54 protein-coding genes (2 of these 54 only partly in view) are annotated in these 55,760 nt (G+C 70.6%); 37 read left to right on the top strand and 17 right to left on the bottom strand.

All coding sequences use genetic code 11. The features are described from left to right. On the top strand, positions 1 to 303 hold the 3' portion of the coding sequence (locus EPO51_RS21395) for an ArsR/SmtB family transcription factor (protein WP_293354444.1). Its footprint begins 39 nt before the window's first position; only the last 303 of its 342 coding nucleotides appear in the window; the start codon falls outside the window, past its left edge; the stop codon is at positions 301 to 303. Then, on the top strand, positions 300 to 770 hold the full coding sequence (locus EPO51_RS21390; protein WP_293354391.1) for an SRPBCC family protein: 471 nt from the start codon (positions 300 to 302) through the stop codon (positions 768 to 770). The genes EPO51_RS21395 and EPO51_RS21390 overlap by 4 nt, the downstream gene beginning before the upstream one ends. An 89-nt stretch (positions 771 to 859) precedes the next feature. Here EPO51_RS21390 and EPO51_RS21385 read toward each other — a convergent pair whose 3' ends face one another. Then, positions 860 to 1,282 carry a SufE family protein gene (locus tag EPO51_RS21385; RefSeq protein WP_293354389.1) on the bottom strand — a complete coding sequence of 141 codons (423 nt, stop codon included), beginning with the start codon at positions 1,280 to 1,282 and terminating at the stop codon, positions 860 to 862. Positions 1,283 to 1,323: 41 nt separating this feature from the next. Further along, complete coding sequence (locus EPO51_RS21380; protein WP_293354387.1) at positions 1,324 to 2,016, bottom strand: sensor histidine kinase; 693 nt, start codon at positions 2,014 to 2,016, stop codon at positions 1,324 to 1,326. A 223-nt stretch (positions 2,017 to 2,239) separates the two neighbouring features. On the opposite strand from EPO51_RS21380, the gene EPO51_RS21375 reads away from it, so the two are divergent. Beyond that, positions 2,240 to 3,889 (top strand): sensor histidine kinase, encoded by a 1,650-nt coding sequence (locus EPO51_RS21375; RefSeq protein ID WP_293354385.1) that lies wholly within the window; start codon positions 2,240 to 2,242, stop codon positions 3,887 to 3,889. 18 nt (positions 3,890 to 3,907) lie between these two features. On the opposite strand, the gene EPO51_RS21370 is transcribed toward EPO51_RS21375, so the two are convergent. After that, positions 3,908 to 5,383, bottom strand: a complete 1,476-nt coding sequence (locus EPO51_RS21370) for an FAD-dependent monooxygenase (protein ID WP_293354383.1) — start codon at positions 5,381 to 5,383, stop codon at positions 3,908 to 3,910. 142 nt (positions 5,384 to 5,525) lie between these two features. Further along, a complete protein-coding gene (locus EPO51_RS21365; RefSeq protein ID WP_293354381.1) occupies positions 5,526 to 6,395 on the bottom strand; it encodes a hypothetical protein in 870 nt (289 codons plus the stop codon). A 152-nt stretch (positions 6,396 to 6,547) separates the two neighbouring features. Between EPO51_RS21365 and EPO51_RS21360 the strand changes: the two genes are divergently transcribed. The 5 genes from EPO51_RS21360 to minE all read left to right on the top strand — a co-directional run bounded on the left by EPO51_RS21360 (position 6,548) and on the right by minE (position 9,936). Next, positions 6,548 to 6,880: a DUF1491 family protein gene (locus tag EPO51_RS21360; protein ID WP_293354379.1), complete on the top strand. Its 333-nt coding sequence runs from the start codon at positions 6,548 to 6,550 to the stop codon at positions 6,878 to 6,880. A gap of 21 nt (positions 6,881 to 6,901) precedes the next feature. Continuing rightward, positions 6,902 to 7,915: an ATP-dependent DNA ligase gene (locus EPO51_RS21355; RefSeq protein WP_293354377.1), complete on the top strand. Its 1,014-nt coding sequence runs from the start codon at positions 6,902 to 6,904 to the stop codon at positions 7,913 to 7,915. Positions 7,916 to 8,059: 144 nt separating this feature from the next. Continuing rightward, complete coding sequence (minC, locus tag EPO51_RS21350; protein WP_293354376.1) at positions 8,060 to 8,761, top strand: septum site-determining protein MinC; 702 nt, start codon at positions 8,060 to 8,062, stop codon at positions 8,759 to 8,761. 42 nt (positions 8,762 to 8,803) lie between these two features. Further along, on the top strand, positions 8,804 to 9,625 hold the full coding sequence (gene minD / locus EPO51_RS21345) for a septum site-determining protein MinD (RefSeq protein ID WP_293354374.1): 822 nt from the start codon (positions 8,804 to 8,806) through the stop codon (positions 9,623 to 9,625). Beyond that, the gene (minE, locus tag EPO51_RS21340) at positions 9,622 to 9,936 is read left to right on the top strand and encodes a cell division topological specificity factor MinE (RefSeq protein WP_293354372.1); all 315 of its coding nucleotides are present in this window, start codon (positions 9,622 to 9,624) and stop codon (positions 9,934 to 9,936) included. The genes minD and minE overlap by 4 nt, the downstream gene beginning before the upstream one ends. 15 nt (positions 9,937 to 9,951) lie before the next feature. Here minE and fabA read toward each other — a convergent pair whose 3' ends face one another. Together fabA and EPO51_RS21330 are read right to left on the bottom strand one after the other, a co-directional pair. Continuing rightward, a complete protein-coding gene (gene fabA / locus EPO51_RS21335; RefSeq protein ID WP_293354370.1) occupies positions 9,952 to 10,482 on the bottom strand; it encodes a bifunctional 3-hydroxydecanoyl-ACP dehydratase/trans-2-decenoyl-ACP isomerase in 531 nt (176 codons plus the stop codon). After that, on the bottom strand, positions 10,425 to 11,111 hold the full coding sequence (locus EPO51_RS21330; protein WP_293354368.1) for a TetR/AcrR family transcriptional regulator: 687 nt from the start codon (positions 11,109 to 11,111) through the stop codon (positions 10,425 to 10,427). The genes fabA and EPO51_RS21330 overlap by 58 nt, the downstream gene beginning before the upstream one ends. Before the next feature lie 153 nt (positions 11,112 to 11,264). Here EPO51_RS21330 and EPO51_RS21325 point away from each other — a divergent pair, with 153 nt between their 5' ends. Then, the gene (locus EPO51_RS21325) at positions 11,265 to 12,908 is read left to right on the top strand and encodes an alkaline phosphatase family protein (protein ID WP_293354366.1); all 1,644 of its coding nucleotides are present in this window, start codon (positions 11,265 to 11,267) and stop codon (positions 12,906 to 12,908) included. Positions 12,909 to 13,116: 208 nt separating this feature from the next. On the opposite strand, the gene EPO51_RS21320 is transcribed toward EPO51_RS21325, so the two are convergent. Next, positions 13,117 to 13,611, bottom strand: a complete 495-nt coding sequence (locus tag EPO51_RS21320) for a hypothetical protein (RefSeq protein WP_293354364.1) — start codon at positions 13,609 to 13,611, stop codon at positions 13,117 to 13,119. A gap of 396 nt (positions 13,612 to 14,007) precedes the next feature. On the opposite strand from EPO51_RS21320, the gene EPO51_RS21315 reads away from it, so the two are divergent. From EPO51_RS21315 to EPO51_RS21290, 6 genes are all read left to right on the top strand, one after another. Beyond that, the gene (locus tag EPO51_RS21315) at positions 14,008 to 14,616 is read left to right on the top strand and encodes a hypothetical protein (RefSeq protein WP_293354362.1); all 609 of its coding nucleotides are present in this window, start codon (positions 14,008 to 14,010) and stop codon (positions 14,614 to 14,616) included. Between the two features lie 182 nt (positions 14,617 to 14,798). After that, a complete protein-coding gene (locus EPO51_RS21310) occupies positions 14,799 to 16,406 on the top strand; it encodes a peptide chain release factor 3 (RefSeq protein WP_293354360.1) in 1,608 nt (535 codons plus the stop codon). A 218-nt stretch (positions 16,407 to 16,624) separates the two neighbouring features. Further along, positions 16,625 to 17,530 (top strand): class I SAM-dependent methyltransferase, encoded by a 906-nt coding sequence (locus EPO51_RS21305; RefSeq protein ID WP_293354358.1) that lies wholly within the window; start codon positions 16,625 to 16,627, stop codon positions 17,528 to 17,530. Positions 17,531 to 17,556: 26 nt separating this feature from the next. Then, positions 17,557 to 18,276: a pseudouridine synthase gene (locus EPO51_RS21300; RefSeq protein WP_293354442.1), complete on the top strand. Its 720-nt coding sequence runs from the start codon at positions 17,557 to 17,559 to the stop codon at positions 18,274 to 18,276. Between the two features lie 189 nt (positions 18,277 to 18,465). Beyond that, on the top strand, positions 18,466 to 19,839 hold the full coding sequence (locus EPO51_RS21295; RefSeq protein WP_293354356.1) for a hypothetical protein: 1,374 nt from the start codon (positions 18,466 to 18,468) through the stop codon (positions 19,837 to 19,839). An 82-nt stretch (positions 19,840 to 19,921) separates the two neighbouring features. Then, positions 19,922 to 20,587, top strand: a complete 666-nt coding sequence (locus EPO51_RS21290) for a TonB family protein (protein ID WP_293354354.1) — start codon at positions 19,922 to 19,924, stop codon at positions 20,585 to 20,587. A 3-nt stretch (positions 20,588 to 20,590) separates the two neighbouring features. On the opposite strand, the gene EPO51_RS21285 is transcribed toward EPO51_RS21290, so the two are convergent. The 4 genes from EPO51_RS21285 to EPO51_RS21270 all read right to left on the bottom strand — a co-directional run bounded on the left by EPO51_RS21285 (position 20,591) and on the right by EPO51_RS21270 (position 25,349). After that, positions 20,591 to 21,346: an ABC transporter permease gene (locus EPO51_RS21285; RefSeq protein ID WP_293354352.1), complete on the bottom strand. Its 756-nt coding sequence runs from the start codon at positions 21,344 to 21,346 to the stop codon at positions 20,591 to 20,593. Continuing rightward, the gene (locus EPO51_RS21280; protein ID WP_293354350.1) at positions 21,343 to 22,080 is read right to left on the bottom strand and encodes an ABC transporter ATP-binding protein; all 738 of its coding nucleotides are present in this window, start codon (positions 22,078 to 22,080) and stop codon (positions 21,343 to 21,345) included. The genes EPO51_RS21285 and EPO51_RS21280 overlap by 4 nt, the downstream gene beginning before the upstream one ends. Beyond that, on the bottom strand, positions 22,077 to 23,075 hold the full coding sequence (locus EPO51_RS21275) for an ABC transporter substrate-binding protein (protein ID WP_293354348.1): 999 nt from the start codon (positions 23,073 to 23,075) through the stop codon (positions 22,077 to 22,079). The genes EPO51_RS21280 and EPO51_RS21275 overlap by 4 nt, the downstream gene beginning before the upstream one ends. Positions 23,076 to 23,555: 480 nt before the next feature. Next, a complete protein-coding gene (locus tag EPO51_RS21270) occupies positions 23,556 to 25,349 on the bottom strand; it encodes an ABC-F family ATP-binding cassette domain-containing protein (protein WP_293354346.1) in 1,794 nt (597 codons plus the stop codon). Positions 25,350 to 25,430: 81 nt separating this feature from the next. Between EPO51_RS21270 and EPO51_RS21265 the strand changes: the two genes are divergently transcribed. The 14 genes from EPO51_RS21265 (at position 25,431) to EPO51_RS21200 (ending at position 39,588) form a co-directional block, all read left to right on the top strand. After that, complete coding sequence (locus EPO51_RS21265; protein WP_293354344.1) at positions 25,431 to 25,895, top strand: YcgN family cysteine cluster protein; 465 nt, start codon at positions 25,431 to 25,433, stop codon at positions 25,893 to 25,895. Further along, positions 25,892 to 26,704 (top strand): glycosyltransferase family 25 protein, encoded by an 813-nt coding sequence (locus tag EPO51_RS21260; RefSeq protein ID WP_293354342.1) that lies wholly within the window; start codon positions 25,892 to 25,894, stop codon positions 26,702 to 26,704. The genes EPO51_RS21265 and EPO51_RS21260 overlap by 4 nt, the downstream gene beginning before the upstream one ends. Positions 26,705 to 26,814: 110 nt before the next feature. Next, on the top strand, positions 26,815 to 27,762 hold the full coding sequence (locus EPO51_RS21255) for a DnaJ C-terminal domain-containing protein (protein ID WP_293354340.1): 948 nt from the start codon (positions 26,815 to 26,817) through the stop codon (positions 27,760 to 27,762). A gap of 63 nt (positions 27,763 to 27,825) precedes the next feature. Beyond that, on the top strand, positions 27,826 to 28,140 hold the full coding sequence (locus EPO51_RS21250; protein ID WP_293354339.1) for a PepSY domain-containing protein: 315 nt from the start codon (positions 27,826 to 27,828) through the stop codon (positions 28,138 to 28,140). 35 nt (positions 28,141 to 28,175) lie between these two features. Then, the gene (locus EPO51_RS21245) at positions 28,176 to 28,868 is read left to right on the top strand and encodes a response regulator transcription factor (RefSeq protein ID WP_293354337.1); all 693 of its coding nucleotides are present in this window, start codon (positions 28,176 to 28,178) and stop codon (positions 28,866 to 28,868) included. Next, a complete protein-coding gene (locus EPO51_RS21240) occupies positions 28,865 to 30,256 on the top strand; it encodes an ATP-binding protein (protein WP_293354335.1) in 1,392 nt (463 codons plus the stop codon). Before EPO51_RS21245 ends, EPO51_RS21240 begins: the two co-directional genes overlap by 4 nt. Positions 30,257 to 30,338: 82 nt before the next feature. Further along, positions 30,339 to 31,712, top strand: coding sequence for a hypothetical protein (locus EPO51_RS21235; RefSeq protein WP_293354333.1), 1,374 nt, complete (start codon positions 30,339 to 30,341; stop codon positions 31,710 to 31,712). Positions 31,713 to 31,757: 45 nt separating this feature from the next. Continuing rightward, positions 31,758 to 32,840 (top strand): c-type cytochrome biogenesis protein CcmI, encoded by a 1,083-nt coding sequence (gene ccmI / locus EPO51_RS21230; protein WP_293354331.1) that lies wholly within the window; start codon positions 31,758 to 31,760, stop codon positions 32,838 to 32,840. Then, positions 32,837 to 33,331, top strand: coding sequence for a cytochrome c maturation protein CcmE (ccmE, locus tag EPO51_RS21225; protein ID WP_293354329.1), 495 nt, complete (start codon positions 32,837 to 32,839; stop codon positions 33,329 to 33,331). Before ccmI ends, ccmE begins: the two co-directional genes overlap by 4 nt. After that, a complete protein-coding gene (locus EPO51_RS21220) occupies positions 33,328 to 35,292 on the top strand; it encodes a heme lyase CcmF/NrfE family subunit (protein ID WP_293354327.1) in 1,965 nt (654 codons plus the stop codon). Before ccmE ends, EPO51_RS21220 begins: the two co-directional genes overlap by 4 nt. Continuing rightward, positions 35,289 to 35,741: a cytochrome c-type biogenesis protein gene (locus tag EPO51_RS21215; protein ID WP_293354325.1), complete on the top strand. Its 453-nt coding sequence runs from the start codon at positions 35,289 to 35,291 to the stop codon at positions 35,739 to 35,741. Before EPO51_RS21220 ends, EPO51_RS21215 begins: the two co-directional genes overlap by 4 nt. Before the next feature lie 147 nt (positions 35,742 to 35,888). After that, positions 35,889 to 37,472 carry a Do family serine endopeptidase gene (locus tag EPO51_RS21210; RefSeq protein WP_293354323.1) on the top strand — a complete coding sequence of 528 codons (1,584 nt, stop codon included), beginning with the start codon at positions 35,889 to 35,891 and terminating at the stop codon, positions 37,470 to 37,472. Between the two features lie 28 nt (positions 37,473 to 37,500). After that, positions 37,501 to 38,172 carry a response regulator transcription factor gene (locus tag EPO51_RS21205; RefSeq protein WP_293354322.1) on the top strand — a complete coding sequence of 224 codons (672 nt, stop codon included), beginning with the start codon at positions 37,501 to 37,503 and terminating at the stop codon, positions 38,170 to 38,172. 9 nt (positions 38,173 to 38,181) lie between these two features. After that, complete coding sequence (locus tag EPO51_RS21200) at positions 38,182 to 39,588, top strand: sensor histidine kinase (protein WP_293354320.1); 1,407 nt, start codon at positions 38,182 to 38,184, stop codon at positions 39,586 to 39,588. Here the strand turns inward: EPO51_RS21200 and EPO51_RS21195 are convergent. Continuing rightward, positions 39,585 to 40,001: a DoxX family protein gene (locus EPO51_RS21195; protein ID WP_293354318.1), complete on the bottom strand. Its 417-nt coding sequence runs from the start codon at positions 39,999 to 40,001 to the stop codon at positions 39,585 to 39,587. The genes EPO51_RS21200 and EPO51_RS21195 overlap by 4 nt on opposite strands. A 36-nt stretch (positions 40,002 to 40,037) precedes the next feature. On the opposite strand from EPO51_RS21195, the gene EPO51_RS21190 reads away from it, so the two are divergent. The 5 genes from EPO51_RS21190 to EPO51_RS21170 all read left to right on the top strand — a co-directional run bounded on the left by EPO51_RS21190 (position 40,038) and on the right by EPO51_RS21170 (position 44,954). Continuing rightward, positions 40,038 to 42,950: a bifunctional [glutamine synthetase] adenylyltransferase/[glutamine synthetase]-adenylyl-L-tyrosine phosphorylase gene (locus tag EPO51_RS21190; protein ID WP_293354316.1), complete on the top strand. Its 2,913-nt coding sequence runs from the start codon at positions 40,038 to 40,040 to the stop codon at positions 42,948 to 42,950. A 64-nt stretch (positions 42,951 to 43,014) separates the two neighbouring features. After that, complete coding sequence (locus tag EPO51_RS21185; protein WP_293354314.1) at positions 43,015 to 43,464, top strand: EF-hand domain-containing protein; 450 nt, start codon at positions 43,015 to 43,017, stop codon at positions 43,462 to 43,464. A gap of 29 nt (positions 43,465 to 43,493) precedes the next feature. Next, entirely contained in the window at positions 43,494 to 44,048 is a 555-nt protein-coding gene (locus tag EPO51_RS21180; RefSeq protein WP_293354312.1) for an RNA polymerase sigma factor, read from the top strand. Next, a complete protein-coding gene (locus EPO51_RS21175; RefSeq protein WP_293354310.1) occupies positions 44,038 to 44,457 on the top strand; it encodes a hypothetical protein in 420 nt (139 codons plus the stop codon). The genes EPO51_RS21180 and EPO51_RS21175 overlap by 11 nt, the downstream gene beginning before the upstream one ends. Next, positions 44,454 to 44,954: a periplasmic heavy metal sensor gene (locus EPO51_RS21170; RefSeq protein ID WP_293354308.1), complete on the top strand. Its 501-nt coding sequence runs from the start codon at positions 44,454 to 44,456 to the stop codon at positions 44,952 to 44,954. Before EPO51_RS21175 ends, EPO51_RS21170 begins: the two co-directional genes overlap by 4 nt. Here EPO51_RS21170 and EPO51_RS21165 read toward each other — a convergent pair. Both EPO51_RS21165 and pepN read right to left on the bottom strand, forming a co-directional pair. After that, positions 44,907 to 46,724, bottom strand: a complete 1,818-nt coding sequence (locus EPO51_RS21165; RefSeq protein ID WP_293354306.1) for a PAS domain-containing sensor histidine kinase — start codon at positions 46,722 to 46,724, stop codon at positions 44,907 to 44,909. The two genes, EPO51_RS21170 and EPO51_RS21165, sit on opposite strands and share 48 nt — an antisense overlap. Before the next feature lie 129 nt (positions 46,725 to 46,853). Then, the gene (gene pepN, locus EPO51_RS21160) at positions 46,854 to 49,469 is read right to left on the bottom strand and encodes an aminopeptidase N (protein WP_293354304.1); all 2,616 of its coding nucleotides are present in this window, start codon (positions 49,467 to 49,469) and stop codon (positions 46,854 to 46,856) included. Between the two features lie 127 nt (positions 49,470 to 49,596). On the opposite strand from pepN, the gene EPO51_RS21155 reads away from it, so the two are divergent. Continuing rightward, entirely contained in the window at positions 49,597 to 49,800 is a 204-nt protein-coding gene (locus tag EPO51_RS21155; RefSeq protein ID WP_293354302.1) for a hypothetical protein, read from the top strand. Between the two features lie 289 nt (positions 49,801 to 50,089). On the opposite strand, the gene EPO51_RS21150 is transcribed toward EPO51_RS21155, so the two are convergent. Beyond that, positions 50,090 to 50,827, bottom strand: coding sequence for a PEPxxWA-CTERM sorting domain-containing protein (locus tag EPO51_RS21150; RefSeq protein WP_293354300.1), 738 nt, complete (start codon positions 50,825 to 50,827; stop codon positions 50,090 to 50,092). Positions 50,828 to 51,136: 309 nt separating this feature from the next. On the opposite strand from EPO51_RS21150, the gene EPO51_RS21145 reads away from it, so the two are divergent. After that, entirely contained in the window at positions 51,137 to 52,249 is a 1,113-nt protein-coding gene (locus EPO51_RS21145) for an acyl-CoA dehydrogenase family protein (protein ID WP_293354298.1), read from the top strand. A gap of 166 nt (positions 52,250 to 52,415) precedes the next feature. Then, positions 52,416 to 53,654, top strand: coding sequence for an acyl-CoA dehydrogenase family protein (locus tag EPO51_RS21140; RefSeq protein WP_293354296.1), 1,239 nt, complete (start codon positions 52,416 to 52,418; stop codon positions 53,652 to 53,654). Here the strand turns inward: EPO51_RS21140 and EPO51_RS21135 are convergent. Next, complete coding sequence (locus EPO51_RS21135; RefSeq protein WP_293354294.1) at positions 53,651 to 55,024, bottom strand: glycosyltransferase; 1,374 nt, start codon at positions 55,022 to 55,024, stop codon at positions 53,651 to 53,653. The two genes, EPO51_RS21140 and EPO51_RS21135, sit on opposite strands and share 4 nt — an antisense overlap. A gap of 166 nt (positions 55,025 to 55,190) precedes the next feature. Then, a protein-coding gene (locus tag EPO51_RS21130; RefSeq protein WP_293354292.1) for an amidase crosses the window boundary here: on the bottom strand, positions 55,191 to 55,760 show its 3' end. 1,023 nt of this gene lie beyond the right edge of the window; 570 of the gene's 1,593 nt are visible here — the last part of the coding sequence; its start codon lies beyond the right edge, outside the window — the gene reads right to left on this strand; its stop codon occupies positions 55,191 to 55,193.

Here is a 55,760-nt window from a genome sequence, read left to right as displayed (position 1 = left end):
CTGGCCGACACCAGTCGGCGCGGGATGATCGACCGCCTGAGCCGGGGGCCGGCCTCGGTGTCGGAGCTGGCCCAGCCGCTCCGCATGGCCCTGCCGTCGGTGGTGAAACACCTGGCGGTGCTGCAGGCCGGCGGCGTGGTCACCTCGCAGAAGACCGGCCGGGTGCGCACCTACAGCCTGGCGCCGGCCGCCCTGGCCCAGGTCGAGGCGTGGGCGGCGGCCAGGAAGGCGCGCTACGAGGCCCAATTCGACCAGCTTGAGCGCTATCTTCTGGCGCAGACGGCGGAAGGAGAGGCCCCATGACCGACCGTTCGGCGGTTCACACCAGCTTCACCATCGTCCGTGACATGCCCGCGTCGCCGGCCGCGGTGTTCCGCGCTTGGTCCGACCCCGTCGCCAAGCGGCGCTGGACCGAGTGCCATCCCAGCATGTTGCGCGAGCATGTCCTGGACTTCCGGCCGGGCGGCCTGGAGCTCAACCGGATGACCGGCCCAGACGGCGCGGTCTTCGTGGTCGAGGCGCGCTTCATCGAGATCCTGCCGGAGCAGCGGATCATCTACGCCTACGACTATCTCGTGGGCGAGCGGCGCACCTCCGTGTCGCTGGTCACGGTGGAGTTCGCGCCCGGCGGCCGGGGCACGCGGATGGTGTTCACCGAGCAGGTCGCCTTCCTGGACGGCTACGACGAGCGCGAGGAGCGCATCCACGGCACGAACGAGGGCTTCGACCGCATGGACCTCGACCTGCAGGCCGCCCTGACGCGGCAGTAGGCCTGGCCGCGAGGGCGCGTCAGCGCCGATAAGATTCGTGGATAAACTGGACAGCGCCTGCGGCGCCCGCCGAGCCAGATGGCGGAGCCTCAGGCCGCCCGGGCCGCCTCGGCGTCTCGGCGGATCCGCGCCACCATCGAGGCCAGGCCGTTCGACCGCTGCGCCGACAGGGCGCCCGCCAGCCCCAGCTGGGCGAAGGCGGCGTTGGCGTCGAAGGCCAGGATCTCGGACGGCGCGCGGCCCGAGTACAGGCGGAACAGGACGGCGATCAGGCCGCGCACGATGTGGGCGTCGGAATCGCCGCGGAAGCGCAGCGTCCCGTCGGCCTGGGGTTCGGTGACCAGCCAGACCTGGCTCGCGCAGCCGCGCACCTTGTGCGCCTCGGTCCGCTCGGCGTCGCTGAGCGGGGCCAGGTCCTTGCCCAGTTCGATCACGTAGCGGTAGCGCTCTTCCCAGTCGCCCAGGAGCTCGAACTCGTCCTTGAGCTCGGAAAGCGCGTCGTCGATGCCCATGGCGGCGACTTAGGGGCTGGGCGCGGGCCCCGCAACCGCCATCACCCGATCAGCAGCCGCACCTCGGCGGTCAGGCCCTCGCCCGCGGCGGACGTCAGCCGCAGCCGCCCGCCCATGGCCGCGCAGGTGAGGTCGGCGATCGGCAAGCCCAGGCCCGCGCCCTCCGCCTTGCGGATCAGCGCGTTCTCGCCCTGCTCGAAGGGCGCCATCAGGCGTTGGAGCTCGGCGGGGTCGATGCCGTCGCCCTCGTCCCGGATCAGAATCTCGACCACGCCGTTGTCGACGGCGGTGGAGACGCGCACGCAGCCGCCCTCCGGGGAGAAGACGATGGCGTTGTGAAGCAGGTGGGTCAGCACCGAGCGCAGGCCCCGCCCGTCGGCGGTCACGGCGGGCAGGCCGCCACGGCCCAGGACCTCGACGCGGACGTCGCGCGCCGCCAGATCCGGCGCCAGGGCTGTCAGCGCATCGTCCAGGGCGGGTTCGAGTGGCTCGCAATCGGCGTCGAACTCGATGGTCCGACCTTCCAGGCGGGCGATCTCGAGGACCTGATTCACAAGTTTCAGCAGCTTTTGGCCGCTGCCGTGGATGATCGCGGCATATTCCTTGTACTGCGAAGCTCCAAGGGGGCCGTACAGTTCCGCAGTGAGAATCTCGGAGAACCCCAGGATGGAGTTTAACGGCGTGCGCAGCTCATGGCTGACCATCCTCAGGAACGAGCGCTTCCGCTCGTCCATGGCCGCCTCGTATCGGGCGTGCGTGCGCAGCTTTGCGCCAGCGGGAGGATGGGCCTCGTGAGGCATGTAACGGCGGTGCGCCTGCTCGATCGGGGTCTGCAAGGTGGCGCATGCCGCTTACGAAAGTCTTGCAGCCGACGCTGTGCGGATGCGCGCGCTCGCGCGAATCCCCTGCGGCAAGTAGGCTCGGGTCTCGAACCTGACGGGGGTTCATAGACGAGCCATGGCCGGGGCCCACGCCACATCTCCGAAAGCGCGCCGCCGCAGCGATGCGGCGCCGGGAGTCCTGTGGCATGCGGCCTGGGCGCTCGCGGTCGCCGCCACGATCGGGGGCCTGACCCTCCAGGGAACCCTGCCCGTGGGGCCGGAACTGCTGGCGCTGGGCGTCGGCGGCGTGGCGGCCATGCTGGGCGCCTTGCTGTCCATGATGGGGAGTCCCGGCCGGACGGTTTCTGTGCTGATTTGGGGCGCCGCGGGCGCCGCGGCCTGCCATCTGACCGGCGGAACGGCCGGGCCGCTGGCCGCCTGGTGCCTGGCGCCCGCCGCCGCCGCCGCCGCCTTCCGCAACCGCGAGACTCTGGCGCTGGGCGCCGCGGCCTCGCTGGCCGCCGCCGCGGTCTCGGCGCTGGATGCGGTCCTGCTGCCGCTCCCGGTCGCCGCGCCGGCCGTCGCGCCCTGGCTGGGGCTGCTCTCGCTGGGGACGGTGACGCTGGGCTTCGCCACGGGGCTGATCGGCTTCCAGGGCGCCGCGCAGCGTGACAGCCGTCGAAGCCAGCGCGCCGACCAGGTGCTGGCCCTGCTGGACGGCCAGCCGCTGCTGCTGGCGCTGGTCGAACGCAGCGGCCGGGTGCTGAACGCCGCCGGCGCCGCCGTCGCCGGCCAGGCGCCGGGGCAGATCGAGGGCCGTAGCCTGGGTCACCTGGTGGCCGAGGACGACTTGCCGATCCTGGCCGCCGCCCTGCACGCCGTCGCCCGCGACGGCAAGGCCTCGGTCTATGTGGCCCCGACCGGTGACCCCGAGGGATCGCTGGAGATCTCCCTGCGCGCCGCCGGCGCCGACCGCTTCGTGGCCGCCGTCCGCGACGCGCGCGAGCAGTCCATCCGCGAGCGCCGCCTCGAGGCCGAACGCGTGGCGGCCGAGCAGCAGAACGCCGGCAAGTCCCGCTTCCTGGCCAATATGAGCCACGAGCTGCGCACGCCGCTGAACGCCATCATGGGCTTCTCCGACATCATGCGGCAGCGGCTGTTCGGCCCGCTGGGCGACCGCTACGCCGAATACGCCGAGCTGATCCACGAGAGCGGCACGCACCTGCTGGAGCTCATCAACGACGTCCTCGACATGTCCAAGATCGAGGCCGAGCGGTTCGAGCTCTCCATCGAGAGCTTCGACGCCCGCGACGCCGTGTCCGCGGTGCTGCGGCTGATGCGCGGCCAGGCCGACCGGGCGGGCGTCAACCTGCGCGGCGTCCTGCCGATCGGGCCGCTCCACGCCGACGCCGACAAGCGCGCGCTGAAGCAGATCGCGCTCAACCTGATCTCGAACGCGCTCAAGTTCACGCCGCGCGGCGGGTCGGTGACGGTCACCGTCCAGGGAAGCGACGACATCCTGGAACTGGTGGTGGCCGACACCGGCGTCGGCATCGCCCAGGACGACCTGCAGCGGCTGGGCCGGCCCTACGAACAGGCCGGCGACGCCGGACAACGCGCCGCGGGTTCCGGCCTGGGCCTGTCGCTGGTGCGCGCCTTCGCCCGCCTGCACGGCGGCGACATGACGGTGGAAAGCACAGTGGGCGAGGGGACGACCGTCACCATCCGCATGCCGGTGCTGGCGCCGGCCACGGTCGCGACGCCGATGTTCCGCAAGGCGAATTAGCGCCCTCGAACCGGCGCGCTACGCCGTCGCGGGCGGCCCGAACCAGGTGGCAAGCGCGTCGTGAAGGCCTTGGGCCTGGCGGTCGCCGACCCAGGCCACGTGCCCGTCGGGCCGGATCAGCACCGCGGCCGGCGCCGGGACCGGCCCGACCGCCGGAAGCTCCCACGGGCCCTCGTACGCGGCCTCGACCAGCCGGACCCGATCCGCCCACGGCGCGATCTCGCAGGCCCCGGGCTCACCGAGGTTGAGCAGCACCGGGCGGGCGCTGTGCAGCAGCGCGAAGACCCGCAGCGGCCCGCTGGCGGTGGCCAGGTCGAGATCGGGCATACGGCGCCCGAGCAGCGGGTGTCCGTCGCCGAGGTCGTAGCGGACGCCCAGGCCCGTCATCTCCGCCGCCAGTCGTCTGCGGGCCTCGTCCGTGCCGAGAAGTTCGGCGACGATTCCGCGCAAGGCCTTGGTGCGGTCGTCCACGCGGCCGAGCAGTGCGACCTGCGCCATGGTGTTGTGCAGCACGCGGGCGGCGACCGGATGACGCTCGGCCTGATAGCTGTCGAGCAGGCTTGCCGGCGACGTCGCCTTGACCACCTGGGCCAGCTTCCATCCCAGGTTCACCGCATCCTGGAGGCCGGTGTTGAGGCCCTGTCCGCCCGTCGGATAGTGCACATGCGCCGCGTCGCCGGCGAGCAGCACCCGTCCCTGGCGGTAGGAGGCCGCCTGCCGGGCCGCGTCAGTGAACCTGGAGATCCAGATCGGACTGTGGATTCCGTAGTCGGTCCCATAGACGGCGATCAGCGCCTGGCTGAGGTCGTGCAGGCTGGGCTCTTCCGTGCGGCCGAGCTGCTGTTCGGTCACCATGACCCGCACCGGTCCTCCGTCCCCCAGCCGGCTGAGGCCATGAATGCCCATGGCGTCGTGACGCAGCCCCCATTCCGGCTCCTGGGCGACTTCGACTTCGGCGATCAGGTGGCTGATCGTCGCGTCCCAGCCGCAGAACGCGATGCCGGCGGCCTTGCGGACCCGGCTGCGTCCGCCGTCGCATCCGACGAGATAGTCCGCCCGGAGCGACCGGCCGTCGGAGAGCTGGACGTCGACGCCGGCGCCATCCTGCGCGAAGCCCGTCACCTCCAACCCCCGGTGGATCGTCACCGGCAGCTCGCCAACCCACTCGGCCAGGATGCGCTCGATGTGGTTCTGCCACAGCGCCAGGCCATAGTTGTGCCGGGTAGGGAAGTCGCTGATGTCCAGGGGGATCCAGGCGAACCCGGCGACCTGCGCCGCCTGTCCCTGCGAGAGGAAGCGGTCGGCCACGCCGCGCTGGTCGAGGACCTCGATGGAGCGTGAATGCAGGCCGCCGGCGCGGGAGCCGGCGAGGTTCGGGTCGGCGCGGCGTTCCACGACCGCGACCTCGACGCCGGCCAAGGCCAGTTCGGCGGCCAGCATCAGGCCTGTCGGGCCCGCGCCCGCGATCAAGACATCGGCATCCCGCTGGGCCATCGCACCGCTCCCGTTGTTCGTGATTTTGACGGGATTTCATAGGCTTGCAGGTCGAGACCCCGCAATTCTTGAACTTATTTAGTTTGGCCCCATATCCATCTCAGGCGGTCGGCGCGCCTGGACGCCTGCGTCCGTCCGGGTCCTACCGGGACGCGACCTGCAGGAAAGCGCGGCCGGCGGCGAAGTCGCCCACCTCCACATAGGCCGTTCGCACCCGCTCCCCCGGGAACAGGAACTCCACCGCGATGGCTTCGCGCGGGTCCAGGTCGGCCAGCGCCTGGGCGGCCGCGGCGGGGAAGCGGAAGGCCCACCCGTCCTCGGAGCCCTTGGGCAGCAGCATCTCGTCGGCCTCGCTGCGCGCCTCGGCCATATAGGCCCGCGTGGCGCCGCGCGGCGGCAGCTTGCGGCTGAGCGGGGCGGCCTTGCCGCGGATGTCCAGATAGGGGCCCAGGGTGCGGGTCGCGTCGCGGAACACCAGTCGCGCGGCATAGGGCGTCTGCCCGTCGGCGAAGTCGGCCACCGCCACCAGCGCGTTGGCGCCTTCCCGGCCCGCCAGGCCGAAGGTCAGGCGACCGCCGGCCAAGGCCGCGTCCTGCGCCAGGCGCCAGCGCGCGACCTTGCCGGTCCCGCGGTCGGCGCGCCAGTCGGCGGCGTCGCCGGGATAGGTCATGCGGGTGACGCGGGCATAGCCCGAGAAGGCCTGCTGCACGCGGGCGGCCTCGGCCAGCACCTTGGGGCTCTTGCAGTTGAGCTGGCCGGCGTAGCGTCGGGCGGCGGCTTCCCGGTCGGCCAGCGACCTCAGGTCGTCGCCGGCGCGCAGGGCCGCGCCCCGCGCCTGGGCGGCGCCGGCGGCCAGCGCGGCGGACACCTCGGGCGTGAACAGGCCGCAGCGTCCATCCGCCGCGGTCATCACCGTACGTTCGAAGAACAGGTCGGCCGGCTGCGCCAACGCAGCCAGGGGCGTGGCGGCCAGCACCACACCCAGCAACCCCATCCGTCGAAACGCCGGCATCGCGCTTCTGCGCGTGCTCGCCATAGGTCCACCATCTGACGCGGCCTGTTCTGGCCGTCTGAGCCGGCAGGTCTAACGATGCGGGGTTGAGGCCGCGTGGACGTTCAGGGTTAACGATTTCCCGCGCCGCCAGGACGCGCTAACTCCCCCGCATGCTGCTTTCCACCGATATCTGGGTCGGCGCCCTGATCCGCCGCGTCGAGATCGGCGGGGGCTTCGCCGTGGTGGCGCGCAAGGGCGATCCGCGCGCCGGCGCCGTGCTGGTCAAGGTGCTGAACCGCTCGACCGGCGAGGCGCGGCTGCTGTCAGAGGCCACCCGCGGCGACGGCGAGCGCATCTGGATGGAGCCGGCGGCCTCGCGCGAGGAGCCCGACCTGGATCGCTACATCGAGCGCGCGATCCGCATCGACCCCGACGTCTGGGTGGTGGAGATCGAGGACAAGGAAGGCCGCCACTTCCTGGTGGAGCCCGTGGAACGCAGCTGAGCCGGCGCCGCTTCTGACGGCATGCTCTCCGACCTGCCCGTGCCGCTCGATCTCGCGCCCATGGAGGCCAAACTGGTCGCGGAGATCCCGGCGGAACCCGGCTGGCGGTTCGAACCCAAGTGGGACGGCTTCCGCTGCCTGGCCTACCGATCCGGCGCCGAGGTGCTGCTCAAGGCCAAGTCCGGCAAGCCGCTCAACCGCTTCTTCCCGGACATCATCGCGGTGTTGCGGGCCTTGCCCGTCGAGCGGTTCGTGGTCGATGGCGAGCTGACCATCGCCGTGGAGGGCCAGCCGTCATTCGGGGCGCTGCAGATGCGGCTGCACCCCGCCGAGAGCCGGGTGCGCAAGCTGGCGGCCGAGCAGCCGGCGACCTTCATGCTGTTCGACTGCCTGATGGACGCGAAGGGCGGGTCGCTCGCCGAAGCGCCGCTGGCCGAACGGCGCCGGGCGCTGGAGGCGCTGTTCAGGCGCTTCGGCAAGGCGCCGGCGGTGCGCTTGTCGCCCGGCACGACCGACCGGGCGGAAGCCCGCGCCTGGCTTGAGGACGCCGGCGCGTCGCTGGACGGCGTGGTGGCCAAGCGCCTGGACGGCCCGTACGTCCCCGGAGAGCGGGCGATGCTGAAGATCAAGACCATCCGCACCGCCGACTGCGTGGTGGGCGGCTTCCGCTACGCCGAGGGCACGAAGCTGGTCGGCTCGCTGCTGCTCGGGCTCTACGACGAGGCGGGCCGCCTGGATCACGTGGGTTTCACCTCGACGATCAAGCACGCCGAGCGCCCGGAGCTGACGAAACGCCTGCTGGCGCTGAAGGGTGAGGGCTTCACCGGCGACGCCCCCGGCGGCCCCAGCCGCTGGAGCACGGAACGCACCGGCGAATGGGTCCCGCTGAGGCCGGAGCTGGTGGTCGAGGTCCGCTACGACCAGGTCACCGGCGACCGCTTCCGGCACGGGACCCGCCTGGTCCGCTGGCGGCCCGACAAGGCCCCGCGACAGTTTACCTTCGAACAGATCCGCCCCGCGCCGCGCGCGGCCTGACGCCCCCAAGCTTCGCCTCATGACGGCTTTTCTGCGGCGGCAAGCGGGGCCTTAGCCTCAGTAATGCCTCACGAATCACGGATTCGGGCCCTTCCAGCGGGGGCGGGCGCGGGCCTGCCGTCTTGTACGCGCAGGGAGGCCCTATTGGACGCCGAGGCGATTACGCTCCCCACGATCCGGATCCGCGGGCGCAGCTTCATGGCGATGGTGGTCGCGCCCGAGTTCCCGTTCGGCGACTGGTTCGCCGCCCTGGACCGGCAGCTGGCCGGCGCCCCCGGCTTCTTCGCGGACCGCCCGGTGGTGGTCGACCTGGCGGGCGTGCTCGAAGCCGTGGGCCAGGACTCCTTTCCCGTCGTGCTGGAGGGCCTCGCCGCCCGCGGGATGAAGATCGCCGGCGTCGAGGGCATCCGCCCGGCCCACCTGGCCGGCACCGCCTGGGCGGACCTCGCCACCAACCTGCACGGACGCGAAGTCCCGCTGAACCCGAGGGCCGGCGCACCGCCGCCTGCGCCCGCGCACGTCCCCTCGCTGCTGATCGAGCGGCCCGTGCGATCCGGCCAGTCGATCGTCTTCGAGGAAGGCGACATCACGATCGTGGGGCCGGTGGCCTCGGGCGCCGAGGTGATCGCCGGCGGGTCGGTCCACGTCTACGGCGCCCTGCGCGGCCGCGCGATCGCCGGGCTCAAGACCGAGGGCGCGCGCATCTTCTGCCGCAAGCTGGAAGCCGAGATGGTGGGCGTCGACCAGCTCTACCGCACGGCGGAGAACTGGGGCCCGGACCTGCACGGCCGCGCCGTCCAGGTCCGCTGCGACCGCGGCGCGCTGCGGCTGCTGGCGCTCGACTGAACAGGCCCGCCGCAGGGCGGGCGAAGGGAATGGGTGAGTAGCATGTCCAACGTCGTCGTCGTCACCTCCGGAAAGGGCGGGGTGGGCAAGACCACCTCCTCAGCCTCCCTGGGCGCCTCCCTGGCGCGGGCGGGGAGCAAGGTCGTCGTGGTGGATTTCGACGTTGGCCTGCGCAACCTCGACCTGGTGATGGGGGCCGAGCGGCGCGTGGTCTTCGACCTGGTCAATGTCGTCCAGGGCGACGCCAAGCTCCCGCAGGCGCTGATCCGCGACAAGCGGCTGGAGAACCTGTCCCTGCTCCCGGCCTCGCAGACCCGCGACAAGGATGCGCTCACCGAGGAGGGCGTCGGCCGGGTCATCGACGAGCTGCGCGAAAGCTTCGACTGGATCATCTGCGACAGCCCGGCCGGGATCGAGAAGGGCGCGACCATGGCCATGCGCTTCGCCGACACCGCCGTGGTGGTGACCAACCCCGAGGTCTCGTCGGTCCGCGACTCCGACCGCATCATCGGCATGCTGGACTCCAAGACCTGCCGCGCCGAGCGAGGGGAACGGCTGGAGAAGCAGCTCCTGCTCACCCGCTACGACGCCGGCCGCGCCGCCCGCGGCGAGATGATGACCGTCGAGGACGTGCTGGAAATCCTGGCCATCCCGCTGCTGGGCATCATCAACGAGAGCCCGGACGTGCTCACCGCCTCCAACGTCGGCTGCCCGATCACCCTGCACAATCCGGCGTCCGCGGCCGCCCGCGCCTACGACGACGCGGCCCGGCGGCTGATGGGCGAGACGGTCCCGCTCACCACCCCGCGCCAGGAAAAGCAGGGATTCATGGCTCGCCTGTTCGGGCGGAAGGCGGCCGCATGAGCATCCTGAACTTCTTCACCCGCGGCCGCACATCGGCCCCAGTGGCCCGCGAGCGGCTTCAGGTCCTGCTGGCTCACGAGCGCGCCCTGACCGGCGGGGCCGACCTCGCGGCGGTCCTGAAGCAGGAGATCCTGGAGGTCATCGCCCGCCACATCCCGATCGACCGCGACCGGGTGATGGTCAAGCTGGACCGCGGGGACCAGGTCTCGACCCTGGAGATCGATATCGAGATGCCCGACGCGGCCCTGACCGGCGGCCCGGCCCCGGCCCGGCGTCGCCGCACCGCCCAGGCCTCCCGCGCGGCGCGGTGAACCTGGCCGCCGGCGTCAGGCCGGGGGCCGGATCATCCCGACCCGCAGGTCGGTCGCCACATAGACGCAGGCGTCGTCCGCGAACAGCCGGCCGTTGGCGACCCCCAGCGCCAGCGCGCCGCGCCGCGCCTGCCGCACGCTCACCTCGTAGCGCACTCTCCGCGTCGCAGGCGTCACGTCGCCGCGAAACCGGACCTCGCCCACGCCCAGGGCGCGACCCTTGCCGGGCGAACCCGACCAGCCCAGCCAATAGCCCAGGACCTGCCACATGGCGTCCAGCCCCAGGCAGCCGGGCATGACCGGGTCGCCGGGAAAGTGGCAGTCGAAGAACCAGAGGTCCGGCGCGATATCCAGCTCGGCGACGACGCGGCCCTTGCCGAACTCGCCGCCGTCCAGGCTGATCTCCGTGATCCGGTCCATCATCAGCATCGGCGGCGCCGGCAGCTGCGCATTGCCGGGGCCGAAGTATCCGCCCCGGCCGGAGAGGATCAGGTCGTCCTTCGTGTAGCTGGACTTCGGCGTGTGGAATTCATGCGGATCGGCCACGGGTCGCGGTCCCTTTCTGGATTGAGCCGCGGCCGGCGACCCCCGGCGATGGGCAGGCGCAACCCGCCGGCCACGAAGACCCAGATCTTGTCGGTCAGCTCGGCGCGGTCGGGCCGATGGCGGCTGGTGAGCGCGCCGATCAGCGCCTGGCGGATGCCGCCGATCAGCAGGGCGATGGTGAGGCGCGGGTCCAGGTCCGAGGGCACGACGCCGTCACGCTGGCCCGCCCGCAGATTGTAGGCGCCCGCGGTGAGCTGACGCCGGGTGAAGGCCTGCTCGACGTCGAGGACCTCGGGCGCGCGGCTCAACGGGCCGACCACCAGCGGCGCGAACGGATGGTCGTAGTGGAAGGATATGTAGGCGGCGATCCGCTCCTTCTCGCGCCCCGCCCAGTCCGCCGCCGTCAGCTTCGAGGGGCTGAAGGCGGCGTCCTCCAGCCGGTTGTAGAACCCTTCGACCACGGCGGCGATCAACCCCGCCTTCGACCCGAAGTGGTGGTAGGCCAGCCCGACCGAAACCTTCGCCCGCGTCGCGACCGCCTGCATCTCCAACAGCCCGTGGCTGTGGATGAGCTCGTCCTGAGCGGCCCGGACCAACCGCTCCGGCGTGCCGATCTTCGTCGTGGTCATGGGCCGGGCCTGCGGACTGAATTGAATTCAATTTAACCGGAAGGGCGGGTGACCGCAAGGGCGCCAAGAAAAGTTCACTGGCCTTCCGCCCGGTTTTCCCGTGGTTGGCCGGCCGAGGGCACGGGCGCCCGGATTCCCGAGTCGGACCGCTTGATGAAGATCGTGACCTTGCTGTTGGCGCTGGCCCTCGGCCTTTCCGGGGGCGCGGCCGCCCAGGCTGGCCCGCCGCCGAACGACCCCAAGCTGGTGGTGGCGATTGCGGTCGACCAGTACGCCTGGAGCCTGTTCCAGCGCTACCGGCCTACCTACACGGGCGGGCTCAGGCGCCTCGCCGACGGCCGCGTCTTCCTCGGCTACCAGAGCCATGCCTCGACCGAGACCTGCCCCGGCCATTCGACCCTGCTGACCGGAGATCATCCCAGCCGCACGGGGATCGTCGCCAACACCTGGTACGATCGCGACAGCGGCTCCAGCATCTATTGCGTCTCGGTCTCGGGCGTCGCCGATCCCCTGGCCAAGGGCGCCGCCAACCTGAAGGTCGATACGCTGGGCGACTGGCTGCGCGCCAAGCACCCCAAGGCGCGGGTGACCTCGATCTCGGGCAAGGACCGCGCGGCGATCATGCTTGGAGGTCACAACCCGACCAGCGTGTTCTGGTGGGACGACGGCCTCGGCTGGGGCACGTCGAAATATGCGGGCCCCGCGGATGCGAAGACGGTCGCGCCGGCCGTGGCGTTCAACCGCGCGCTCTTCGCCGCCTGGGACAAGGCGCCGCCGGAGTTGTGGCCCTCGACCCTGCCCGAGCGGTGCCTGGCCCTGGCGGCGCCCCACACCTTCGGGCGCCTCACCCTGTCGGGCGGCGTCCCGCCCGAGACCGCCAAGGGCGCGACGCAAGGGTCGAAGTGGCGCACCGGCGCCGCCTTCGCGCCGGAGTTCCGTGCTTCGCCGCTGATGGACCGGACCACGCTCGACATGGCGGCCGAGCTGGTCCAGGCCCAGGGGCTGGGGCGCCGCGCCCAGCCGGATCTCCTGGCCATCAGCCTTTCGGGTACGGACCATATCGGCCACCGCTACGGGTCGGGCGGCGCCGAGATGTGCGCCCAGCAGGCCTCGCTCGACGCGGCCCTGGGCGCGTTCTTCGCCAGGCTGGATGCCTTGGGCGTTCCCTATGTGGTGGCGCTGAGCGCCGACCACGGCGGCGTCGACGCCGCTGAACGGTATGGCCCGCCGGCCCGCCGCGTCGACACCGGCAAGATCGTGAGCGGGCTCAACGCCGAGCTGCGCACCCGGTTCGGCTTCACCTACGACGCCATCAACGGCGACGACGCCAACCAGCTGCTCCTCGGCCTGCCGCCGGAGGACGACAAGCGGCGCGCTGAGGTGATGGCGGCCGCCATCGCCTGGCTGAAGGCGCAGCCGGACGTCGCCGACGTCTTCACCGCGGCGCAGGTGGCCGCCGCCGCGCCGCCCAAGGGTAAGGCGCCGGGCGAGCTTTCCATCATCGAGCGCTTCGCCGAGAGCTTCGACGCGGCGCGCAACGGCGACATCATGGTCAACTACGCCCAGTTCGCGAGCCTGGGCATGCCCTCCCAGCCCGGCCAGAACGTCGCCGGTCACGGCTCCGCCTGGGACCACGACCGGCAGGTGCCGATCATCTTCTGGTGGCCCGGCGTCACGCCGGCCGACGCCGGTCCGATCGAGACGGTGGACATCGCGCCGACCCTGGCGCCGTTCCTCCACATCGCCGCCCCGGACGTGGACGGCCGCCGCATCGACCTCGGCCAGGGCGGCAGGTAGGGGCGTCCGCCTCCTCTCCCTCTCGCCTCGCGGGGTAGGGAAGGGGATGCACCGACGTCCGCAATAGCGCGATCGCGGCAGATGGCTCGGGTGCGCGGAAAGTGGATGTGCCCCCGGCCCACCTACAAGCGGACCCTGCGAGAGTCAGCGAGGGGGCGGAAAGCGGACTTACGGAAAGTCACCTGGCGCGCGAAAATTGCATGCAAGACTATATGGCTTGAATAAGCGCTATGCATGCCGGCGGTGACATCGCAATTAGTTGCCCATTCGCCTTCGCCCCTGTGGGGCTGACTTTAATATCCAGACTTCCATCCTTTTTGTTTCTTGCGTTATCAATACCATATTGGTAAAGCGCATGACCAAGATCAAAGAATATACTCGCTGGCTCTCCGGTAATTTTGCTGACTATCTTGTAGAATAGCTGCTCATTGTCCTCCATACTTTTCACCGCTGACGGGTCCATATGAATATCCGCTCTTGTTCGGATGCTTGGTCCTACAGCGCGCATTTTCGTTTCATCGGTTGGAATTTCCGGCAATGGAACGCCAAGAACTTCGCCGGGACTCTCCCATTTCCTATGTTTCACGTATACCTGATCTACAACTAGCGTGATCTTTGTTCCCGGAAACGCATTATTTGTCTTCGGCTTCTTCCTTACTGAGCGTTTTTCGGGCGCCGCGCCAGGTTCCGGGACCCAGGTCATATCTCTCTCCTTATGTTCAAACATTTGAAAGAATATTGACAGCTGTCCCCAGCGCAAGGCCGCGCCAATACAAGCGCCACGACTTCGCCTCTTCGGTACTGTACGCAAGGGAAACCGACGGGGCGGAAAGTATTGATCACGCATCAGCACGAGGCGACGGCTCCTCTAGCACAAGGAACTTTGCGTCTCCGGCGATCGAACTCTTCGCAACAACTGGCTTGGTAACGTGAGCGATCGCGCAGTGGTTGTCGAGGGAGATTTCTCGGCTTGTCCGCGTCTTGCTTCACTGAGGCCCGCTGAGGGTCGAACGCGGTCATCGGCCTGGGGGCCAAAAGCCGACCTGGCCCTTCTCGCCTACGTCCGAACCTGACGCACCGGCCTGTTCCACTGCCTCCCATGACCGAGGCGGCCCCGCCCATCGACCGTGACGCCGAGATGCTCGCCCGCCTGGCCGAGATGGACTTCAGCGCGGCTGAGCACGTGCACGCGAAACTGGTGGCCGCCTCCGACACCGATGAGATCGCCGAGCTCAGCCGCAGCTACCATCGCGTCTCGCGCGCCCTGCGCCAGACCCTGGCGCTGAAGGCGAAGCTCGCGAGGGACGAGAAGGCGGCGGCCTCGGATGCCGCCCTCCGGCGCGTGATGCTTCCGCCCACCCGGGAGGGTTTCGCGACAGACGACCCGGTCCTGGCCGTCGGCCTCGTCCTGCAGGACGCCGTCGAACGCATCGTCGGGTCCCAATGCGCGGGCGACGAGGAACGTATCACCTCGCTGCTCACGCGCTTCGACCGTGAGCTCGACGATTGGGTCTGCGAAGAGGACTTCGCCGACGTCGACCTCGACGCCCACGTCCGCCGGGCGTGCAAGCTGCTGGACCTGCCGGAAGACCTCGCCGCCGTCTGGCCCAGCCTGCCGCGACCGACCTTCAGCCCCGACCCACCCACCAACGATCCGCCCACGGACGACACCGCCGGGGCGCCGCAGCCCCGGTCCAGCTCCGCCTGACCCGCGCGAAGCGCTCTTGAAACCACGGAAACCACGGAAAACACGGAAAGATCTCGGTCGGCCACCCAGCCCGCCGACGCCCTTCCGTGTCTTCCGTGTCTTCCGTGGTCGCTTCCTGCGCCTGCGGCGCGCGGCGTCGTCCTCGCTTCCGCCGCAGCGCCCCGCATGTTAGCGCCCGCCTCATGAGCACCTCTCCAGCCGCCGAGGCCGCGCGCCGGCGCACCTTCGCGATCATTTCCCACCCCGACGCCGGCAAGACGACCCTGACCGAGAACCTGCTGCTGGCCGGCGGCGCGATCCGGGCGGCCGGCGCCGTGCGCGCCCGCGGCGAGAACCGCCGCACCCGCTCCGACTGGATGAAGATCGAGCGCGAGCGCGGGATCTCGGTCTCGGCCTCGGTGATGACGTTCGACCACGACGGCCTGATGTTCAACCTGCTGGACACCCCGGGCCACGAGGACTTCTCGGAAGACACCTATCGCACCCTCACCGCCGCCGACGCGGCGGTGATGGTGCTGGACGCCGCCAAGGGCATCGAGCCGCAGACTCTCAAGCTGTTCGAGGTCTGCCGGATGCGCGACATCCCGATCGTCACCTTCATCAACAAGATGGACCGCGAGGCCCAGGACCCGTTCGAGCTCCTGGACGAGGTCTCGTCCAAGCTGGCGCTGGACCCCGCGCCGCTCTACTGGCCGGCCGGCTCCGGCGGCCGGTTCAAGGGCATGCTGGACCTGCGCCGCGACCTGTTCCTGCCGTTCATGAAAAAGGGCGGCGGCGCCGCCGGCGACGAGGACGGCCATCCCGCGGCGATCCCGTTCAAGGGCAATGCGGTGGTCAGCTACCTCGAGCCCGACGAGCAGGAGGAGCTGTCCGAGAACGCCGAACTGGTGATGGGCGCCTCCAAGCCCTTCGACCCGCAGTCGTTCCTCGAGGGCCACATGACCCCGGTGTTCTTCGGCTCGGCGCTGCGCCACTTCGGCGTCGACCAGTTGCTGGAGGGCCTGGGCGCCTACGCCCCGCCGCCCAAGGCCGTGGCGGCCCGCAAGGGCCAGGAGAACATCCACGTCGCGCCAGGCGACCGCGAGGTCACCGGCTTCGTGTTCAAGGTCCAGGCGAACATGGACCCCAATCACCGCGACCGGATCGCCTTCCTGAAGCTGTGCTCGGGCAGGTTCAGCCGCGGCATGAAGCTGAAGGTGCAGAACACCGGCAAGCAGCTCAGCGTGAACGCGCCGATGATGTTCTTCGCCTCGGACCGCGAACTGGCCGAGGACGCCTATGCGGGCGACGTGATCGGCATCCCCAACCACGGCGTCCTGCGGGTGGGCGACAGCCTCTCCGAGAGCGGGACCCTGCGCTTCGCCGGCCTGCCCAACTTCGCCCCGGAAATCCTCCAGCGCGTGCGCGTGAAGGACCCGCTGAAGGCCAAGCACCTGAAGAAGGCGCTGGAAAGCCTGGCGGAGGAGGGGGTGACCCAGCTGTTCCGCCCCAGCATCGGCTCGGACTTCATCGTCGGCGCCGTGGGCCAGCTCCAGTTCGAGGTCATGGCCGACCGTCTGCGCGAGGAATACCAGCTGGACGTGATCTTCGAGCCCAGCCCGTTCGGCGAGGCTCGCTGGATCCTGGGCGAGAAGGCCGACCTTGAGGACTTCATGAGCAAGCACCGCTCGGCCATGGGGACCGACATCGACGACCAGCCGGTGTTCCTGGCCAAGAGCTCGTGGGACGTCGGCTACGCCGTCGACCGCTATCCGAAGGTCCGCTTCGAGCGATCGAAGGAACGGGCGTAGGCCGTGGCCGAGCCGCACCCGTTACCTCCCCCATCGCGGCAGCGATGGCGGGAGGGGGACCGCGCCCCGCAGAGGGCGTGGTGGAGGGGGCGAGCCTCCTCAACTGAATCGATACAGCCCGGTCGCGCCGCCTTGCCGACCGCTCGCCCCCTCCACCCCTCGCTCTCCGCTTCGCTCGGCGAGCGGTCCCTCTCCCGCCGCTGCGCGGGGGAGGTAAGATGACCACGCTCCTCTACGGCGCCCCAGCCCCCGGCCTCGTCGACATCCCGCCGGGCGCCACCCAGGTCTCGCCGATCGTTCCCGGCTCGGCGGACTTGGCCGCCATCCCCGACGCCTCCATCGACCACGCCGTCATCCTCGCGCCGGGCGGCGTGCTGGAACGGGATTACGTGTTGGCCCAGGCGCTGCGGGTCCTGAAGCCCGGCGCCTCGCTGCTGGCCTTCGCGCCCAAGGACAAGGGCGGGTCGCGGTTGCGTAAGGCGCTGGAGGGCTTCGGCTGCACGGTCGTCGAGGACGCGCGGAAGCATCACCGGTTCTGCCACGCCAAACGGCCCGCCGAACCCACCGGCCTGGACGCGGCCATCGCCGCCGGCTCGCCGCGGCTCGTGCCGGGCCTCGGCGCCTGGTCGCAGCCCGGGGTGTTCAGCTGGGACCGTCTCGATCCGGGCAGCGCGCGCCTGATCGGGCAGTTGCCGACGCTCTCCGGCCACGGCGCGGACCTCGGCTGCGGCGTCGGCCTGCTGGCGACCCGCGTGCTGGCCTCGCCCGCGGTGACCAGCCTGGCCTGCCTCGACATCGACCGCCGCGCCGTGGCCTGCGCCGAGCACAATCTGGACGATCCGCGGGCGACCGTCCGCTGGGCCGACGTCCGGCAGTGGGACGACAGCCTGGTCGGCCTCGACTTCGTGGTGATGAACCCGCCGTTCCACGACGGCGGGACCGAGGACCGCGAGCTGGGCGTCGCCTTCGTCCGCACCGCGGCCCGGATGCTGCGCCGGGGCGGGGTCTGCTGGCTCGTGGCCAACCGCCACCTGCCGTACGAGGCCGCCCTGGCCGCCGCCTTCGAGACCGCCACGGTTCGTGACGATGCGGGCGGTTACAAGATCATCGAGGCGCGCAAGTGAACGCGAAGGTCCCCCCCAAGGCGCCCATGGCGCGGCTGGACCGCCTGCTGGCCAACCTGGGTTACGGCTCGCGCCGCGAGGTCGGCGGCCTCGTCGCGCGGCGCCAGGTCATGCTGGACGGCGAGGTGGTGAAGGACGTCGGGGCGAAGATTCCCATCGTCGCCGACCTGCCGGAGCGCATGAAGATCAGCGGCAAGCCCGTCGACCCGCCTGCGCCGCTGACGCTGATCATGCACAAGCCGCTGGACGTGGTCTGCTCGCACCGCGAGGCCGGGCGCAGCGTCTATGAGTTGCTCCCGGCCCGCTGGCGGGCGCGGATGCCGGCCCTGTCCTCCATCGGCCGCCTGGACAAGGACACGACCGGCCTCCTGCTGATCACCGACGACGGCCCGTTCCTGCACCGGGTGATCTCGCCTCGCGCCAACGTGGCCAAGCGCTATGTCGCCACCCTGGACCGCCCCCTGGAAGGGACCGAGGCCGAGGTCTTCGCGGCGGGAACCCTGATGCTGGAGGGCGAGACCGATCCCCTGGCGCCGGCCGTCCTCGAACCGCTCGGCCCGAAGCAGGCCCGGCTCACGATCACCGAGGGCCGCTACCATCAGGTCCGGCGGATGTTCGCCGCCGTCGGCAACCACGTCACGGCCCTGCACCGCGACCGGATCGGCGGCCTGGACCTCCCGCCCGACCTGGAGCCGGGCGACTGGAGAATCCTCACGGGGGGCGAGCAAGCGAGCCTCTTCGCTTAACCAAGGTTAACAACCGAGGGTCAGGAAGCTGTTGATCTTCAGAGCTTTACTGGCCCGGAAAACTGCGGATGTTAACCATACCTCGCAAGTTAATGACTTGTTAAAGCCCGCGGCTCCGGGTTTGCTGTGTTCCGGCAAAGCCCGTCAGGGACGTTCCAACGTGGGACGCCCAGGGGCCGGAGCGGGTCGATGTTCGAGTTGGGTCGTGAACTCAAGCGCTTCTTCGCAGCCGATCGCGGCAAGTCGCCGGCGGATGGGCTGACGGGCGGCGATACTTCGCTGCTCGAGTTGCTGGATTCTCAATTGCTGGCCCAGGAAGCCAAGGCCGCCGACGTGGCCGCCGGGCGGATCAGCGCCAAGGACAAGCCGCGCCGCCGGCTGGAAGCCGCCATCGTCTGGCGTGAGGTGGCCCGCCGCACCGGCGACCCCGTGGCCCTGCGCAAGGCCGCCGCCGGCGCCGAGACCGCCGCCGCCGGCTTCGAGGCCGCCCATCGGCGCGACGGCTGGGCCCGCGCCCGCTGCGAACAGGCCTTCTGCGCCCTGCTGGGCGCCGAGATCTTCGGCGATCCCGGCCTGAACGCCGCCGCCGAGATCGCCTTCAAGGACGTCCGCGCCCATGTGAAGGGCGGCCTGTCCGCGCCGCTGGCCGACGTCGGGCTGCTGGCCATCGAAGGCCGGCGCGACCTGGACCATATGGACGCCGAGCGCGTCGGCGCCTTCATCGCGCGCTTCAACCTGCCGATCGCCGCCCTCGATGGCATCGCCAAGCGTGTCACCGCCGCCCGGGCGCTGGCCGCCGAGGCCCGCCTGATCCGCGCCGACCTGCTGGCGGGCTGGGGCGCCCGGCTGAAGGACGGCGACCTGCTGGACATGGCCGCGCGCGAGGCCTCCACCGCCGGCGACCGCCTGGACTCGGCCTACGAGCCGCTCACCTGGGCGCGGGCCAGGATCGCCCATGGCCAGGCCCTGGCCCTGCGCGGCGAGGCGGTCGGCGACGTCGACGCCCTGGCCGCCGGCGCGGGCGCCCTGGCGCTGGCGCTCGACAGCCTGACCCGCGAACACAGCCCCCTCGACTGGGCCCGCACCCAGATCGCGCTGGCCCAGGCGCTGCAGGCGCTGGGCGAGGCGTCGAACGACTCGCGGGCCTTCGATCATGCCGTCTCCTGCTACGACCGCGCCGTCCTGGTGCTGAAGGAAACCCCGACCCTGCCGCTGCGCGGCGCGGCTGCCGTGTCGCGCGCCGTCTGCCTGGCCCGCACCGCCGAACTCACCGGCGACGCCGCGGTGCTGGATGCGGCGGAAGCGGCGATGAAGATCGAGCTTGTCGCCCTCTCGCCCCGCCGCGACCCGGTGGGCTGGGCGCTGGCGCAACTCCATCTCGCCCGCCTGTACGAAGCCCGGATGGGCATGACCGGCAAGGATCGCGGCGAGCGCGGGGCGGCCCTGATGGCGCTGGACGCCGCCTTGGACGTCTTTGCCGAACATGGCCTGCGCTCGCTCAGCGTCCTGGCCAACGATGCGATCGATCGCCTGCACGACCAGCACGAGCGGTCGCGCGGGTAACGCCGCTCGTCGCAAGGTTACGCCGGCCGGCTTCCCAGGATGGCGATCCCGGAGCATGCTCCCGCTTAAGGAGGAGCCGCTCATGTCCCGCACGCTTGCGTCCATCGCGTCCCTGATCGCCGTCTGCGCCGCTGCGCCCGCCGCCGCCCAGACGGTCTGGACGTCCGCCCCCACCGCCGCCGAGATGGCGGCCGCCTATCCCGCCAAGGCGAAAGCCGCGGGTATCGGCGGCGGCGTCGAGCTGATGTGTTCGGCCGGCCGCAGCGGGATGATGACCGACTGCGACGTGATGGCGGAGTCGCCGCGCGGCTATGGATTCGGATCCGCGGCCCGGAAGCTGGCGCAACAGTCGCTCAGGGCCGCCGGCCTGGCCAAGGACGCGGAGGTCCGCATCCCGATCACCTTCGCGCCCGATCTCGCCAAGGGCGGGACCATGACCGTGAAGACGCCCACCTGGGCGGCGCTGCCCAGCGTCACCGACCTGCAGACCGCAGTCCCGAAGACCGAGGGCGGGCCCAACGACATCCGCGTGACCCTGGTCTGCGACGTCCAGGCCGGCGGGTCGCTGAGCGGCTGCGCGGTCGACCGCGAGGAGCCGGCCGGGCAGGGCTTTGGCCAGGCTGTCCTGGCCCTGGCGCCCAAGTTCAAGGTCGAGCTGATGAGCGCCGAGGGCATGCCGACGGTGGGCGCCAAGGTGCGCGTGCCCGTGCGCTTCGACCTGAAGCCCGTGCAGCAGGCCGCCAAGTAGCGGCTAGCGGCCCCGCCACCATTTGAGGCCCGCGCGCTCCACGGCCTCCAGGAGCGCGTGCAGGGCGACGCCCATTGCGCCCAGCACCACCAGGGCCGCGATCATCCGGGCCGTCTGCAGCTTGTTGCCGGCGTCCAGCATCTGCCACGCTAGGCCCTGGACCTTGCCGGACCCGGCGCCGAACTCGGCGACCACCGCGCCGATCAGGGCCAGGCCCGCGCCCACCTTGTGGCCCTCCAGCAGGAACGGCACGGCGGATGGGAGGCGCAGGCGCGCCACCCGCTGCCAGCGGCCGGCGCCGTACAGCGTGAACAGCCGCTCCAGGTCCGGGTCAGCGGCGCGTAGCCCCGCTGTGGCTCCGGAGAAGATCGGGAAGAAGGCCACCAGCACGGCCAGCGCCACCAGCGCCCGCCCCGGATGGTCCAGCCCGGCCCAGATCAGCAGGAGTGGGGCGATGGCCACCACCGGCGTCACCTGAACCACCGAAGCCAGCGGGCGGATCGCCCGGTCGAGCAACGGGCTGAGGGCGGTGAGGATCGCCAGCGCCTGGGCGATCAGGCTGGCGATGACGAGGGCGATGACCGCGGTGGACAGCGTGTGGCCGGCGGCGGAGACCAGGGTCGGCAGATGGTCCCTCAACGCCATCGCGACGGCCGACGGCGGCGGCAGGAAATAGGCCGGGACCTGCATCGCCCGGCAGGCGATCTCCCAGCCGGCCAGCAACACGGCGAGCAGGACGAGCGGGGCCAGCCGGCTCACGCGGCGATCCCTTCGGCGAGCGCGGCGGAGACCTGCTCGGCCGTCGTCCGGAAGCCAGTGTCGGTGCGGAAGTGCGCCGGCCGCGGTATCGGCCCCGCCACCGCGAAGTCGGCGGCGATCCGGCCCGGCCCGCGGGTCATCACGACCACGCGCGAGGCCATGTAGACGGCCTCCTCGACGTTGTGGGTCACGAACACGATGGCCGGCTTCGAAGCGGCCCAGAGGTCGAGCACGTCGTCGGCCAGCGCGCGGCGGGTGATCTCGTCCAGGGCGGCGAAGGGCTCGTCCAGCAGCAGCAGCTTGGGCTCCGTCACCAGGGCCCTGGCCAAGGAGACCCGCATCGCCATGCCGCCGGAGAGCTGCGCCGGGCGCTTGTCCTCGGCGCCTGCCAGTCCGACCCGCGCCAGGGCCGCATCGGCGCGCCGGAAGGCTTCGGCCTTGGAGATTCCGGACAGTTCGAGCGGCAGGGCGACGTTGGCCCGCGCCGACAGCCAGGGCGCCAAGGTTGGGGCCTGGAACACCACGGCCGTCTCGCCGCGCCCGGGGGCCCGGCTGACGGTCCCTCGGGTCGGCGCCTCCAGGCCCGCCAGCAGCCGCAGCGCCGTGGACTTGCCGCACCCCGACGGCCCGACCAGCGCCACCGTCTCGCCCGCCTCGATCGCCAGGCTCACCGGCCCCAGGGCCCGGCCGGGACCGTAGTCGACCTCGACGTCCTTGAGCGCCGCGACGGTCACTTCGGGGCGAACTGCAGGGTGTAGGCCTTCTTGTAGTCGAGGGTCTTCGGATAGACGCCCTGGCCCGAGGCCACGTCAAAGAAGGCCTTCCAGCGGGCGTCGCTCATCGCGCCGACCGGCGCCGCCTGGTCGCCGCTGACGATGCCATAGCTGCGCATCTTGTCCCGGGCCTGGTCCAGGACGTCCTGGGTCATCTCCGGATTGTCTTTCCTGATCAGCGCGTCGGCGGCGGCGGGGTCGCCGGTCAGGTAGTCGGTCCAGCCCTTGGCCGAAGCCTCGACGAACGCCTTCACCGCCGCGGGGTTCCTGGCGATCAGGCCGTCGGTGGCCAGCACCATGGCGGCGTAGCCGGGGTAACCCTCGTCGGCGAGCAGGAAGACCTTGGGCTTCATCCCGGCCTGCTTCTCGATGGTGTAGGGCTCAGAGGTCACATACCCCTGCTGGGCGGCGCGCTTGTCGGCCAGGAACGGCGCGGCGTTGAAGGTGTACTTGCGCACCTGGTCGTCGGTGAACCCGTACTTGGCCTTCAGCCACACCCAGAAGGCGGTGACCGAGGCGTCGCTGAGCAGGATCGGGTGGCCCTTCAGGTCGGCGAGCTTCTCCACACCGGCGCCTGGATGGGCCATCAGCACCTGTGGGTCCTTCTGCATGAAGGCGGCCACCGCCTTCACCGGCACGCCCTCCTGCGCCAGGTTCATGACGATGAAGCTGTTCGAGCCCATGCCCAGTTCGACGGCGTTCGAGGCCAGGAGCTGCGGCACGTTCACGCCGGGACCGCCCTGGATGATCTTCACGTCGAGGCCGCGCTTCGCATATTCGCCGGAAGCGAGCGCCTGGTAGAAGCCGCCCTGTTCGGCCTGGGCGCGCCAGTCGGTGGCGAAGCGGATGGTGACCGGGGCGTCGGCGGCCGGCGCCTTGGCCGCTTCCCTCTGGCCCGGCGAGCAGGCGGTCAGCAACGCGGCCGCGGCCAGGACCAGGTTACGCAGAGCTTTCATGGAGACCCTCGACTGAAGCGGGGGGAGCCTAGGGCGGGCCGGCGCCGCTTCCAAGAGGTAGGTCCACATAGCAAGAGGGCGACGCTCCGGTCGCCCGGTGCGTCGCCCTCTCATACAGATCCGTTGGGGGACCTGCGCCTCTAGGCCAACTTCCAGTTCAGTCTCGGGTCGCCCCGTGTCTTCCCCGGCTGCAGGCGAAAGACCTTCCGGTCCGATCCCGGGTCGCCCCGGTTTCTCGCCTTGGATCAGTCACTCCGCTCGCTTGGTTTGGGGTCCGCCGTTGCCGGTTTCTCCGTCGCCCGCGCCGCAGTTCCTGTCGGCAAGGGAACGGTGCGCCTGAAGCATTTGTGACGCAAGCGGGCTGCCGGCGGCGGACGTCGCAGGCCTGTCAAGAACCTGTGTTGGATCTGTTGATAAGCGTGAACGGCAAGCTGGAACCGCAGCGAAATCAACGGTTCTTGGCGATCCACAGGAAAGCCGTCAGCGGCTGGCTTCCAGCGCCTCCCGGCGTTCCTCCAGCTCCAGCCATTCCTCCTCCGCGGCTGCCAGTTGCGCCCGCGCAGCTTCCAGCGCCCGGCTGAACCGGTCGAAGCCGACCGGGTCGCGGGAATAGAGGTTCGGGTCGGCCAGGGCGGTCTCCAGGGCCGCCATCTTCCCTGGCATCTCTGCGATGAGCGTTTCCAGCTCCGACAACCGCCGCTGGTCCTTGTAGGAGAGCTTGGACGCCGCCTTGGGGGCGGCGGCCGGTCTTGGCGCGGTCTTGGCGGGCTCGATCTTGGGCGGGGCGCCGAAGAAGCCGGGGTTCTGGCTCAGGAAGTCCTGCCAGCCGCCGGGCGTCTCGACCGCGCGACCGGTTCCGTCCAGGCCGATGGTGGAGGTCGCCAGCCGGTCGATAAAGTCGCGGTCGTGGCTGACGAGGATCAGGGTGCCCTCATAGTCGGCCAGCAGGTCCTCGAGCAGGTCGAGGGTGTCCATGTCGAGGTCGTTCGTGGGTTCGTCCAGGACCATGACATTGGCCGCATTGGCCAGGGCGCGCGCCAGCAGCAGGCGGTTGCGCTCGCCGCCCGACAGGCTCTTCACCGGCTGGCGGAGCTGGCTCTCGCGGAACAGGAAGTCCTTGGCGTAGGCGTTCACGTGCTTCGGCTGCCCGCGCACCAGCACCTGGTCGCCGCCCAGCGGCGTCAGGACATCCTTCAAGGTCATCTCGGGCGAGAGCGCCGCCCGGGCCTGGTCGATGTAGGTGACGGCGAGATTGGTTCCCAGCTTCACCTCGCCGCTGTCGGGCGCGAGTTCGCCCAGCAGCAGCTTCACCATCGTGGTCTTGCCCGCGCCGTTCGGCCCGACGATCGCCACCCGGTCGCCGCGCAGGATGCGGGTGGAGAAGTCCTTCAGGATCACGCGCTCGCCGAACGCCTTGGAGAGATGCTTGGCCTCGGCGACCCGCTTGCCGGAGACGCCCGACGAGTCGAGGCCGATGTTGAGGCTGCCGCGGGTCTCGCGCAGGCGCTCCGTCTTCGCCTCGCGCAGCGCCAGCAGCCGGCGGCGGCGGCCTTCGTTGCGCGCGCGCCGGGCGGTGACGCCGCGCTCCATCCAGTGCTGCTCGCGCTCCAGCAGCTTGTCCTGGCGCCGCGCCTCCTCGGCCTGTTGGGCCTCGATCTTCACGACCCAGTCCTCGAAGCCCGCGAACCCGGCGTCCAGGCGCCGCACCAGCCGGTGTTCCAGCCAGAAGCAGCGCTGGGTGACGCGCTCCAGGAACGCCCGGTCGTGGCTGACGATCAGGGCCGCGGCGCGGCTGGCGGCGATCTCGGCCTCCAGCACCTCGATGGCCAGGATGTCCAGGTGGTTGGTGGGCTCGTCCAGCAGGATGACGTCGGGGTCCTCCGCGAAGGCCTTGGCCAGCGCCGCGCGCCGCGTCTCGCCGCCCGACAGGCCCTGGGCCCCCTTGGCCGGATCCAGCCCGAAAGCCTGCAGCGTCGCCTCGGCCCGATAGGCCGGCGCGCCGCCCGAGGTGGCGTGCTCCAGCACCGTGGCGCCGACGATCTCCGGCTCCTGGGGCACGAAGGCGATGGTCGTCCCGGCCGCGATCGTCCGCTCGCCGGCGTCGGCTTCGACCTGTCCCGAGAGAATGCGCAGCAGGGTCGACTTGCCGGCGCCGTTGCGGCCGACGAGGCAGGCGCGGGTCCGCGGCTCGAGCGCGAGGTCGACGCCGTCGAACAGCATCGTCGGCCCGTCGGCCAGACGGACCTCTTTCAAGGCGAGGATCGGAGCTCTCATGGAGGCGCTCCACATAGAGCGTCCCGGCTGCGACGCAAGTTCGCGCTTCTGTCACGGGCCGCGCAGGACTACATCGGCGCGATGACGGGCGAACCCTTCTGGCGCCGCAAGACCCTTGAGCAGATGACCGTCGCCGAGTGGGAAAGCCTCTGCGACGGCTGCGGGCTCTGCTGCCTGGTGCGCTTCGAGGACGAGAACACCGGCGAGGTTATCCCCACGCGGGTCCATTGCAAGCTGTTCGATTCCGCCGCCTGCCGCTGCTCGGACTACGCCCAGCGCCACAAGCACGTGCCCGACTGCATCAAGCTGACGCCGCACAACATCGAGGCGCTGGAATGGATGCCGCTTAGCTGCGCCTATCGCCGGCTCCACGAAGGCCGCGACCTGGCGGACTGGCACCCGTTGATCTCCGGCGATCCGGAAAGCGTCCACCGCGCCGGCATCTCGGTCCGCGGCCAGACGATCAGCGAGGCCGTGCTGAAGGATCCGGAGGACGCGCTCGACTTCGCCGCCTGGGACCTGATGGTGGAGCGCGGCGAGATTTGAGGTGCTTCTACATCAATCTGGACAGCGCCGCCGAGCGACGGGCCAATCTGGAGGCCAGCTTCCGGGCGAGCGCGCCGGCGCATTGGGAACTGATCCGCATCCCAGCGCTCGGGCCGGAGGATGTCGCCGACCGGCCCGGCTCCATCAGTGGGCCGGAGAAGGGCTGCTTCCTCAGCCATCGCACCGCGGTCGCCGCGACCGCCGACGACCTTGAGACCGTCTTCATCGCCGAGGACGACACGCACTTTTCGAAGCGGACCTTCACCGTACTGGAGCAACTGATCGAAGCCGCCCCGGATTGGGACCTGCTGTTCACCGATCAGACGTTCCTCGACGCTTCCACCATGCTGTCGTGCGCCAAGCAATACGGCCGCCTGAGGGCGTCCGGCCAGTTCCTGCTTCAGGACCTCGCCCGCAAGGGATTCGCCGCCGCCAGCGCCTATCTGGTGCAAGGCCGGTCCAAGGCGAAGGTACTGGCCGCCCTGGACGCGAGCGAGGTCTTGGACCTGCCCTACGACCTCCTGCTCCGCCGGCTTGTGAACGGCGACCGGCTCGTCGCCAAGACCTGCTTTCCGTTCCTGACGACCCTCAGCTGGGACTCTGCGCAATCGGCGATCCAGAAACAGTCCTGGGACACCCGCGCCGAAGTGATCGGCGCCTTCCGCCGTATGATGTTCATCGACCGCGACCTGGACGCCATGCGAGAGGAAGTGCGTCGCCTGGACGAGCGCTACAACGACGACGCTTCCCGCCTCGCCGGCCTGATCTTCGGCGCCTTCATTTCCGACGCCTTCCCGGACAAATGGTAGGCCAACCCGGTCATGTGGCAATTTTGCCACATCCGGGGTTGCGTGACGCAATCCGCAGTCCAATCTAGTACTCACACCCTGGTCATGGTTTTTCGAGGATTCTGACGAGCTTGGCGCGCGACCCCTACCAGGAGCTGGGCGTTTCCCGGACAGCGACTTCGGACGAGATCCGCAAGGCGTTCCGCAAGCTCGCCAAAGAGAACCATCCGGACACCAATCCCGGCAACGCCGCCGCCGAGGAGCGGTTCAAGAAGGTGAGCGCCGCCTTCGACATCGTGGGCGACGCCGACAAGCGCAAGAAGTTCGACGCCGGCCTGATCGACAATGACGGCCGCGAGACCGCGCAGGGCTTTCCCGGCGGCGGTCCGTGGGGCCAGGGACCCGGCGGCGGCTTTGGCCAACGCGATGCGCGCGGCGGCTTCCGGACCGAGACGTTCGAGGGCGCGGACCTCGGCGACATCCTGGGCGAGATGTTCGGCGGCGGGCGTGGCGGCCGCGCCGGCGGCATGGGCGGCGGCTTCGGCGGCTTCTCCCAGCGCGGCGCCGACACTCGGGCCAAGCTCGAGATCGACCTGGTGGACGCGATCCGCGGCGGCAAGCAGCGCATCGCCTTCTCGGACGGCCGCACGATCGACGTGACGATCCCCAAGGGTGCGCAGGACGGCCAGACCCTGCGCCTCAAGGGGCAGGGGGCGCCCGGCCGCTCCGGCCCCGGCGACGCCTTCATCGAGATCGCCCTCAAGCCCCACCCGGTGTTCCGCCGCGAGGGCGACAGCCTGGTCATGGACCTGCCGGTGACCTTCTACGACGCCGTCCTGGGCGGGAAGGTCGAGGCGGCCACGCCCGACGGTCCCGTGAACGTCAGCGTGCCCAAGGGTTCCAACACCGGCACGCGCCTGCGGCTGAAGGGCCGGGGCTTGGCCGACGCCCGCGGCCACCGCGGCGACCTGTTCGCCCGTCTCGTCGTGACGCTGCCGGAGGGAGCGGATCCGGCCCTCGAAGCCTTCGCGGAAGAGCAGAAGTCCAAGCGGCCCTATTCGCCGAAGCGGCGCGGTTAAGCTAAGGAAGCCTGATGCCTGTGTTCAGGCCGGGTTCAGTCGCATGCGCGTAGGACGGGTTGCATGAAACGCCTTTTCGCCCTCGCCGTCCTGCTCGCGGCCGCCACGACCCCCGTCGCGGCGCAGGCGCTGGATCATGGCCGCATGGTGCTGGTGGGCGGCGGCGGCGGCCAGGACCAGGCGCGGCGCCAGGTGCCGCTGTCGCGCGTTCTGAGCATGCTTGCGTCCCGCTATCCCGGTCGCCACCTCAACAGCACCATGGGCGACGCAGGCGGAAGGCCCGCCTATTACGTCCAATGGCAGATGGAGAATGGCCGCGTGGTGGTCTTCGTCGTGGACGCCGAGTCGGGTCAGGTCATCGGTCGCCAGGGCGGCTGAGCTCTTTGAATCATTGAGAAAGAAGGGACGCGGACGTGCGCATCCTGCTTGTTGAAGACGATCCGGACCTGTCGCGCCAGTTGAAGCTGGCGCTGGCCGACGCCGGCTATGCGGTCGATCACGCCCCCGACGGTGAGGAAGCCCAGTTCCTGGGCGAGACCGAGCCCTATGACGCCGTCATTCTCGATCTGGGCCTGCCGAAGGTGGATGGGGTCTCGGTGCTGGAGCGCTGGCGGCGCGAGAACATGGCCACGCCGGTTCTGATCCTCACCGCCCGTGGCGCCTGGAGCGAAAAGGTCGCCGGGTTCGACGCCGGCGCCGACGACTACCTGACGAAGCCGTTCCACACCGAGGAGCTGCTGGCCCGCCTGCGCGCCCTGCTGCGCCGCACAGCCGGCCACGCCAGCCCCAGCCTGGCTTGCGGCGGCCTGCGGCTGGACCCTCGGGCCGCCCGCGCCAGCGTCAACGGCGAGCCCTTGCGGCTCACCTCGCTGGAATACCGCCTGCTGCATTATCTGATGATGCACCAGGGCCGGGTGATCAGCCGCACCGAGCTGGTCGAGCACCTGTACGACCAGGACTTCGACCGCGACTCCAACACCATCGAGGTGTTCATCGGCCGGGTCCGCAAGAAGATCGGCTCCGACCGCATCGAGACCGTCCGAGGCCTCGGCTACCGCCTCATCTGCCCGGCGGACGAGGCGGACGCGGAGAGCGCCAACACGTGAAGCTGCCCGGGGGCCTGACGCGTCCCTCGCTTGCGCGCCGCCTGGCGATCCTCGCCGTCGGCTGGAGCTTCGCGGCCCTGGTGATCGCCGCGGTGGTCCTGGCGCTGCTGTTCCAGCAGGCGGCCCTGCGCCGGTTCGACGCCAACCTCTCGGACCTGATCGACAACCTGATCTCGGGCTCGACCATCGAAAGTGGCGAGGTGGTGGCCCCTGCGCTGACCGACCAAAGGGCGCTGCGCGCCTATTCGGGCCGCTACTGGGACATCGCCGAGCCCCTCGACGGCGGCGGGGTGAAGAGCCTGGTCCCATCCCGGTCGCTGTGGGATTCGTCCCTGAAGATTCCGGCCGACCTCCCGGCCCGGCTGAAGGCCGATCCGCGCAAGCCGATCGCCTTCGACGCGCCGGGCGTGCAACCGGGCGAGCGGCTGCGGGTGGTGGCCCGCTGGACCAGCCTGCCCGGGCGCGACGCGCCGCTGGTGTTCATCGCCGCCGAGGACCGGCGGCCCATCGACCGCGAGGTCCGCAACTTCTTCACCACGACCGCCATCGCCTTCGCTCTGCTGGGCCTTGGCCTGATCGTCGCGGTGGTGGTCCAGGTGCGCGTGGGCCTGCAGCCGCTGTTCCGCCTCGGCGAGGAGGTCGCCGACGTGCGGCGCGGCAAGGCCGAGCGCCTCCAGGCGGACTATCCCTCCGAGCTCCGCCCGCTGACCGACGAGCTGAACGCCCTGGTCGCCCACAACCAGGAGACCGTGGAACGCCAGCGCACCCACGTGGGCAACCTCGCGCACGCCCTGAAGACGCCGATCTCGGTGATGATCACCGAGTCGAGCCAGCGCCCCGGTCCGCTGGCCGAGGTGGTCACCCGCCAGGCGGAGGTGATGCGCCAGCAGGTGGACCACCACCTGCGGCGCGCCCGCGCCGCCGCCCGCAGCCAGGGCCAGGGGGAGCGGACGTCCGTGGCCGAGGTGCTGGACGAGCTGGCCCGCACCCTGGAGCGGATTTTCCGCAGCAAGGGCGTAGAGATCGATTGGGACGCCCCCGACGACCTCTGGTTCCTGGGCGAGCGCCAGGACTTCATGGAGATCGCCGGCAACGCCATGGAGAACGCCGGCAAGTTCGGCCGCCGCAAGGTGCGGGTCCGCGCGGTCGAGACGGGGCCCGAACGCATGCGCCTCACGGTGGAGGACGATGGGCCCGGCCTGCCGCAGGACCGCCGCGAAGAGGTGATCCGTCGAGGGGCGCGGCTGGACGAGAACGCGCCGGGCTCAGGCCTGGGCCTCTCGATCGTCGACGAACTGGCCCGCGCCTACCGAGGTTCGCTGAACCTGGGGGATTCCGCTCTCGGAGGACTACTGGTCGCGGTCGATCTGCCCCGCGCGGAGGCCTGAAAAAGCCTAGACTTCGTAAAGCCTTAACCCGTTGAAAGCCATGTTGGCTGTCTAACGGCGTTCTGCCGAAGTCGAGAGGCCTATGTCCGCGCTGTCCGAGCGCAAGATCGCGATCGTACGCACCCTGGTGGAATCCGCGCCCGATCGGGTCGTCGGAAGCCTTCGGCAGGCGCTCGCGGAAACGGCGGACCACAGCGCCCTGGGCGGCGTGAAGCGGCTGGTCGAGGTGGAGGTCTTCGACCGCAACCTGCGCAACAGCATCCTGCAGCCGATCGCCCCGATGTGCCTTGGAGGCGGCGACGACCCGCACCGGCTGACCTTTCCCTCCCGCGTTCTGGGCCTGCTCTGGCGCGGGGTGCGCAACGTCGAGATCGACGCCATCGCCGTGGTCCGGGAGGCCGTCGACAAGGATACGCCCATCCACCTCGTGGTCGAGGCGGAGAACCAGATCACCGCGACCGCCGCTGCGGGAATACGCGCCCGCGAGGCCCCGGAGTTCCGCACCGCCGCCGCGCTCTGCGACCAGGCCCGGGCGGGCGGGGCCGAGCAACTGGCCGCCTGCCTCGACATCGCCCCTGTGGTGCGCCGCGCCACCCAGCGGCTGCCCGAATGGCTGGCCCACCCCGGCGGCGAGACCTCCGCGGGCTCGCGCCTGGCCTACAAGGACGCGGTCACCGTCGCCGAGGACGCCGGCCCGCGCTTCTTCGAGATGCTGGCCGCCCAGATGGCCTATCCGTGGATGGTGCTGCGCGTGATCTCGGCGGTCATGGACAAGCCGACCGAAGGTTACCTGGCGGACTCCGAGATGGCCGCTTTCGGCGAAGGCCTGCTGGCCGATATCGACGAGGCCCTCCGCGGCATCGGCGGCCTGAAGGGCGACGACGGGCCGCCGGCGGGCCGGGCCGCGGCCAAGCAGGCCGAGCTAATCGTCCAGCAGATCATGGAGATCGAGACCTGCGTGGACCTGCAGCGTGACCACGGTTGGGGCCAGCGAGTCCATAAGCAGCGGGCCAGCCTGGCCGGCGTCGTCGAGGCGCGCCTGCGCGACGCCGAGAAGGCCGTGATCGAAGCCCTGCCCATGTTCGCGCCGCGCAACCAGCGGGTCCGCCGCCAGATCCCGCGCCTGACCGCAGCGCCCGAGGTGCGGCTGGTGGACTGCGCAACGACCTTGCTGTCGTTCTCCGACGAGCTGCGCTCCGCGGCGAACTACGGCGGCTTCTCCTCCACGCGCAACAAGATGGTCGAGAAGGTGGGCGAATATCTCGACCACTATGTGGGCGAGGTCGTCGACCTGGTCCGCACGGCCGAGGTCGAGGACGCGCAGATCGCCGCAGCCTTCCTCGCGCACGCCGCCGACTTCAACCAGCTCATCCGCGGCGACAAGGCGGGCGACCTGGTCCGTCGGCGCGCGCACGCCGCGCTGCATCCCGACCAATCGCACCACGGCCCGGACTAAGAGTCTCACTCGCGCGGTCCGCCGGTTTCGGCTACACGCGCGGCCATGTTGGTCTTCTGGGCTGTGGTCGGCGTCCTCACTGCCGCCGCGGCGGGTCTGATCCTGTTCCGCGCCGCCGGCGCCGCCGCCCAAGCCCAGGCCGCGGATCCCGCACCCGACCTCTATCGCCGACAGCTCTCCGAGATCGACGACCTGGCCGAACGCGGCCTGATGGGCGACGCCGAGCGCAAGGCCGCCCATGCCGAGGCCGCGCGGCGCCTGCTGGCCGCCACGGACGCGCCGGTCCAGGCCTGGACCGCCGATCCCCGCGCCCGCCGCGCGGTGCTGCTGGCGGTCGTCGCCGGGCCCGCGCTGGCGCTGGGCGTCTACCTGACGCTGGGCTCGCCCGGACTGGCGGATCAGCCGTTCGCGGCGCGGCTGGACGGATGGCGCAATTCCGACCTGGCCTCGCTGACCGCGCCCGAGATCGCCGCGGTGCTGCGCCAGGCGACCGCCGCGCGGCCCAACGAGGCCGAGGGCTTCCGCCTGCTGGGCCTGGCCGAGGGCGCGTCGCAGAATCCGGTGGCGGCCGTCAGCGCCCTGCGCCGGGCCGCCGCGCTGGCGCCGCAACGCCCCGATATCTGGCAGATGCTGGGCGAGGCCGAGGTCTATGAGGCCCAGGGCAAGGTCGACGCCGACGCGCAGGCCGCCTTCACCAGGCTGCTGGCCCTCGATCCCAAGAGTCCCACCGCCCGCTACTTCCTGGCCGAGGCCAAGGCCGACGCCGGCAGGACCGCTGAGGCGACCGCCGATCTCCAGGCCTTGCTGGCCGACCTGCCCGCCGAGGACGCGGATCGCCGCGCCGCGGTCCAGGGCGCGATCGCCAAGATCGAGGGCAAGGCCGCCCCGGTCGCCACCGATCCGCAGCAGCTCGCCATGATCCAGGGCATGGTCGCCGGCCTGGCCGCCAAGCTGGAGACCAATCCGGACGACGCCGAGGGCTGGGTGAAGCTGGTTCGCGCCTACGCCGTGCTGGGCGATACTGCGAAACGCGATGCCGCCTACGCCAGCGCCCGGGCCCGATACGCCGGGCGCCCGCAGGTGGCGCAACAGTTGGACGAGGCCGCGCGCGCGGAACCGATGCGATGAGTTTCCTGCCGAAATCCCGCAAGGCGCGCACGCGCCTGCTGCTGCTCTCCGTCATCGCCCCGGTGGTGGCCGTGGCGGTGGGCCTGACCCTGTGGGGCATGCGCGACTCGATCTCGCTGTTCTACACGCCGTCCCAGGCGGCCGCCGCGAAGCCCGAGCCGGGGCGCGCCATCCAGCTCGGCGGCCTGGTGACTGCGGGCTCGGTGGTGAAACACCCGGACGGGCGCGTGGAATTCACCGTGCAGGACAAGATCTCCGCCGACCGCGTCCACTACCAGGGCGATCTGCCGGACCTGTTCCGCGAAGGGCAGGGAATCGTCGCCGAGGGCTCGTACCGCGCCGACGGGGTCTTCGAGGCCAAGCGGGTGCTGGCCAAGCACGACGAAACCTACATGCCTAAGGAAGTCGCCGACGCCCTCAAGGAACAGGGCGAGTGGCGGGGCCAGGGGGCGCCGCCGCCTTCGTACGGCAAGGCTCAGAGCGGAACATGATCGCGGAAGCCGGCGCCTTCGCGCTGATCCTGGCGCTGGCGCTTTCGATCGCCCAGGTCGCCCTCTCCGTGGCGGGCCGGATCCGCCGGTCCGCGCCGCTGGCCGGCGCGGGCGAAGGGGCGGCCCTGGGCGCGTTCCTGGCCGTGGCCGTGGCCTTCGCGGCCCTGATGCACGCCTTCGTGATCTCGGACTTCTCCGTGGCCAACGTGGCGCAGAACTCGCACTCGGCGAAGCCGCTGCTGTACCGCGTGGCCGGGACCTGGGGCAGCCACGAGGGCTCGATGCTGCTCTGGTGCCTGGCGCTCACCGGCTTCGGCGCGGCGGTGGCCGGCCTGGGCCGCGACCTGCCGCGGGGGCTGCGGGCCGTGACCGTGGCGACCCAGGGCCTGCTGGGCGCGGTGTTCCTGGCGTACACGGTTTTCGCCTCCAACCCGCTGACGCGGCTGTTGACGCCGCCGGTCGAGGGGCGTTCGCTCAACCCGCTGCTGCAGGACCCGGCCCTGGCCGTCCACCCTCCGTTCCTCTACGCGGGCTACGTCGGCATGTCGGTGGTCTTCTCCCTGGCCGTCGCGGCCCTGGTCGAGGGGCGGATCGACGCGGCCTGGTCGCGCTGGGTGCGCCCCTGGGCGCTTGCGGCCTGGAGCCTGCTCACCGTCGGCATCACCTTGGGCGCGTTCTGGGCCTATTACGAGCTGGGCTGGGGCGGCTGGTGGTTCTGGGACCCGGTGGAGAACGCCAGCTTCATGCCCTGGCTGATCGCCACGGCCTTGCTGCATTCCGCCGTGGTCACCGAGAAGCGCGGCGCGCTGACGGGTTGGACGGTGTTCCTGGCGCTGGCCGCCTTCACCTTCTCGATGCTGGGCGCCTTCCTAGTGCGCTCGGGCGTGCTGACCAGTGTCCACGCCTTCGCGGTCGACCCGACCCGGGGCGTGCTGCTGCTGATCATACTGGGCGTCACGGCGGGGCTGGGCTTCACGCTGTTCGCCTGGCGCGCCCCGAACCTGACGCAGGGCGGCATGTTCGCGCCGATCAGCCGCGAGAGCGCGCTGGTGATGAACAACATCCTGCTGGCCGCCGCCACGGCCACGGTGCTGCTGGGCACGCTCTATCCGCTGATCCGCGAGGCGATGACCGGCGAGGCGATCTCGGTGGGGCCGCCCTACTTCAGCCTGACCTTCACGCCGTTGATGGTGGCGCTGCTGGTGCTGCTGCCCGCCGGGCCGCTGTTGGCGTGGAAGCGCGGCGACGCCCGCGGCGTGGTCCAGCGCCTGTGGGTCGCCCTGCTGATCGCCGCCGGGACGGGCCTGCTGGCCCTGGCGCTGGTGGATCCCAAGAAGGTGTTCGGCATCCTGGGCGTGGCGCTGGGCGGCTGGCTGATCGCCGGCGCTATCGCCGAGCTCGTCGAGCGCACCCGCGCCTTCCGTGTCTCCGCCGGAGAAACTTGGCGCCGGCTCACCGGCCTGCCGCGCGGCGCCTGGGGCATGACCTTCGCGCACCTGGGCCTGGGCGTCTTCGTGCTCGGCGCGGTGTTCGAGACCACCTGGAAGATCGAGGCCGCCGAGGCCCTGCCGGTCGGCGGCGGCCTGGACGTCGGCGCCTATCACGTCAGCCTCGACGCGGTGAATCCGGTGGCCGGGCCCAACTACGACGCCGATCGGGGCCTGATCACCGTCACACGCAAGGGCCAGCCGGTCTGCAAGGTCGAGCCGGAGCGCCGCACCTACACCACCGGCGGCCAGACGACCTCGGAGGTGGGGCTCTGCTATCGCGGCGCGAGCCACATCTACCTGGTGCTGGGCGAGCGGCGGGATGGCGGGACCTACCTCGTGCGCGCTTACTGGAACCCCTGGGCCAGCCTGATCTTCCTCGGGCCCGTGATCATGGGCCTGGGCGGCCTGATTTCGCTCTCGGACCGCAGGCTGCGCATGGGCGTGGGCCGGCGCAAGGAGCAGGCCGCGTGAGGCTGAGGCTCCTCCTGGCGGCCCTGGCGGGCGTAGCCTGCATCGCCGCCGCCTCCGATCCGGCGGAACGGCTGCCCGATCCGGCCCAGGAGGCCCGGGCCCGCGACATCTTCCGCGACGTCCGCTGCCTGGTCTGCCAGAACGAGTCCATCGACGACAGCGAAGCCGATCTCGCCCGCGACCTGCGCCAGATCGTCCGCGAGCAGGTGAAGGCCGGCAAGGACGAGGCCGAGATCAAGCGCTTCCTCACCGACCGCTATGGCGAGTTCGTGCTGCTCACGCCCAGTTTTTCGATCGGCAACCTTGCGCTCTGGGGCGCGCCCTTCCTCGTCGTGGTCGCCGGTGTCACACTGTTGTTCTTGCGGTTACGGAACCGATCGCTCGACGTGGAACTCACGCCACTGGAAGCGGAGCGCTTGCGCCGCTTGGACGAAGACGAAACACCCTGACACGATCCCGCCCAATATTGGACGTGAAGCCGCGCCTAGGGTGACCTAAACGTAACTTGAGGGTCGTTGCACTTCCGTGCATCCGACCTAGGTTGTTTGGGCGCGGCACGCCTCCCAAATAGGTCGCGCACAGGGAAACGAAGGCTGATGACTTCCAAGAAGACCGGTTACCTCCTGGGCGCCGTCGCTGGCGCCGGCGTCATGGCCGCCGCGGTGGCGGGCGCAGGCATGCAGCTTCCCTCCGCGCACGCCCAGCTCCCCAACGGCGGGCTGATCAAGGCCTCGACCGCCCCCATCTTCGCGCCGCCGCCCGGCGCGCCCATGTCCTTCGCCGACATCTTCGACCGCGTCTCGCCGGCGGTGGTGTCGATCAACGTGACCAGCCGCGTCGACACCAATGCGCTGCGCCAGATCCCCGGCCTGCCGTTCGTCCTGCCCGGCCCGCGCGGCGGTACGCCGGGCGGCGAGGACGGTGAGGATGGCGATCAGGGCGGCCGCACCGAGCGCGGCCAGCCGCGCCTGCCGACGCAGCAGTCGTCCGGTTCGGGCTTCTTCATCTCGGCGGACGGCTACATCGTCACCAACAACCACGTCGTCGAAAACGCCGAGAGCATCAAGGTCGTCCTCAAGGACGAGACCGAGCTGGACGCCGAGGTGGTCGGCCGCGACGAGGCCACCGACCTCGCGGTGATCAAGATCAAGGGCGGCCGCGGCGGTCCGTTCCCGTTCGTGAACTTCGAGAACGCCGGCAAGCCGCGGGTGGGCGACTGGGTCATCACCGTCGGCAATCCCTTCGGCCTGGGCGGCACCGCCACGGCCGGCATCGTCTCGGCCTATGGCCGCGACATCGGCGAGACCTTCGTCGACTACATCCAGATCGACGCCCCCATCAACCGGGGCAATTCGGGCGGTCCGACGTTCGATGTCTATGGCCGGGTGATCGGGGTGAACACCGCGATCTTCTCGCCCTCGGGCGGCTCGGTCGGCATCGGCTTCGCCATTCCCTCGGAAGTCGCCGAGACGGTCACCAAGCAGCTGATCAGCGGCGGCAAGATCGAACGCGGCTACATCGGCGCGACCATCCAGAACTTCACGACCGAGATGGCCGAAGCACAAGGGATGGAGAACCAGAAGGGCGCGATCGTCGCCGACATCTCCGCCGGCGGCCCCTCGGCCCGCGCTGGCGTCCAGGTGGGCGACGTCGTGGTGGCGGTGAACGGCGTCTCGGTGAAGAGCTCGTCCGACCTGACCCGCCAGGTGGCCCGCGTCCGCGCCGGCGAGAACCTGCGCCTGGATGTGATCCGCGACGGCAAGCGCCGCACGGTGGACGTCCGCTCCGGCGTGCGGCCCTCGGAGCGCGAACTGGCGGCCAACGACAACAGCGGCGCCGGTCCCGGCGGCCGTGCGGTCCCCGGCGCTCCGCCCTCGGCGCGAGCGCCCGTGCTGGGCATGTCGCTGAGCCCGCTGGACGAGCCGGCCCGCAACCGGCTGAACCTGCCGGCCGAAGTGCGCGGCGCGCTGGTGGACAACGTCGACCAGTCTTCCGACGCGGGTACGAAGGGCCTGCGCCGCGGCGACGTGATCACGCTGGTCAACGGACGGGCCGTAGCTGCCCCGGCCGAGTTCGCCGCCGTGGTCGACGCCGCCAAGAAGGCCGGCCGCGCCAGCGTGCTGGTCGGTGTCTACCGCAATGGCCGCACCGCCTTCCTGCCGATCAAGGTTTCGGGCTAGACTCCCCCTCTCAGAGGGCGGGAATCAAATGCGGATCCTGATTGTCGAGGACGATCTCGAGGCGGCCGAAGCCATGGCGCGCGGCCTCACCGAGGCCGGCCATGACTGCACGCGGGGGGCCGACGGCGAGGAGGGCCTCGCCGCCGCTCGCGATGGCGAGTTCGACGTGATGATCGTCGATCGGATGATGCCGAAGATGAACGGCGTCCAGCTCGTCGAGACCATCCGCCGGGAGGGGGACCGCACGCCGGTGCTGTTCCTCTCGGCGCTGGGCGAGGTGGGCGACCGCGTCGATGGCCTACAGGCCGGCGGCGACGACTATCTGGTGAAGCCCTACGCCTTCGCCGAGCTGATCGCCCGCATCGAGGCCCTGGCGCGGCGCCGTGACACCGGTTCGGTCCAGACCCTGCTGAAGGTCGGCGAACTGGAGATGGACCTGATCGCCCGCACGGTGTTCCGTTCTGGCAAGGAGATCGACCTGCAGCCGCGCGAATTCCAGCTCCTGGAATTCATGATGCGCCACGCCGGCCAGTCGGTGACGCGGACCATGCTGCTGGAGAAGGTCTGGCACTACCACTTCGACCCCCAGACCAACGTCATCGACGTGCACATCTCCCGCCTGCGCTCGAAGATCGACAAGGGTTTCGACCGGCCGATGCTGCAGACCGTTCGCGGCGCGGGCTATCGGCTCGACGCGTAGGCGCGCCGCATGGCGGTCAAGCTGCCGCGCATCTTCAGGACCACGCCGTTCCGGCTGACGCTGCTGTTCCTGGCGCTGTTCGCCAGCGCGGCCTCGGCCTTCCTCGCCTACATCTACGTGGCCACCGCTGGCGAGGCGACGCGGCGGACGGACCAGGAGATCCGCCGCGAGATGCGCAGCCTGGTCGACGTCTACGACCGGGCGGGGGTCGACGCGGTCAATCAGTCCCTGATCCAGCGCGCCGCCAGCGAGAAGCCGTTCCTCTACCTGTTGCTGACCAAGGACGGCCGGCGGATCTCCGGCTCGATCGAAGAGAGCCCTGTGGAGGACTTCGCGGGCGAGCCCGCCTGGGCCACCTTCCAGGTCACCGATGTCGACGCCCAGGGGCGCGAGGTGAAACATCCCGCCCGCGGCCTGCAGCAGAAGCTGCACGACGGCGAGATCCTGTTCGTGGGCGCCGACGCCGGCGAGGACGAGGCCTACGTCGCCCGCATCGTCCGCGCCCTGTGGGCCTCGGGCGCCCTGGTGGTGTTGCTGGGCCTGGCTGGCGGGGTGCTGGTCAGCCGCAACGTCTCGCGCACCATGGTCGACCTGATCAATGTCGTGGAGCGGGTGCGCAACGGCGAGCAGGGCGTCCGGGCCCGGGTGCGCGGCGCGCGCGACGAGTTCGACGAACTGGCCCAGGGCGTCAACGACATGCTGGATCGGCTGGAGCGCTCTATGCAGGGGCACAAGCACGCCGGCGACGCCATCGCCCACGACCTGCGCTCGCCGCTGACCCGCCTGCGGGCGCGGCTGGAGACCGCCTACATCGACGTGGAGGCGGGCAAGGGCAACGCCGAGGAGGCCCTGGCGCAGGCGCTGGAGGACACCGATGGCGTGCTGAAGACCTTCGGCGCCGTGCTCTCGATCGCCCGCCTGCAGGCCGCCGGCCAGGCGCCCAACCCGACCCTGTTCGACCCCGCGGAACTGGCCGCCGACATCTCCGAGCTCTACGAGCCCTTCTGCGAGGAGAAGAACCTCGAATACGCCGCCGAGACCGCCAAGGACCTGACCATTCGCGGCAACCGCGAGTTCCTGGCCCAGGCCCTGGCCAACCTGCTGGACAACGCGGTGAAGTACACGCCGCCCGGCGGGGCGATCATGTTGCGTGTGCGCCGGCGCTCGTCGGGCGAGGTGGAGTTCTCGGTCACGGACACCGGTCCGGGGGTGCCCGACGAGGATCGCGAGCGGGTCATCCAGCGTTTCGTGCGGCTGGAGAACAGCCGCAACGAGCCGGGCGCGGGCCTGGGCCTGTCCCTGGTGGCCGCTGTGGCCGAGGCGCACGGCGGGCGGCTGGAGCTGTCGGAAGGTCCGGGCAAGGTTGGGGAGATGGGGCCGGGCCTGCGCGTGGCCTTCATCCTCCCCCGCGCCTAAAGCCGGTCGTCGACGCTGAACCGGCCCGGTCCGTGGGTGGCCAGCACTAGGCCGATGCCGACCAGGCATTGTGAACCGAACGCGCCGCGCCAGCCCTGCAGGTGGTCCACCATCACGATGGCGATGACGAAGTTCGCGGCGCACGCCAGTCCCGCCCAGCGCGTCCCCAGGCCGAGGATGAACAGCACCCCGATCGCGAACTGCAGCCAGACGTCGAAGGCCGCCAGGATCTCGGGCGCGGGGAAGCCGTGCTGCCTCAGGAAGCCGGCGAAAGTCGCCATGTGCTCGGCGCTGGTGATGTTGTCCCAGACGCCCCAGACCAGGAAGGCGCCGGTGCCCAGCCGCAGGGCCAGGAAGGCGGCGTCCGAGCCTGTGGCCAGGGGCGCAAGCGTGATTGCGCGTGAAAGGCTCATTGCGGCGTCCTCCCGTCCGTCGCCATAAGGGGTGGCATGAGTCTGAGCGCCACCGAAAAGCGGCCGATGGCGGCGAACCTGCGGCCCAGCGGCCCGGTGCTGGACGCCAGGGCGGCCGAACGGCTGCACGACCTGATCGCGGAGCGGGCCTGGACGCCGGAGCTTGATCTGGCCTGGCCGGCGCTGGCGCCGGTGTTCGGCGCCTCGCCCTACCTGGCCGGCCTCGCGCGGCGCGACCCCAGGCGGCTGGGCGCCTTGCTGGCTGACGACCCGGACGTCCGGCTGGCGGATATCCTCCGTCGCACCGAGGCCGTGGCGGCGCTGCGGCCGCAGGAGGCCGTGGCGCCGCTGCGAATTCTGAAGCAGGAGCTGCACCTGCTGACCGCGCTGGCCGACCTCGGGGGCGTCTGGGACCTGGACCAGGTCACCGGCGCCTTGACCCGCTTCGCCGACGCCGCGGTCTCGGCGGCCCTCACGTCGGCGGCGCTGGGCGAGATCGAGGCCGGCCGGCTGCTGTCCCTGGGCAAGGGCGAACATGGCCCGGTCCCGGGCTGGTTCTGCATCGCCATGGGCAAGCAGGGCGCCTTCGAACTGAACTATTCCAGCGACATCGACGTCTCGGTCTTCTTCGATCCCGAGACCCTGGGCGCGGTCCTGGCCGAGGGCGTGGAGGTCCAGGCCTTCGCTGTGCGCCTGACGCAACGGGTGTCCGACCTGATGCAGGCCCGCACCGCGGACGGCTACGTCTTCCGCATGGACCTGCGCCTGCGGCCCGATCCCTCCTCGACCCCGCCCGCCGTACCCGTACCGGCGGCGCTGGAGTACTACGAGACCGTCGGCCAGAACTGGGAGCGGGCGGCCTTCATCAAGGCGCGCGCCTGCGCCGGCGACCTCCTCGAGGCGAAGGCGTTCCTCGGCGAACTGATCCCCTACATCTGGCGCAAGAACCTCGACTTCGCCGCCATCGCCGACATCCATTCGATCAAGCGCCAGATCCACGCCCACAAGGTCGACGAGCGCGTCTCGGCCAAGGGCGTCGACCTGAAGCTGGGCCGCGGCGGCATCCGCGAGATCGAGTTCTACGTCCAGACCCAGCAGCTCATCCTGGGCGGCCGCCATCCCGAGCTGCGCAGCCCGCGCACCCTGGACGCGCTGCGGGCGCTGGCGGACGCCGGCCATGTCACCGAGGCGGCCGCCGCCGAACTCACCGAGGCCTACCTTCGCCTGCGCGCCGTCGAGCATCGCATCCAGATGCTCGAGGACGAGCAGACCCACCGCCTGCCCGAGTCCGACGCCGACCGGAAGCGGGTGGCCGCGCTCGCGGGCCACGCCCCGCTGCGAAGTTTCGACGCCGAGATCACCCGCACCCTGAAGGCCGTGAACGCCCGCTATGGCGAACTCTTCGCCGAGGAGGAGCAACTTTCTTCCCGGTTCGGCAGCCTGGTGTTCACCGGCGTCGACGACGACCCGGAGACCCTGGCCACCATCAAACGGATGGGCTTCTCCGACCCGCCCCGCGTCTCGCAGACCATCCGCAACTGGCATCATGGCCACGTGGCCGCCACGCGCACCGAACGGGGCCGGGAGCTGTTCACCCGCCTGGCGCCGCGCCTGCTGGAGGCGGCCCAGGCTACGGGCGCCCCCGATCCGGCCTTCAACCGCTTCTGCGAGTTCTTCGGCGGCATCTCCAGCGGGGTGCAGTTGCAGTCGCTGTTCCTGGCCCAGCCCAAGCTGTTCGAGCTGGTGGTCCAGGTGCTGGCCTTCGCGCCCTACCTCGCGGCCACCCTGGCGCGCCGCCCGGCCGCAATCGACGCCATGGTGGACCCGGACTTCTTCTCCGAGATCGAGATCGCCGACGAGCGCGCCGACATGGAGCGCCAGATCGCCCGCGCCGCGGGCTTCGAGGACGCCATGGATGTGGTCCGCCGCATCCATCGCGAGCAGGCCTTCCGGGTGGGCGTGCAGGTGATGAGCGGGGCCGCTTCGGCCGAGGTCGCTGGGCGCGCCTTCGCCGACCTGGCCGACCTTTGCATCCAGACCCTGGCGCCCGCCGCCCTGGCCGAGGCGGTGCGGATGGGCGGCGCCTTCCCCGGCGAGGTGGCCGTCGTGGCCCTGGGCAAGTGCGGCTCGCGCGAGATGAGCGCCAGCTCGGACCTCGACCTCATGACCCTGTACCGCGCCGCGGATCCGGCGGCGGCCTCGGAAATCAAGGGCTGGGACGCCTCCACCTTTTACGGCCGCTTCACCCAGCGGCTGATCGCGGCGCTGTCCAGCCCAACCGCCGAGGGCCAGCTCTACGAGGTGGACATGCAGCTCCGCCCGTCCGGCACCAAGGGACCGGTGGCGGTGAGCTTCGCGGCCTTCGACCACTACTACCAGGGCGAGGCCGAGACATGGGAACTGCTGGCCCTGACCCGCGGGCGGGTGGTCTGGGCGACCTCCGACGCCTTCGCCGCCGACGCCCAGTCGGCCATCGAGGCTGCGCTGCGCCGCCCGCGCGACGCCGGGAAGACGGCCCGCGACGTGCGCGAGATGCGCCAGCTGCTGGAAGACGAGCGGCCGCCCAAGGGTGACTGGGACCTGAAGCTGTCGCCCGGCGGCCTGGTGGACATCGAGTTCGCCGCTCAGTTCCTGCAGATCGTCCATGCGGCGGACGGCGGGCCGCTGGCCCCCAACACAGCCGCGGCGCTCGACGCCCTGGGCGGGGCGGGTCTGGCGCCGCCCGAGCCACTGGACGCTCTGTGCGATGCCTGGCGCCTGCAGCAGAACCTGACCCAGCTCCTCAAGGTGGCCCTGGGCGACAATCCCGACCCCGATGGGGAGCCCAAGGCCTTCCAGGCCCTGCTCGCCCGCGCCGGCGGGGCCAAGACGTTCAAGGCGCTCAGGACCAGGCTGGAGGCGGCGCAGGCGCGCGCGCGGACGGCCTATCTGGCGCTGGTGAACGGATAGCGACGGACTTCGCCGCCTCGGCCGTTCAAGTCGCGAGGGCACGACACCAAAGTCCCGAGGATCCATGACACGACTTCTTCTCAGCCTGGCCGCGGCCACGCTTCTCGCCACCGCCGCCCAGGCCCAGCCTGCGCCCGGCCGCGAACCGCCGAACCCCGACACCAACCGCGACGGCAAGGTGACCCTGGCCGAGTTCAAGGCCGTCAACGCCGAGCGCCAGACCCGCATGTTCGCCCGCATGGACGCCAACAAGGACGGCAAGATCACGCAAGCCGAAGCCGACGCCGCCGCCAAGAAGGCCGACGCGGCCGGACGGAAGGGGCCGAACGGCGGTCCGCCCGGGGGCATGCTGATGCGCATGGACGCCAACAAGGACGGCGCCGTCACCAAGATCGAGCTCAGCGCGATGAGCGAGCGGCGCTTCCAGACCGCCGACACCAACAAGGATGGGTGGCTCTCCAAGGGCGAGTTGCTCATGATGCGGCAGCGGCGTGGCGGCGCAGGCGCCCAATAGTCCGCCCGCCGCCTTAGGCGAGGTCAGGCTTGGGAGATCCCGACGAGGAGCTCTTGTCGCGCGTCGCGTCGGGCGATCCGGCCGCGGCGCGTGCGCTGGTCGCGCGAAAGCTTCCACGCCTGCTTTCCCTGGCCGGCCGCATGCTGGGGGACGGCGCGGAGGCGGAGGACGTGGCCCAGGACGCCTTCCTGCGGGTCTGGAAACAGGCGCCCACGTGGCGGCCGGGCGCGGCGCGGTTCGATACATGGCTGCATCGCGTGGCGCTGAACCTCTGCTACGACCGGCTTCGCCGCCGGCGCGAACTGGCCTACGCCGAACCGCCCGAGCAGACGGACGAAGGTCCGGGGCCGGACCGCGGCCTTCAGGCGCTGGACGCCGGACGGCGCGTGGCCCAGGCGCTCCAGGCCCTGCCGGACCGCCAGCGCGAGGCCATCGTACTCTGCCACTATCAGGAACTCGGCAACATCGAGGCCGCCGCCGTGATGGGCGTGAGTGTCGAGGCCATGGAGAGCCTGCTGGGCCGTGGCCGCCGCGCCCTGCGTGTCGCGCTGATCGACATGAAGGAGGGACGGCATGACTCCTGACCGCTTCGAAACCCTCGCGGAGGCCTACGGCGGCGACGTCGCCCGCTGGCCGGACACCGACCGGGAGGCCGCCGCCGCCCTGATGGCGGCCGAGCCGGCGTGGGCGAGGGATGCCCTGGCCCGCGCCGCGGACCTGGACGCGGCGCTGGACGGCTATGCCGCGCCGCGCGGATCGACGGGGCTCGCCGACCGGATCGCGGCCGGCGCGCCGAAGGCTCGGGCCCGCTGGGTGGGTTGGCTGTTGCCGGCGGGCATGGGCGTCGGCCTGGCCACGGCCTGTGCGGCGGGGGTGATCGCGGGCGCGCAACTCCATGCCGCGTCATCAGCGCCGGCTGCGTCAGATGCGGACGCTCTGGTCACCGCGGTCGGCGACGACGACTTCAGCCTCTACCTGGACGAGGACGCATGATCGAACGGCCGATCCTCCACGGCGCGCTGTTCGTGTCGCTGGCCCTGAACGTGTTCGTGGGCGGCGCCTTCGTGGGCGCGCACCTGACCAAGGCGAAGGACGCGGCTCCCGCGGCCACGGCGCCCGGCCCGGGCCAGCCGCGCAACCCGCTCCTCACGGCCATACGCGCGCTGCCGCCCGAGCATCAGGCGGCCTGGCGCGACCAGAACCCGGAGTACGCCCGCACCTATGGCCCCAAGGTGCGCGAGGCCCGGACACTGGTGCGCGAGACGATGCGCGGCCTCGGCGCTCAGACGTTCGACGCCGACATGGCGCTGGCCAGCCTGGCCCGGGCGAGGGACCTGGAGCACGAGAGCCGGATGGCCATGGATCGCCGGCTGGTCGCCTTCGCCGCGACCCTGCCGCAGGCCGAACGCGCCGCGTTGGGCGACGCGCTGGCCAAGCCCCGGCTAGGCCGCAACAGTGATGGCCGCCGGCCGGCTCTGGCGGACCGGTAGGGCGAAGCTGGCGGCCGTGCCCTGGCCGGGCGCGCTCTTCAGGTCCAGCAGGCCGCCGTGCATCTCGACCAGCGACTTGGTCAGGGCGAGGCCCAGGCCGGTGCCCTGGGTGGTCTTGGAATGCTGGCTCTCCACCTGCTCGAACGGCCGCGCCAGCCGCTCCAGATCGGATGCGGAGATGCCGATGCCGGTGTCCTGCACGCTGATCCGCACGCGCTCGCCCATGGCGTCTTCGCGCCGCTCGCCGCGGACCGTGACCCGGCCGCCGCGCGGGGTGAACTTGATGGCGTTGGAGAGCAGGTTGAGCAGGACCTGCTTCACGGCCCGGTGGTCGGCCTCCACGTCGGGCAGGTCGACGAAGTCCAAGATCAGGTTGAGGCCGGCGGCCTCGGCGCGGTTGCGGACCAGGCGCAGGGCGTCCTCGGCGATCTCCTCCAGGCAGACCGGTTCGAACCGCAGGGTCAGCTTGCCCGCCTCGATCTTCGACATGTCGAGGATGTCGTTGATCAGGGCCAGCAGGTGCTGGCCGGAGCTCAGGATGTCGCGGCAGTAGTCGCGGTAGCGGGCGTCGCCCAGCGGGCCGTACATCTCGCCGGCCATGATCTCGGAGAAGCCGTTGATGGCGTTCAGCGGCGTACGCAGCTCGTGGCTCATATTGGCCAGGAACTCGCTCTTGGCCTGGCTGGCGCCCTCGGCGCGGATCTTCTCGGCCTCGTACTTGCGGGCCAGCTCCGAGAGCTGCTCCTGGCTCTGTTCCAGGTTGATGACCGCGCGGCGGAGTTCCTCCTCCTTGATCCGGCGAGCCTCCTCCTGGGTCTTCAGCACGGTGATGTCGGCGGCGGTGACCACCAGGCCGCCTTCGGCCGTGGGGCGTTCCGAGATCTGCACCCAGCGGCCGTCCGACAGCTCGGCCTCGCGCACGCCGCGGCGGCCGCCCGGAGCGGGGTACTCCTGGCGGATGGCCAGGCGCGCGGCGCGCTCGACCTGCTCGCGGCCGACGCCGGCCTTCAGGATCTCGGGGTCGAGCTGGAAGTAGCTCCGGAAGTTCTTGTTGCACATCACCAGCCGGCCGTTGCGGTCCCACAGGACGAAGGCCTCGGAGGTGCTTTCGATGGCGTCGCGCAGGCGGCCCTCGGCGGACTGGGCGCGGGCCTGGGCCAGCCGCTCCTCGGTGACGTCCAGGGCCACGCCGATGATGCGGGCGAAGCCGCCGTCGGGGCTGTCGCCGAAGCCGCGGCCGCGGAAGTCGATCCAGACCGGGCGGGCGCCGGCGATCGGCGGCACCCGGAACGAGACGTCGAAGTCGCCGTAGATGGCGGCGGTGGACAGCGCCTCGCGCATGTCGTCGCGGTGTCCGGGGGCGACGCGGTCCAGAACCTGCTGGCCGTCCACCAGGCCGGTGCGCCAGCCGAACAGGCTGGCGGTGACCTCGGACATGAAGATCTGGTCGGCGGCCAGGTCCCATTCCCAGATGCCGCAGCGCGCAGCCTCGACAGCCATGCGGAAGCGCTGCTCGGAATCGGCGCGGGCGGCCTGCACCCGCTCGACGCGGCGCATCTCCTGGATCAGCAGCATGCCCATGGCGATGGCGGCGGCGATCGGGACGAGGAACCATGCCGCCAGCTCGATCCGGCCGGGCGCCAGCTGCGTCAGCCGCAGGAGGCCCAGCGCACCGACCACGGTCAGCAGGCCGATGACGGTGAGGATGGCCGGGCGGGAATAGAGCCGGGTTCCGGATACACGCCCGCGGCCGCGCCTTTCGGGCGTCACGCCTGCGATATTCTGCCCCCCGCGTCCGGCCAAGGCCGCCGCTCCCTCATCGCCCGCCGCCCGGTCTCCCGAACCGGACGGAAGTCTAAGCTGATCCGTAGCCCGCGGTCATCGCGGGCAATCGAAACATCAGTCGAGTGCGCGAGTGGCCAATTCGTAAACGTTCTTCGACAGGCCCTCGATCGCGACAATACGCTCCAGCTCTGCACGCATGAGTTGGCCCAGTTCGGGCTTCAGCCGCTTCCAGCCGCCGAGCGGGTCGACGAGGCGCGCCGCGGTCATCGGATTGAACCGGTCCACGGCGATGATCTGGTCGGCCAGGAAGCGGTAGCCCGCGCCGCTGGGATCGTGGAAGCGGGCCGGGTTGAAGTTGGCGAGGCTGGAGACCAGCGCCCGCAGCCGGTTGGGGTTCTTCTCGTCGAAGGCGGGGTGGGCGGTGAGGCCCAGGATCCGGCCCAGGGCCTCCTCGCCGGGGTCGCGCGCCTGCAGGGCGAACCATTTGTCGACCACCAGGGGCTCGTCCTTCCAGCGGGCGTAGAAATCGGCGAGCGCCTCCTCGTACAGCGGCCCGCCGATCAGCATCAACGCGTTCAGGCCGCCGATCATATCGGTCATGTTGATGGACGCCTGGTAGTGGCCGAAGGCGATGTCGGCGATCTCGGCGCGGGGATTGGCGGCCATCAGCTCCAGAGCCGCGTTGCGCAGGGCCCGCCGCCCCGCGCCGGCGGCGTCGGGCGAGAATTGGGCAAGGTCCTGCAGGCCGGTGTGGATGTGGCGCAGCTCGGCGTTCAGGTGCAGCGCCAGCCGCAGCCGAAGGGCGTCGCGGGCCTGGTGGATCGCGGCGGGGTCGACGGGATTGCGCAGCAGCGCCAGGTCGGTCTCCGCCGGCAGGGCCAGCAGAAGGGCCTTGAACGCCGGGTCGGAGGCCTGGTCGACCAGGGCGCGGCCGACGGCCTCGGCGTAACGCTCCTCGCCGACCTCGTTCGGCTTGCCGGCGGCGCGGCTGAGGATCAGGTCGGCGGCCAGGTCTTGGCCGGCCTCCCAGCGGTTGAACAGGTCCGGGTCGGAGGCGAGCTGGACGTAGCGCTCCTTGGGCTGGGCGTCGGTCTTGAGCACCACCGGGGCCGAGAAGCCGCGCAGCGCCGAGACCACCGGCAGGCTGTCGACGCCGGTCAGGGTCAGCTTCATCTCGGCCTTGTCGAGCACCACCACGGTCTCGTCGACCGCCTGGCCGTCGCGTTCGAAGGCCAGGGTGCGGCCCTCGTGGTCCAGCAGCCCCAGGGTCACCGGGATCGGCAAGGGCCGCTTGGCCTCCTGGCCGTTGGTGGGCGGATTGGCCTGGGTCAGGGTCAGCTCGAGGGATTTGGTCGCCTCGTCGTAGGTCCCGGCCACCGAGACCCGCGGGGTGCCGGCCTGTTCGTACCAGGCGAAGAAGTCGGTCAGGTCGCGGCCCGACACCTCGGCGAAGCATTCAATGAAGGCCTCCACCGTCGTCGCGTGGCCGTCCCAGCGGTCGAAGTAGAGGTCCATGCCCTTCCGGAACGCCTCGGCCCCGATCAGGGTCTTCAGCATCCCGATGACCTCGGAGCCCTTCTCGTAGATCGTCGCCGTGTAGAAGTTCTCGATCTTCATGTAGGCCGCAGGCCGGACCGGGTGGGCCAGCGGCCCCTGGTCCTCGGCGAACTGGCGCATACGCAGCGCCTTCACCGCCTTGATGCGTCCCACGGCATGGCCGCGCATGTCCGCGCAGAAGCCCTGTTCGCGGAAGACCGTCAGGCCCTCCTTCAGGCAGAGCTGGAACCAGTCGCGGCAGGTGATGCGGTTGCCGGTCCAGTTGTGGAAATACTCATGGGCGACCACGGCCTCGATGCGTTCGTAGTCCACGTCGGTCGCGGTCGCCGGGTCGGCCAGCAGGAGCGAGGAGTTGAAGACGTTCAGCCCCTTGTTCTCCATGGCCCCGAAGTTGAAGTCGCGGACGGCGACGATCATGAACAGGTCCAGGTCGTACTCGCGGCCGTAGGCCTCCTCGTCCCACTTCATCGAACGCTTCAGGGCGTCCATGGCGTAGGCGGCGCGCGGCGCCATGCCGGGATCGACGAAGATGCGCAGATCCACGACGCGGCTGCTCATGGTGGTGAGCTTGTCCTCCAGCACGTCCAGCTCACCGCCGACCAGGGCGAACAGGTAGCTGGGCTTGGGGAAGGGGTCGTTCCAGACGGCGAAGTGGCGGCCGCCGGGCAGGTCGCCCTGGTCGACCAGGTTCCCGTTGGCCAGCAGGTGACGGATCGCCTTGTCGGCCTCGATCCGCACCGTGTACCTGGACAGCACGTCGGGCCGGTCGGGCCAGAAGGTGATCTTCCGGAAGCCCTCGGACTCGCACTGGGTGCAGTAGCGGCCGCCCGACATGTAGAGGCCTTCCAGCGCCTTGTTGTTCTCCGGGTCGATCTCGACCTCGGTCTCCAGGCTGAAGGCGTCCGGCGCGTCCGGGATGGTGAGGAACTCGTCGTCGATCGTGCGCTCGCCCTCGGCCAGCACCCGTCCGTCGATGGCCACCGACAGCGGCTTCAGCCGCTCGCCGTTGAACACCAGCGGGTCCTTGTGGTCGCCGTTGCGGCGCACCGCCAGCCTCGCCTTCACCCGGGTGGTGTTGGGGGCCAGGTCGAAGGTCAGATGGACCTCATCTACCAGGAAGGCCGGCGGACGATACTCGGAGAGGCGGATCGGCTGGGGCGTGTCGGTGCGCATGGCGCCCATCTAGGCGTCGGAGTTGGGCGGCGCCAAGGCGTGTGGGCGCAACTTTCGGGGTCGGCGGGGTCGATGGTGGACAGAACCATGTTATCCAAAGCAAGGATCGTCACGTAGATGAGCTGGGGTGGCGGCGTTGACGAGCTACAGGATCTACTACGTCGGGCCCGGCGGCCGCCTGCGGGAGGGCGAGGCGCTCCAGGCGTCCGGCGACGACGAGGCCGTGGACAAGACCCGCGCCCTGCTGCCGCCCGACGAGGCGGCGGAGCTGTGGGAGGGCGGACGCCTGGTCGGCAGCTTCTCCAGGACGCACGCCTTCAGCCCCGGTTGAGGCGGTGCGGCAGGGGAACCACGGAAAGCACGGAAGGGCGCCCGGAGGGCGGGGCCTCTCCGGGATCTTTCCGTGTTCTTCGTGTTTTCCGTGGTTCGTTTGGATCGGCGTCTCGCGCCGTTCAGGCGGAATCGTCGGGCGGGTCCGGCTTGTCGTCTTCGTCCTGGTCCGCCGGGGAGTTTCCCCCTCGTGTCATGGTGGTCTTCGCTTCGCGAAATCGGGACGACACGAGAGGGCGCGTGGGGCTCCACCCCCACGCGCTCTACCGCCGGCTGACGCCGCCAGGGGCTCAGGCGCCCAGCATCGTCCCGCGACGGCGGCGCAACGCCATGCCCATGGCGCCGAAGCCGACCAGAAGCAGGGCCCAGGTGGCGGGTTCCGGCACCGGGTTCACGCCGCAATAGCCGCCGGTGCAGCGGATGAAGGTGGAGGCATTGTCGCCGTTCAGCGCCACGTCCTGCGGACCACCCAGCACCACCATCTTGCCCGGGCCATAGGGACCGGTAATAGCGGCCTGCATGGTCTCGGTGGTCGCGCCGGCCGGCGAGGTGAAGGTGTAGCCGAAGAAGTTGAAATGGTCCGTCGACGGGGGCGTATAGCCATCGGGACCCCAATCGAAGTTGACCACCATCAGACCGGCGAGGTTGTCGATCGAGACGCTGCTGGTCATCGCGCCGTTCGCCTGCTGAAGCACGAACGTCGACAGCCAGGCGGGGTCGGGCGCGCCGGTGATCACCGCCGGCGCGGCGATCGAGGGGTCGGCGCCGAAGTCGCCGAACCAGCCGAACTGGACGATCTGGTACGCGGCCGGGTCGTATTGCAGGGTCACGCGTCCCTTCAGTATGGCGCTGGTGGCGACGGGGTCCCACCAGCCGATACCGTCCTCGTTCCAGGGCAGGGTGCCGACGATGGCGCTGCCGATGCTGACCCCATTGCCGACGATCGGCACCAGAGCGAACGAGTTGCCGACCACGCCGAACAGTAGGGCGAAGGCGATCGCCATGACCCGGAAGCAAGATGACTTCATGTCGTCCCTCGTTTCAGTCCAGCCTTCGGCGCCCGCCCCCAGGGCATAGAAAGCTGATCGCGTTGATGAAAATCTGCAGCGGGAGCGCGCCGTCTGTCAGACGCGAGGAAAATTAACCCTAGTGGGCGGCGGCCTCCTTGATCTGGATCACCTCGCGCTGCGCCGCACTGCGCCGCGCCGAGGGCCCGCGAACTGCAGCCGCCGGGCCCCCGTGGCCTGACGCGAGGTCACGCTTTTCTTGAGCCTCGTCCGCGCGCAATGCTTGGCCCGTAGGAAACGCCAGACCGGTCAAGCCGGCGGGACAGGGCCATGAATTTCGATTTCTCGGACGACCAGAAGTTCCTGAAGAACGAGGCGCGGAAGTTCCTTGAGGCGAACTGTCCGACCAGCCGGGTGCGGAAGGTGCTGGACGACGACGCCAAGGCCTATGACGCCGAGCTCTGGGCGGCCGTCGCCGGGCAGGGCTGGCTGGGGGCGGCGATCCCCGAGCAGCACGGCGGGCTGGGGCTGGGGCATATCGAGCTCTGCGCCATCGCCGAAGAGCTGGGCCGGGTGGTGGCTCCGATCCCGTTCGCGTCCACGGTCTATTTCCTGGCCGAGGCGCTGATGCTGGCCGGGTCCGACGCACAGAAGGCCGCGCTGCTGCCGAAGATCGCGGCGGGTGAGGTCATCGGCTGCGTGGCGACGTCGGAGGGGCCGGGCCTGCTGAGCGCCGCGGCGGTGCACGCGAGCGTGTCCGGCGGCAAGCTCTCGGGCGTGAAGCTGCCGGTGACGGACGGCGACATCGCCACCCACGCCCTGGTCCTGGCCAAGGAGAACGGCCAGCCGGGGCTGTTCCTGGTGGAGATGTCCTCGGGTGTGACGCGTGAGCCGCTTCAGACCTTGGACCCCACCCGCGACGCGGCGAAGCTGACGTTCAGCGGCGCCTCGGCGGAGCGGCTGGGCGCGGCGGGCGAGGGGCTGGCGCTGCTGGAGCAGGTGACCGACCGGGCCGCGGTGCTGCTGGCCTTCGAGCAGTGCGGCGGCGCCGACCGCTGCCTGGAGATGGCCAAGGCCTATGCGCTGGAGCGCTACGCCTTCGGCCGGCTGATCGGGAGCTACCAGGCCATCAAGCACAAGCTGGCCGACATCTACGTCAAGAACGAGCTGGCGCGGTCCAACGCCTACTACGGGGCCTGGGCGCTGAACACCAATGCGCCGGAGCTGCCCATCGCGGCAAGCGCGGCGCGGATCGCGGCGTCGGAGGCCTTCTGGTTCGGCGCCAAGGAGAACATCCAGACCCACGGCGGCATCGGCTTCACCTGGGAGGTGGACGCCCACCTCTACTACCGCCGCTCGCGCCAGCTCAGCCTCGTGGCCGGCGCGCCGCGGGTCTGGAAGGAGCGGCTCGTAAGCCACCTGGAACGGCGTAACGCGGCATGAGAACCGCCGGAGGCGGGAATTTTGGAACCACGGACCACGCGAACCGCACGGACGGGCGAAGGGGGCGAGGCCTTGGCGCCATCGGCTTCCTCGTCAGTGTGGTCCGTGTGGTCCGTGGTTTATCGCGCGCAAGCGCGCCTTGCTGATTTGACGATGGGGACCGGGAATGGATTTCAACGACTCTCCTGAAGAGGCCGCCTACCGCGCCGAAGTGCGCGCCTGGCTGGAGGCCAATGCGCCGAAGACCCGCACGGCGGGGGCCGCCGACGAGCTGGAGGGCGGCGGCGACTCGATGGCGGCGTCCAAGGCCTGGCAGGCCCGCAAAGCCTCCGCAGGGTACGCCCAGATCACCTGGCCCAAGGAGTGGGGAGGCCAGGGCGGCACGCCGATCCAGCAGGTGATCTTCAACGCGGAGGAGGCCAAGTATCCGGTGCCGCCGAACCCGTTCCAGATCGGACTGGGCATGTGCGTGCCGACCGTGATGGCCTTCGCCGACGCCGAGACCAAGACCCGGTTCGTGGGCCCGGCCCTGCGCGGCGAGGAGATCTGGTGCCAGCTGTTCTCCGAGCCCTCCGGCGGGTCCGACGTGGCGGCGGCGCGGACCAAGGCGGTGCGCGCGGACGACGGCTCGGGCGACTGGATCATCTCGGGCCAAAAGGTGTGGACGACGGGGGCCCAGTTCTCGAACTTCGGCATCGTCATCGTCCGCACCGATCCCGAGGCGCCCAAGCACAAGGGCATGACCATGTTCTGGGTCGACATGAGCGATCCGGGGATCGAGGTCAGGCCCATCCACCAGATGTCCGGTGGCTCGGGCTTCAACGAGGTGTTCTTCACCGATGTGCGGGTGAAGGACAGCCAGCGGCTGGGGGCGGTCAATGACGGCTGGAAGGTCAGCCTGGTCACCCTGATGAACGAGCGGCTGGCGGTGGGCGGACCGTCGGGCGCGGGCTGGAGCCAGTTCCTGGAGGCGGCGCGCGGGATCACCGGCTTCGACGGCGCGCCGGTGATCAAGGACCAGGCGGTGCGCGAGAAGCTGGCCGACTGGTACGTGCAGACCAAGGGGCTGGAGCACACCCGCAACCGCACCATGACCGCGCTCAGCCGCGGCCAGACGCCGGGGCCGGAGAGCTCGATCGGCAAGGTGGTCGCCGCGGTCCAGATGCAGGAGCTGGGCAACGCCGCGGTCGAGATGCTGGATCAGTACGGGATCATCAACGACCCGGCGCTGGCCCCGCTGAAGGGCGGCTTCCACGCCTCGCTGATGGGCGCGCCGGGGCTGCGCATCGCCGGCGGCACGGACGAGATCCTGAAGAACATCATCGCCGAGCGCGTCCTGGGCCTGCCCGGCGACATCCGGGTCGACAAGGACGTGGCGTTCAAGGACCTGCCGACGGGGCGTTAGGCCGTCAGCGGCAGGGGTTCGCGGCTGGAGATCAGGCTGCTGTAGAGCCGCGTCAGGGCCTCGAAGGTCGCGTCCCAGCCGTGGCGGGTCTCGGCGCGCCGCCGCGCGGCCTGGGAGATGGCGGCCATGTCGCGGGCGAACAGGGCCTCGATGGCCTCGGCCAGGCCTGAGGGCTCCACGTTGTCGGCGGGCTGGCCCACCGAGGCGTCGATGAGCTCGCCGACCCCGCCCCGGCGCGAGCCGACCACCGGCAGGCCGGCGGCCATGGCCTCCAGGACGAACAGGCCGAAGATCTCGTTCTCGTTGGCGTGCAGGGCTGCGTCGCAGGAGGCGAGCAGGGTCGCCAGGCGGACGGGGTCGCGCTCGAAATCGAGGCTGATCACGTTGGGCGACCACGCCGCGTCCTTGCCGGCGCCCACCAGCAGCAGCTTGTAGGGCGCGCCCAGGCGCTCGACGGCGGCGACCATGGAGTCGATGTTCTTCTCCCGCGCCGGGCGGCCGGCGAAGACCAGCAGGCGGGTGTCGGCGGCCAGGCCCAGCTTGCGGAGCAGGCGGGGGCGGTCGCCGCGGGCGGGGTCGAACAGGGCGGTGTCGACGCCCAGTTGCTGGATCGACATGCGGTGGACGCCGGCGTCGGCCAGGCGCGCGGCCATGTGCCGGCTGGGGGCGACCACATGGTCGAACCGCTGATAGGCCTGGGCCCAGAAGTTGAAGGTGGGCGCCTCGGCCCACTCGCCGAAGTGCAGGGCGGCCAGGGCCGCGGCGTCGGTGTGGCAGAAGCCCACCACAGGGACCCCCAGGGCCTCACCGGCGTAGAGCGCGGCGTGGCCGGGCACGAAGACGTCGCCGGCCTCGATCACGTCGGGCTCCAGCAGCCGCAGCACGGTCTCCCACTTCGACAGGCTGGCCGGCATCCGGTAGCCGTTGCCGAAGGGCAGGCGGGTGGCCGCCACGGTCACCAGGCCATCGGCCTCGGCGCGGGTCCGGGCCCCGGGCACGACCAAGGTATGGCGCACGTCCGGCCGCCGCCGGGCTAGCCAGGCCCGCTTGGCCATCAGGTAGCGCTTCACGCCGCCGGACTGCGGCGCGTACATCATAGTCGTGTCGATCAGGTGGAAGCCCGCCGGGCCATGCGGCTCGGTCAGCGAGGCGGCGGCCTCGGGTTCGAGGCGGATCAGGTTGGCGTACCTGGGGGCGGTGGCGTCGAACACGCGGCCCGATCTCCGTGCGATGATGCTGCTGGCGGCGGCGTTGAACAGATCGGCCGAAGACTCCGGCCCGACGACCTTGGCCTTGAGGGCCTTAAGGGTCGCGCGCCGGATCGGTCGTCTCTTCCTGAGCGGGGCCAGCGGGGAATCCCTTCCGGACATGCAGCCTGGCCATACTAGCCGGCCGGGACGGGATGTCATGGCTTACGGCGGCGCTTTCAAGGCCGTTGCGTTCCGCGCGCGCAATCATGACGGGGCTCCCTCCAGTCGGACCTCTGGCAGGGCGGATAACCCGCAGGCGCGGCCGAAGTTGCAGGCCCGACCGTTGCTAGCGCGGATCATAGGCGCGGCCGATTTCCGGGCGGGCGCCGACGTCGGGCAGGAACTCCGGCTCGCGTCGGACCTTGGCGGCCTGCTCGAAGGCGTAACCCAGGGCCAGCAGCCGGGCTTCCGACCACTCGGGACCCAGGAACGAAAGCCCCACCGGTAGGCCGGTGGCGTAGCCGGCCGGCACGGTCAGGTGTGGATAACCCGACACCGCCGGCAGCCGCGACGGCGAGCCGAAGAACGGGCCGCCGTTCACCGGGTCCACCACCGAGGGCGGGCCGCCGCTAGGCGAGACGATGGCGTCCAGCCTGTTGTCGCCCAGCATCCTGTCCAGGCTGTCGCGGGCCAGCTTGCGGACGACCGTGCGCTTCTCGACGTAGCCGGGATCGGTGATCGGCGGCTTGGCGGCCGCGGCTTCGAAGATCTCCTGCCCGAACAGCGGCGTCTCGCGCGGCTCGTCCTTGTTGAAGGCGATCAGGTCGTCCAGCGTCCGGCTCTTCACGGCGGCCGGCGTCGAGGCGAGGTAGTCGTTGAGCGCGGCCTTGAATTCCGTGCGCAGCGTGTCGCTCTC

It is taken from the genome of Phenylobacterium sp., assembly GCF_004297125.1.
Lineage (GTDB): Bacteria > Pseudomonadota > Alphaproteobacteria > Caulobacterales > Caulobacteraceae > Phenylobacterium.
Note: the sequence above shows the minus strand (reverse complement) of the source record. Positions and strands in the feature narration are given on the sequence as shown.

Bases quoted from the DNA above. Each gene is read 5' to 3' on its own strand.
- EPO51_RS21250 (WP_293354339.1), top strand. From the start codon at position 27,826: ATGAAACGCCTTTTCGCCCTCGCCGTCCTGCTCGCGGCCGCCACGACC.
- EPO51_RS21140 (WP_293354296.1), top strand. From the start codon at position 52,416: ATGGATTTCAACGACTCTCCTGAAGAGGCCGCCTACCGCGCCGAAGTG.
- EPO51_RS21170 (WP_293354308.1), top strand. From the start codon at position 44,454: ATGATCGAACGGCCGATCCTCCACGGCGCGCTGTTCGTGTCGCTGGCC.
- EPO51_RS21325 (WP_293354366.1), top strand. From the start codon at position 11,265: ATGAAGATCGTGACCTTGCTGTTGGCGCTGGCCCTCGGCCTTTCCGGG.
- EPO51_RS21300 (WP_293354442.1), top strand. From the start codon at position 17,557: ATGGCGCGGCTGGACCGCCTGCTGGCCAACCTGGGTTACGGCTCGCGC.
- minD (WP_293354374.1), top strand. From the start codon at position 8,804: ATGTCCAACGTCGTCGTCGTCACCTCCGGAAAGGGCGGGGTGGGCAAG.
- EPO51_RS21330 (WP_293354368.1), bottom strand. From the start codon at position 11,111: ATGACCACGACGAAGATCGGCACGCCGGAGCGGTTGGTCCGGGCCGCT.
- EPO51_RS21175 (WP_293354310.1), top strand. From the start codon at position 44,038: ATGACTCCTGACCGCTTCGAAACCCTCGCGGAGGCCTACGGCGGCGAC.
- ccmE (WP_293354329.1), top strand. From the start codon at position 32,837: ATGAGTTTCCTGCCGAAATCCCGCAAGGCGCGCACGCGCCTGCTGCTG.
- EPO51_RS21135 (WP_293354294.1), bottom strand. From the start codon at position 55,024: ATGTCCGGAAGGGATTCCCCGCTGGCCCCGCTCAGGAAGAGACGACCG.
- EPO51_RS21220 (WP_293354327.1), top strand. From the start codon at position 33,328: ATGATCGCGGAAGCCGGCGCCTTCGCGCTGATCCTGGCGCTGGCGCTT.
- EPO51_RS21185 (WP_293354314.1), top strand. From the start codon at position 43,015: ATGACACGACTTCTTCTCAGCCTGGCCGCGGCCACGCTTCTCGCCACC.
- EPO51_RS21385 (WP_293354389.1), bottom strand. From the start codon at position 1,282: ATGGGCATCGACGACGCGCTTTCCGAGCTCAAGGACGAGTTCGAGCTC.
- EPO51_RS21305 (WP_293354358.1), top strand. From the start codon at position 16,625: ATGACCACGCTCCTCTACGGCGCCCCAGCCCCCGGCCTCGTCGACATC.
- pepN (WP_293354304.1), bottom strand. From the start codon at position 49,469: ATGCGCACCGACACGCCCCAGCCGATCCGCCTCTCCGAGTATCGTCCG.
- EPO51_RS21205 (WP_293354322.1), top strand. From the start codon at position 37,501: ATGCGGATCCTGATTGTCGAGGACGATCTCGAGGCGGCCGAAGCCATG.
- EPO51_RS21315 (WP_293354362.1), top strand. From the start codon at position 14,008: ATGACCGAGGCGGCCCCGCCCATCGACCGTGACGCCGAGATGCTCGCC.
- EPO51_RS21295 (WP_293354356.1), top strand. From the start codon at position 18,466: ATGTTCGAGTTGGGTCGTGAACTCAAGCGCTTCTTCGCAGCCGATCGC.
- EPO51_RS21380 (WP_293354387.1), bottom strand. From the start codon at position 2,016: ATGGACGAGCGGAAGCGCTCGTTCCTGAGGATGGTCAGCCATGAGCTG.
- EPO51_RS21265 (WP_293354344.1), top strand. From the start codon at position 25,431: ATGACGGGCGAACCCTTCTGGCGCCGCAAGACCCTTGAGCAGATGACC.
- EPO51_RS21200 (WP_293354320.1), top strand. From the start codon at position 38,182: ATGGCGGTCAAGCTGCCGCGCATCTTCAGGACCACGCCGTTCCGGCTG.
- EPO51_RS21320 (WP_293354364.1), bottom strand. From the start codon at position 13,611: ATGACCTGGGTCCCGGAACCTGGCGCGGCGCCCGAAAAACGCTCAGTA.
- EPO51_RS21370 (WP_293354383.1), bottom strand. From the start codon at position 5,383: ATGGCCCAGCGGGATGCCGATGTCTTGATCGCGGGCGCGGGCCCGACA.
- EPO51_RS21375 (WP_293354385.1), top strand. From the start codon at position 2,240: ATGGCCGGGGCCCACGCCACATCTCCGAAAGCGCGCCGCCGCAGCGAT.
- EPO51_RS21210 (WP_293354323.1), top strand. From the start codon at position 35,889: ATGACTTCCAAGAAGACCGGTTACCTCCTGGGCGCCGTCGCTGGCGCC.
- EPO51_RS21145 (WP_293354298.1), top strand. From the start codon at position 51,137: ATGAATTTCGATTTCTCGGACGACCAGAAGTTCCTGAAGAACGAGGCG.
- EPO51_RS21360 (WP_293354379.1), top strand. From the start codon at position 6,548: ATGCTGCTTTCCACCGATATCTGGGTCGGCGCCCTGATCCGCCGCGTC.
- EPO51_RS21150 (WP_293354300.1), bottom strand. From the start codon at position 50,827: ATGAAGTCATCTTGCTTCCGGGTCATGGCGATCGCCTTCGCCCTACTG.
- EPO51_RS21195 (WP_293354318.1), bottom strand. From the start codon at position 40,001: ATGAGCCTTTCACGCGCAATCACGCTTGCGCCCCTGGCCACAGGCTCG.
- EPO51_RS21235 (WP_293354333.1), top strand. From the start codon at position 30,339: ATGTCCGCGCTGTCCGAGCGCAAGATCGCGATCGTACGCACCCTGGTG.
- EPO51_RS21310 (WP_293354360.1), top strand. From the start codon at position 14,799: ATGAGCACCTCTCCAGCCGCCGAGGCCGCGCGCCGGCGCACCTTCGCG.
- EPO51_RS21270 (WP_293354346.1), bottom strand. From the start codon at position 25,349: ATGAGAGCTCCGATCCTCGCCTTGAAAGAGGTCCGTCTGGCCGACGGG.
- minE (WP_293354372.1), top strand. From the start codon at position 9,622: ATGAGCATCCTGAACTTCTTCACCCGCGGCCGCACATCGGCCCCAGTG.
- EPO51_RS21355 (WP_293354377.1), top strand. From the start codon at position 6,902: ATGCTCTCCGACCTGCCCGTGCCGCTCGATCTCGCGCCCATGGAGGCC.
- EPO51_RS21290 (WP_293354354.1), top strand. From the start codon at position 19,922: ATGTCCCGCACGCTTGCGTCCATCGCGTCCCTGATCGCCGTCTGCGCC.
- ccmI (WP_293354331.1), top strand. From the start codon at position 31,758: ATGTTGGTCTTCTGGGCTGTGGTCGGCGTCCTCACTGCCGCCGCGGCG.
- EPO51_RS21390 (WP_293354391.1), top strand. From the start codon at position 300: ATGACCGACCGTTCGGCGGTTCACACCAGCTTCACCATCGTCCGTGAC.
- EPO51_RS21190 (WP_293354316.1), top strand. From the start codon at position 40,038: ATGAGTCTGAGCGCCACCGAAAAGCGGCCGATGGCGGCGAACCTGCGG.
- EPO51_RS21365 (WP_293354381.1), bottom strand. From the start codon at position 6,395: ATGCCGGCGTTTCGACGGATGGGGTTGCTGGGTGTGGTGCTGGCCGCC.
- EPO51_RS21275 (WP_293354348.1), bottom strand. From the start codon at position 23,075: ATGAAAGCTCTGCGTAACCTGGTCCTGGCCGCGGCCGCGTTGCTGACC.